The sequence below is a fragment of the Actinomadura vinacea genome, from assembly GCF_039532545.1.
In the GTDB taxonomy this organism is placed as follows: domain Bacteria; phylum Actinomycetota; class Actinomycetes; order Streptosporangiales; family Streptosporangiaceae; genus Spirillospora; species Spirillospora vinacea.
Map to the genome: position 1 here is coordinate 115344 of NZ_BAAARW010000050.1, position 57388 is coordinate 172731.

General features: G+C 73.9%; 48 protein-coding genes, 2 tRNA genes and 2 pseudogenes (2 of these 52 only partly in view). 32 read left to right on the plus strand and 20 right to left on the minus strand.

Features of this window, described 5'->3' with window-relative positions; translation table 11 throughout:
• A protein-coding gene (locus ABD340_RS47135) for an amidohydrolase family protein (RefSeq protein WP_344598656.1) crosses the window boundary here: on the plus strand, nucleotides 1-127 show its final stretch. 1058 nt of this gene lie to the left of the window's left edge; the window shows 127 of its 1185 coding nt (coding positions 1059-1185); its start codon lies off the left edge, out of view; it ends in the stop codon at nucleotides 125-127.
• Nucleotides 128-148: 21 nt separating this feature from the next.
• Here the strand turns inward: ABD340_RS47135 and ABD340_RS47140 are convergent, their stop codons facing one another.
• On the minus strand, nucleotides 149-565 hold the full coding sequence (locus ABD340_RS47140) for an acyl-CoA thioesterase (RefSeq protein WP_344598657.1): 417 nt from the start codon (nucleotides 563-565) through the stop codon (nucleotides 149-151).
• 47 nt (nucleotides 566-612) lie between these two features.
• On the opposite strand from ABD340_RS47140, the gene ABD340_RS47145 reads away from it, so the two are divergent.
• The 7 genes from ABD340_RS47145 (at nucleotide 613) to ABD340_RS47175 (ending at nucleotide 17598) form a co-directional block, all read left to right on the plus strand.
• On the plus strand, nucleotides 613-3927 hold the full coding sequence (locus tag ABD340_RS47145; RefSeq protein WP_344598659.1) for a DUF4132 domain-containing protein: 3315 nt from the start codon (nucleotides 613-615) through the stop codon (nucleotides 3925-3927).
• A 125-nt stretch (nucleotides 3928-4052) separates the two neighbouring features.
• A complete protein-coding gene (locus ABD340_RS47150; protein ID WP_344598660.1) occupies nucleotides 4053-7364 on the plus strand; it encodes a DUF4132 domain-containing protein in 3312 nt (1103 codons plus the stop codon).
• Nucleotides 7361-10777, plus strand: coding sequence for a DUF4132 domain-containing protein (locus ABD340_RS47155; protein WP_344598662.1), 3417 nt, complete (start codon nucleotides 7361-7363; stop codon nucleotides 10775-10777). Before ABD340_RS47150 ends, ABD340_RS47155 begins: the two co-directional genes overlap by 4 nt.
• Before the next feature lie 38 nt (nucleotides 10778-10815).
• Nucleotides 10816-12006: an ATP-binding protein gene (locus ABD340_RS47160; RefSeq protein WP_344598664.1), complete on the plus strand. Its 1191-nt coding sequence runs from the start codon at nucleotides 10816-10818 to the stop codon at nucleotides 12004-12006.
• Nucleotides 12006-14420, plus strand: a complete 2415-nt coding sequence (locus ABD340_RS47165; RefSeq protein WP_344598666.1) for a DUF5682 family protein — start codon at nucleotides 12006-12008, stop codon at nucleotides 14418-14420. The genes ABD340_RS47160 and ABD340_RS47165 overlap by 1 nt, the downstream gene beginning before the upstream one ends.
• Entirely contained in the window at nucleotides 14417-15577 is a 1161-nt protein-coding gene (locus ABD340_RS47170; RefSeq protein WP_344598667.1) for a VWA domain-containing protein, read from the plus strand. Before ABD340_RS47165 ends, ABD340_RS47170 begins: the two co-directional genes overlap by 4 nt.
• Nucleotides 15574-17598 carry a hypothetical protein gene (locus tag ABD340_RS47175; RefSeq protein WP_344598669.1) on the plus strand — a complete coding sequence of 675 codons (2025 nt, stop codon included), beginning with the start codon at nucleotides 15574-15576 and terminating at the stop codon, nucleotides 17596-17598. The genes ABD340_RS47170 and ABD340_RS47175 overlap by 4 nt, the downstream gene beginning before the upstream one ends.
• Nucleotides 17599-17601: 3 nt before the next feature.
• Here the strand turns inward: ABD340_RS47175 and ABD340_RS47180 are convergent, their stop codons facing one another.
• The 9 genes from ABD340_RS47180 to ABD340_RS47220 form a co-directional block, all read right to left on the minus strand.
• Complete coding sequence (locus tag ABD340_RS47180) at nucleotides 17602-18555, minus strand: MBL fold metallo-hydrolase (protein ID WP_344598671.1); 954 nt, start codon at nucleotides 18553-18555, stop codon at nucleotides 17602-17604.
• 12 nt (nucleotides 18556-18567) lie between these two features.
• On the minus strand, nucleotides 18568-19746 hold the full coding sequence (locus tag ABD340_RS47185; RefSeq protein WP_344598672.1) for a vWA domain-containing protein: 1179 nt from the start codon (nucleotides 19744-19746) through the stop codon (nucleotides 18568-18570).
• A gap of 1 nt (nucleotide 19747) precedes the next feature.
• A complete protein-coding gene (locus ABD340_RS47190) occupies nucleotides 19748-20938 on the minus strand; it encodes an AAA family ATPase (protein WP_344598674.1) in 1191 nt (396 codons plus the stop codon).
• A 133-nt stretch (nucleotides 20939-21071) separates the two neighbouring features.
• A complete protein-coding gene (locus ABD340_RS47195; protein ID WP_344598675.1) occupies nucleotides 21072-22736 on the minus strand; it encodes an ankyrin repeat domain-containing protein in 1665 nt (554 codons plus the stop codon).
• A gap of 4 nt (nucleotides 22737-22740) precedes the next feature.
• Entirely contained in the window at nucleotides 22741-24399 is a 1659-nt protein-coding gene (locus tag ABD340_RS47200; protein ID WP_344598677.1) for an ankyrin repeat domain-containing protein, read from the minus strand.
• Entirely contained in the window at nucleotides 24396-25541 is a 1146-nt protein-coding gene (locus ABD340_RS47205) for a leucine-rich repeat domain-containing protein (protein WP_344598678.1), read from the minus strand. The genes ABD340_RS47200 and ABD340_RS47205 overlap by 4 nt, the downstream gene beginning before the upstream one ends.
• Nucleotides 25541-27034, minus strand: a complete 1494-nt coding sequence (locus ABD340_RS47210; RefSeq protein ID WP_344598680.1) for an SDR family NAD(P)-dependent oxidoreductase — start codon at nucleotides 27032-27034, stop codon at nucleotides 25541-25543. Before ABD340_RS47210 ends, ABD340_RS47205 begins: the two co-directional genes overlap by 1 nt.
• Nucleotides 27035-27085: 51 nt before the next feature.
• Nucleotides 27086-27157 (minus strand) — tRNA-OTHER (locus tag ABD340_RS47215).
• A gap of 85 nt (nucleotides 27158-27242) precedes the next feature.
• A tRNA-Cys gene (locus ABD340_RS47220) sits at nucleotides 27243-27318 on the minus strand.
• Between the two features lie 171 nt (nucleotides 27319-27489).
• On the opposite strand from ABD340_RS47220, the gene ABD340_RS47225 reads away from it, so the two are divergent.
• Entirely contained in the window at nucleotides 27490-27669 is a 180-nt protein-coding gene (locus ABD340_RS47225; protein WP_344598682.1) for a hypothetical protein, read from the plus strand.
• A gap of 73 nt (nucleotides 27670-27742) precedes the next feature.
• Here the strand turns inward: ABD340_RS47225 and ABD340_RS47230 are convergent, their stop codons facing one another.
• Together ABD340_RS47230 and ABD340_RS47235 are read right to left on the minus strand one after the other, a co-directional pair.
• Nucleotides 27743-28591 (minus strand): amidohydrolase family protein, encoded by an 849-nt coding sequence (locus tag ABD340_RS47230; protein WP_344598683.1) that lies wholly within the window; start codon nucleotides 28589-28591, stop codon nucleotides 27743-27745.
• Nucleotides 28588-30219, minus strand: coding sequence for a benzoate-CoA ligase family protein (locus ABD340_RS47235; RefSeq protein ID WP_344598684.1), 1632 nt, complete (start codon nucleotides 30217-30219; stop codon nucleotides 28588-28590). The genes ABD340_RS47230 and ABD340_RS47235 overlap by 4 nt, the downstream gene beginning before the upstream one ends.
• 180 nt (nucleotides 30220-30399) lie before the next feature.
• Between ABD340_RS47235 and ABD340_RS47240 the strand changes: the two genes are divergently transcribed.
• The 20 genes and pseudogenes from ABD340_RS47240 (at nucleotide 30400) to ABD340_RS47325 (ending at nucleotide 46756) form a co-directional block, all read left to right on the plus strand.
• Complete coding sequence (locus ABD340_RS47240; RefSeq protein WP_344598685.1) at nucleotides 30400-30807, plus strand: type 2 periplasmic-binding domain-containing protein; 408 nt, start codon at nucleotides 30400-30402, stop codon at nucleotides 30805-30807.
• A gap of 21 nt (nucleotides 30808-30828) precedes the next feature.
• Nucleotides 30829-31891 (plus strand): annotated as a pseudogene (locus ABD340_RS47245) (RNA-guided endonuclease InsQ/TnpB family protein).
• Between the two features lie 69 nt (nucleotides 31892-31960).
• Nucleotides 31961-33022 carry a LacI family DNA-binding transcriptional regulator gene (locus ABD340_RS47250; RefSeq protein WP_344598687.1) on the plus strand — a complete coding sequence of 354 codons (1062 nt, stop codon included), beginning with the start codon at nucleotides 31961-31963 and terminating at the stop codon, nucleotides 33020-33022.
• 113 nt (nucleotides 33023-33135) lie between these two features.
• A complete protein-coding gene (locus tag ABD340_RS47255) occupies nucleotides 33136-34668 on the plus strand; it encodes an acyl CoA:acetate/3-ketoacid CoA transferase (RefSeq protein WP_344598689.1) in 1533 nt (510 codons plus the stop codon).
• Nucleotides 34665-35504, plus strand: coding sequence for an alcohol dehydrogenase catalytic domain-containing protein (locus tag ABD340_RS47260; RefSeq protein WP_344598691.1), 840 nt, complete (start codon nucleotides 34665-34667; stop codon nucleotides 35502-35504). Before ABD340_RS47255 ends, ABD340_RS47260 begins: the two co-directional genes overlap by 4 nt.
• On the plus strand, nucleotides 35501-35728 hold the full coding sequence (locus ABD340_RS47265; RefSeq protein WP_344598693.1) for a hypothetical protein: 228 nt from the start codon (nucleotides 35501-35503) through the stop codon (nucleotides 35726-35728). The genes ABD340_RS47260 and ABD340_RS47265 overlap by 4 nt, the downstream gene beginning before the upstream one ends.
• A complete protein-coding gene (locus ABD340_RS47270) occupies nucleotides 35725-36588 on the plus strand; it encodes a Gfo/Idh/MocA family protein (protein WP_344598695.1) in 864 nt (287 codons plus the stop codon). The genes ABD340_RS47265 and ABD340_RS47270 overlap by 4 nt, the downstream gene beginning before the upstream one ends.
• Nucleotides 36585-37319: an SDR family NAD(P)-dependent oxidoreductase gene (locus ABD340_RS47275; RefSeq protein WP_344598696.1), complete on the plus strand. Its 735-nt coding sequence runs from the start codon at nucleotides 36585-36587 to the stop codon at nucleotides 37317-37319. Before ABD340_RS47270 ends, ABD340_RS47275 begins: the two co-directional genes overlap by 4 nt.
• Nucleotides 37320-37341: 22 nt before the next feature.
• Nucleotides 37342-37623 (plus strand): MaoC/PaaZ C-terminal domain-containing protein, encoded by a 282-nt coding sequence (locus tag ABD340_RS48280; protein ID WP_425547556.1) that lies wholly within the window; start codon nucleotides 37342-37344, stop codon nucleotides 37621-37623.
• Nucleotides 37506-37757: a MaoC family dehydratase gene (locus ABD340_RS47280; RefSeq protein WP_344598779.1), complete on the plus strand. Its 252-nt coding sequence runs from the start codon at nucleotides 37506-37508 to the stop codon at nucleotides 37755-37757. Before ABD340_RS48280 ends, ABD340_RS47280 begins: the two co-directional genes overlap by 118 nt.
• A pseudogene (locus tag ABD340_RS47285) lies at nucleotides 37757-38620 on the plus strand (acyl-CoA dehydrogenase family protein); the annotation flags it as partial. The gene ABD340_RS47280 and the pseudogene ABD340_RS47285, both read left to right, overlap by 1 nt.
• A 32-nt stretch (nucleotides 38621-38652) precedes the next feature.
• The gene (locus tag ABD340_RS48285; RefSeq protein WP_425547557.1) at nucleotides 38653-38715 is read left to right on the plus strand and encodes a hypothetical protein; all 63 of its coding nucleotides are present in this window, start codon (nucleotides 38653-38655) and stop codon (nucleotides 38713-38715) included.
• Nucleotides 38716-38788: 73 nt separating this feature from the next.
• On the plus strand, nucleotides 38789-39790 hold the full coding sequence (locus ABD340_RS47290; protein ID WP_344598699.1) for a LacI family DNA-binding transcriptional regulator: 1002 nt from the start codon (nucleotides 38789-38791) through the stop codon (nucleotides 39788-39790).
• A 45-nt stretch (nucleotides 39791-39835) separates the two neighbouring features.
• Nucleotides 39836-41053, plus strand: a complete 1218-nt coding sequence (locus ABD340_RS47295) for an extracellular solute-binding protein (protein ID WP_344598701.1) — start codon at nucleotides 39836-39838, stop codon at nucleotides 41051-41053.
• On the plus strand, nucleotides 41050-42171 hold the full coding sequence (locus tag ABD340_RS47300) for an ABC transporter ATP-binding protein (protein ID WP_344598703.1): 1122 nt from the start codon (nucleotides 41050-41052) through the stop codon (nucleotides 42169-42171). The genes ABD340_RS47295 and ABD340_RS47300 overlap by 4 nt, the downstream gene beginning before the upstream one ends.
• Nucleotides 42171-43106 (plus strand): ABC transporter permease, encoded by a 936-nt coding sequence (locus ABD340_RS47305; RefSeq protein WP_344598704.1) that lies wholly within the window; start codon nucleotides 42171-42173, stop codon nucleotides 43104-43106. The genes ABD340_RS47300 and ABD340_RS47305 overlap by 1 nt, the downstream gene beginning before the upstream one ends.
• Nucleotides 43103-43963: an ABC transporter permease gene (locus tag ABD340_RS47310; protein WP_344598706.1), complete on the plus strand. Its 861-nt coding sequence runs from the start codon at nucleotides 43103-43105 to the stop codon at nucleotides 43961-43963. Before ABD340_RS47305 ends, ABD340_RS47310 begins: the two co-directional genes overlap by 4 nt.
• A 38-nt stretch (nucleotides 43964-44001) precedes the next feature.
• The gene (locus ABD340_RS47315) at nucleotides 44002-44754 is read left to right on the plus strand and encodes an SDR family NAD(P)-dependent oxidoreductase (protein ID WP_344598708.1); all 753 of its coding nucleotides are present in this window, start codon (nucleotides 44002-44004) and stop codon (nucleotides 44752-44754) included.
• Between the two features lie 5 nt (nucleotides 44755-44759).
• On the plus strand, nucleotides 44760-45668 hold the full coding sequence (locus ABD340_RS47320) for a 5-dehydro-4-deoxyglucarate dehydratase (protein WP_344598780.1): 909 nt from the start codon (nucleotides 44760-44762) through the stop codon (nucleotides 45666-45668).
• Entirely contained in the window at nucleotides 45665-46756 is a 1092-nt protein-coding gene (locus ABD340_RS47325) for a mandelate racemase/muconate lactonizing enzyme family protein (RefSeq protein WP_344598710.1), read from the plus strand. The genes ABD340_RS47320 and ABD340_RS47325 overlap by 4 nt, the downstream gene beginning before the upstream one ends.
• 52 nt (nucleotides 46757-46808) lie before the next feature.
• Here ABD340_RS47325 and ABD340_RS47330 read toward each other — a convergent pair whose 3' ends face one another.
• Entirely contained in the window at nucleotides 46809-47672 is an 864-nt protein-coding gene (locus ABD340_RS47330) for an alpha/beta hydrolase family protein (RefSeq protein WP_344598712.1), read from the minus strand.
• Nucleotides 47673-47932: 260 nt separating this feature from the next.
• Here ABD340_RS47330 and ABD340_RS47335 point away from each other — a divergent pair, with 260 nt between their 5' ends.
• From ABD340_RS47335 to ABD340_RS47345, 3 genes are all read left to right on the plus strand, one after another.
• Nucleotides 47933-49792 carry a methyltransferase domain-containing protein gene (locus ABD340_RS47335; RefSeq protein ID WP_344598713.1) on the plus strand — a complete coding sequence of 620 codons (1860 nt, stop codon included), beginning with the start codon at nucleotides 47933-47935 and terminating at the stop codon, nucleotides 49790-49792.
• A gap of 140 nt (nucleotides 49793-49932) precedes the next feature.
• Nucleotides 49933-51147, plus strand: coding sequence for a PucR family transcriptional regulator (locus ABD340_RS47340; protein ID WP_344598714.1), 1215 nt, complete (start codon nucleotides 49933-49935; stop codon nucleotides 51145-51147).
• Nucleotides 51148-51149: 2 nt separating this feature from the next.
• Entirely contained in the window at nucleotides 51150-52157 is a 1008-nt protein-coding gene (locus tag ABD340_RS47345) for an alpha/beta hydrolase (RefSeq protein ID WP_344598716.1), read from the plus strand.
• On the opposite strand, the gene ABD340_RS47350 is transcribed toward ABD340_RS47345, so the two are convergent.
• The 7 genes from ABD340_RS47350 to ABD340_RS47380 all read right to left on the minus strand — a co-directional run.
• Entirely contained in the window at nucleotides 52126-53190 is a 1065-nt protein-coding gene (locus ABD340_RS47350) for a glycosyltransferase family 9 protein (RefSeq protein ID WP_344598718.1), read from the minus strand. The two genes, ABD340_RS47345 and ABD340_RS47350, sit on opposite strands and share 32 nt — an antisense overlap.
• A 31-nt stretch (nucleotides 53191-53221) precedes the next feature.
• Nucleotides 53222-54565: a glycosyltransferase gene (locus ABD340_RS47355; RefSeq protein ID WP_344598720.1), complete on the minus strand. Its 1344-nt coding sequence runs from the start codon at nucleotides 54563-54565 to the stop codon at nucleotides 53222-53224.
• Nucleotides 54562-55566 (minus strand): glycosyltransferase, encoded by a 1005-nt coding sequence (locus tag ABD340_RS47360; RefSeq protein WP_344598721.1) that lies wholly within the window; start codon nucleotides 55564-55566, stop codon nucleotides 54562-54564. The genes ABD340_RS47355 and ABD340_RS47360 overlap by 4 nt, the downstream gene beginning before the upstream one ends.
• Nucleotides 55567-55573: 7 nt before the next feature.
• A complete protein-coding gene (locus ABD340_RS47365) occupies nucleotides 55574-56038 on the minus strand; it encodes a hypothetical protein (protein ID WP_344598723.1) in 465 nt (154 codons plus the stop codon).
• A 313-nt stretch (nucleotides 56039-56351) separates the two neighbouring features.
• The gene (locus ABD340_RS47370) at nucleotides 56352-56873 is read right to left on the minus strand and encodes an NUDIX hydrolase (RefSeq protein WP_344598725.1); all 522 of its coding nucleotides are present in this window, start codon (nucleotides 56871-56873) and stop codon (nucleotides 56352-56354) included.
• Entirely contained in the window at nucleotides 56870-57310 is a 441-nt protein-coding gene (locus ABD340_RS47375; protein ID WP_344598727.1) for an SRPBCC family protein, read from the minus strand. The genes ABD340_RS47370 and ABD340_RS47375 overlap by 4 nt, the downstream gene beginning before the upstream one ends.
• A 66-nt stretch (nucleotides 57311-57376) precedes the next feature.
• A protein-coding gene (locus tag ABD340_RS47380) for a M14 family zinc carboxypeptidase (RefSeq protein ID WP_344598729.1) crosses the window boundary here: on the minus strand, nucleotides 57377-57388 show its 3' portion. 2628 nt of this gene lie beyond the right edge of the window; only the last 12 of its 2640 coding nucleotides appear in the window; its start codon lies off the right edge, out of view — the gene reads right to left on this strand; it ends in the stop codon at nucleotides 57377-57379.

Below are 57388 nucleotides of genomic sequence, written 5' to 3' on the forward strand. Positions count from 1 at the left end.
GGGACGGTTCCTGGACGAGGGCGTCGCGGAGGGGGCGTGGACGCGTTCGGACGCCGCACGCGTCGCACACCTCATCGCCTCGGAGAACGCCCGGCGGGTCTACAAACTGGACGACGCAGACCAGTAAGGCCGTCGGCCGTCGGCGAGCTCAGCTCAGTGCGGCGCGAACCTTCTCGGGCACAGGCACGGGTGTCGGCGACTCATGCTCGCCTGGCCGGATGCTGATGAAGACGAACTCGGCTATGCCGATCCGCCGCCCGGCCACCGCCATGTGCACCTCCACCTCGAACGACGACCGCCCCCACCGGGTCACCTGGGGGCGCAGGTCGACCACGTCGTGGACCCTGGCCGGGGAGTCCCATTCGATGGACGCCTTCTTGACCATGTAGTCGAACTCGTTCGGCAGATAGCCGTCGCTCAGCACCGCTTGGAGCCACATGTCCATGGTGTCGTCGAGGTAGGCGAAGTAGTTGGGGTTGAACACCACGCCCTGCATGTCGCAGTCGCCGTAGCGGACCCTGATCTGGTGGGTGAAACCTGCGCGCTCTGGCTGTTCGTCGGTCACGGATCCGACTCTAATTCTGTCGCTGGCCTCCTCTACCGTGGGGCGGCATGAGCGAGGACATCCTGGATCTTCCCGCCGCCTGGTCGCGCAGGCTGCACCCGCGGCGCGGCGGGGCGGCCGTCCCCGCGGTCACGGTCGACACCGCCGCCGGCGCCGCGGCGGCCAAGCTGGTCGGTGGTGCCGAGGCGGGCAGCGCGATCAAGGCCTCGCTGCGGTCCCCCGACAGCGAGCCGGAGGCGGTCGACGCCGGCCGCCGCCACCTGGCGGGCGACACCACCCCCCTCGGCGCGGCCGTTCTCGCCGCCATCGTCGTCGGGCGCAGGAGCGAGGGCTACATCCGGGTGTTCGAGCAGTTCACCGACTCATGGATCACCGATCACGGGCTGCCCTTCGCGGCCTGCGCCCTCACCGAGATGACCCGGCTGTCGGCCGGCTTCTATTACCGGGGATACCACAACGTCGACCCCAAGGCCGTCACGTTCCTGCGGCCTGACGAGCACTCTTACCAGTTCTGGCAGGCGCGGCACGCCGTGCGCAAGGTGCGCGCCCTGCTGGTGGCGACCGGCGGCGACGAGTACGAGGAGACGGGCAAGCGCCTGGCCGATCACCGTGGCGCTCCGCCCCAGCAGGCCATGGCGTCCTATCTCGTTCCGACCCGCCTCGACTGGGTGGAGGAGTGCTGTGCCAACGCGCCCTCGAGCGGCTGGCATTTCGCCTTCTGGCCGCTGTGGTGCGCGCTGAGTTCTCCCGAGCACCTCGACCTGCTCGGCGCCCGGCTGCCGTTCGGGTTCGCCGAGGCGCAGACCGACATCCTCGCCACCGTCCTCGAAGGCGTGGGCCCGTCGATCGCGCCGCACCTGGTCAAGGCCCTGGACGATGACCACATCGACGCCGACGGGCGCAAGCTCCTCCTCCAGACGCTCGGGATGCTCCCTACGGACGAGGCGTTCCAGAGCCTAGTGGAGCGGATCGAGGCACCCCACGTCCAGGCCGCCGCGGCCGCGGCGTCCCAGCGCTTTCCGCGGCGGGCGCTGCGGCTGCTGCCCCCGGCGTCCGCGGCCAAGCCCGCCGGTCTGGCCGCCGAGTTGCTGCGCGGCCATGTGGCCGCCCATGACGACCTGGTCGAGGAGGTGCTGCCCGGCCTGCCCGACCCGGCCCGCCGGGCACTGGAGTCGATCGTGCAGGCCATGGCACGGTCGCCTGAGGCGCCGCCGGAGGCGCTGCCGCCGGTACTGGCCTCGCCGCCCTGGGCCGGTCGCCGCAAGGCGGCCAAGCCGACGATCATCGCCGGGCTGGAGCCGCCCGACCTGCGTTCGGTGTCCTGGGCCGCCGGAGAGCGCGAGCGCTGGGCGGCCGACGACGGCACACGCTGGCGGTTCCAGGAGCCGTGGCCCACCATGGTCCGGAAGTTCGCCAAGTTGGGCGGGTACAGCCAGGCAGGCCTGTTCCTCCATGGCCCCGAGGACCTGGTGCGGCCCCTGCTCGCGACTTGGAAACCCCAGCACATTTGGTACGCGGCGGACTGGATCCGCCCGATCGCGGCGCGTTTCGGGCTCGACGCGCTGCCCCTCGTGCTGCGCGTCGCGCAGGCCGGCCCCGCCGAATCCGGCAACGCTCTGCTGCCCTTCCTCGACCCCGAGGTCGCGGTGCTCCAGGCGAGATGGCTGATGCGCCTCAAGAAGGGCCGCGAGCACGCCCTTGCCTGGTTCGAACGGCACGGTCTCGAGGCCGCAATGATGCTCGTCCCGGACGCGCTGGGCAAGCCCGGGCCGGTGCGAGCCAACGCCGAGGGAGCGCTGCGCCTCCTCGCCGCCGCACAAGGCACGGCCGAGGTCGTCGAGGTCGCCCGCAGGTACGGCGACGAGGCCGGCGAGGCGGTCGCGCGGCTGCTGGCGTCCGACCCGCTGGAGGTCCTCCCGGCGCGGATCCCCAAACTTCCCGACTGGGCCGATCCGCTCGTCCTTCCGCAGGTGCTGCTGCGCGGTCGCGAGCGCGCTCTGCCGGGGGAGGCGATCGGCCATCTGCTGACGATGCTGGCGATGTCCAAACCCGACGACCCCTATCCCGGTGTCGGGATCGTCCGCGACGCCTGCGACCCGGACTCGCTGGCCGAGTTCTCCTGGACGGTGTTCCGCCGCTGGCAGATGCACGACTCGCCCTCCAAGGACGGCTGGGCGCTCGACCAGCTGGCCCGGTTCGGCGATGACGAGACGGTGCGGCGCCTCACCCCGGTCGTCCGCGCCTGGCCGGGCGAGGGGGGCCACTCCAAGGCCGTGAAGGGCCTGGACATCCTGGCCGCCATCGGCACCGACACCGCGCTCATGCACCTGCACGGCATCGCGCAGAAGGTGAAGTTCAAGGGCCTCAAGACGCGCGCTCAGGAGAAGATCCAGCAGGTCGCCGAGCGCCTGGAGCTGACCCCGGAACAGCTTGCCGACCGGTTGGTTCCCGACTTCGGGTTGGACGCCGACGGCAGTATGACGCTCGACTACGGCCCGCGTCGCTTCACCGTGGGTTTCGACGAGCAGCTCAAGCCGTACGTGACCGACGAGGACGGCAAGCGGCGCAAGGCGTTGCCCAAGCCCGGCGCCAAGGACGACGAAGAACTGGCACCCGCCGCCTACAAGCGGTTCGCGGGCTTGAAGAAGGACGTGCGCACGGTCGCCGCCGACCAGATCAGGCGCCTGGAGTCGGCCATGGTGACCGGCCGCCGCTGGACACCGGAGCAGTTCAGCGAACTCTTCATGAATCACCCGCTGGTGTGGCACATCGTCCGGCGGCTGGTGTGGGCCGCCGAGCATGACGGCGTCACCACCCTGTTCCGCATCGCCGAAGACCGCACCCTCGCCGACGTGGACGACGACGAGATCTCCCTGCCCGCGGGCGCCGAGGTCCGGATCCCGCACCCGCTGCGTCTGGCCGGACGGCTGGACGCGTGGGCCGAGGTCTTCGCCGACTACGAGATCGTGCAACCGCTCCCGCAGCTCGGCCGCGCCGTCCACACCCTGCCGGAGGACGGGCTGTCCCGCTTCGAGAAGATCAAAGTGCCGGTCGGTGCGCTGCTCGGGCTGCAGCGGTTCGGCTGGGAACGCGGAGAGCCGCAGGACGCCGGCGTCGAGGCCTGGATGACCCGTCCGCTCGGCTCCGGCCGCCATGCCACCCTCTGGCTGAATCCCGGAATCGTCGCAGGGCACCCCGACGCGTTCCCGGAGCAGACGATCGAGAGCGTCGAGGTCGGCGACTCGCCATACGGCCGCTGGTGGTACGGCGACACCGGGGAAGCCGTCACCGATCTCGACCCGGTCGACCTGTCCGAGCTCCTGGCCGTCCTCACCGCCCTGAGCGACTCCGCCCTCCCCTGATCCGCACGCCGACGCCCGCGTCGAGGATCTTCTCCACTTCCCGGCCCGGGACGCGGAGACCGGCCGGATGGATGGTTGGTGAAGTTCCGGCGGTTTGTCGGAGACCTGCTCTACGGTGGGGCGACATGGAAGATCAGCTCATTCCGGACGAGAACGCCCTGGTGATCCCGGACGCCTGGCTGCCGTCGCTGCACCCGCGGCGCGGCGGGGTGGCGGTGCCGGAACCCGCGATCTCGCAGTCGGCGGCCAAGCGGGTGGCGGACAAGGTCGCCAAGGGCGCGTCCGGGATCGAGCAGGCGCTGTCCTCGGCGGAGAGCGATCCGGAGCTGGCCGCGCGGGGCCGCGCGCACCTGGACGGCACGGCCGATCCGGCGGGCGCGGCCGTGGTCGCCGGGCTGAGCGGCGACCAAGGGACCTACTGGGACGATCCGCGCGGCGCCTACACATTCGTGGACGCCTGGGTCGCCGCGCACGGCGCCGCCTTCGCCGCCCGTGCCTTCGCCGAGATGTGCGACCTGGCGGTCGGCCTCGAGTACGGGTATGCGCATCGGCCGCTGTGGGTGCGGCCCTGGAATGTGGGCTTGAACCGGCCGTGGGCCCGTTTCGAGCGGCAGGCCGGCCGACGGGTGCGGGCGTTCCTGGCGGCCGCGGACGAGGCCGAGCACGTGCGGGCCGAGGCGGGTCTGGCGGACTTCCGGTCGACGCGGCGGCGCCGGTTGGTGGCCGCCTACCTGATGCCGTCCCGGCGCGACTGGGTGAAGGAGTGCCTCGCCGAACCGCTGGACGACATACTGGAGCAGGAGATGCTGCTCTGCTCGGTGACGGCGGAGCACCTCGACGCGCTCGATGGTCGGCTTTCCGGCACCTGGGCCGACGACGTCGTCTACACGCTGGTCGAGGGCGCCGGGACGAGGGCCGCGCCGCTGCTGGCGGCCGTCGCCGACCTCGGCTTCGAGCGCGGCCCGGCGCTGGAGGCCCTCGCCGTGCTCCCGTCCGACGAGGCCCAAGCGCTCCTGGTCGACAGGATCGAGCAGCACGACGTCCGGGACGCGCTGCTGGCCGCGGCCGAGCGGTTCCCGGTCCGGACGACCTGCGTGCTGGCGCGGGCGGCCGCGCCGCGGGCCGGTGAGCTGCTGACCGCGATCCTGCGGCTCGGCCCCGACCTGTCCGCGCTGCCCGCGGACGTCCGCGAGGTCGCCGACGCGCTGGCCGCCGCCGATGTGCGCGTCGAGGAGGCGCCCCCCGGGGCGCTGCCCGGGCTGCTGGTGGATCCGCCCTGGACGCGCCGGGACGAGCAGGCCGAGCCGGTGGTGATCAAGGGGCTGGCGCCACCGGACGGGCGGACGGTCCGGTGGGCGGACGGCGAGCGGGAGCGGTGGGCCCGGTCGGACCGGTTCCGTGACCGCGTCGACGAGGACATCGACTGGGCCGGCCGTCTGGACCTCTTCCGGGAGCGCCGCGGCTCCATCAGCGATCTGTTCGAGGCCGCGGTCCACGCCCCGGACGAGCTGGTACGCCCGTTGCTGCCCGAGTGGGGGCGCTACTACGTCTGGCAGCCGCACGATCGGATCAAGCCGGTCGCGGCCCGGTTCGAGGCCGACGCCCTCCCGCTGCTTGTGCACGTCGCCCGGGAGAACTCCACCGGCAACGCCGGGCTGCTGCTGCCGTTCCTGGACGCTCCCGTCGCCCGGCTGATGGCCGAGTGGAACAGGCGGCGCAAGACGACGCGGGCCGTGGCCCGCGAGTGGTTCGGACGTCATGGCGTGGCCGCGGTGCCGATGCTCGTCCCGGCCGCGGTGGGCAAGCCGGGGCCCGGGCGCCTGGACGCTGAGGCGGCGTTGCGGCTGGTGGCGTCCCTGCACGGCACCGAGGCGGTCGTCGAGGCCGCGCGCCCGCATGGTGACGAGGCCGCGGACGTCGTGGCGGAGCTGCTGTCCGTCGACCCGGCGGGGGTGCTGCCCGCGGAACGGCCGATGCCCCCGATCTGGGCGGGCGCGCATCTGCTTCCGCAGGTGCTGCTGCGCGAGCGTGAGCACGCGCTGCCGCTGAAGGCGGTCGATCACCTGGTGACGATGCTGGCGGCGTCCCAGCCGGGTGAGGTGCATCCGGGCGTGGAGACGGTCCAGGAGCTGTGCGATCCGGCGTCGCTGGCCGAATTCGCGTGGGCGGTCTTCGAGGAGTGGCGGTCGGCGGGCATGCCACCCGAGCACGCGTGGGCCCTGCACGGGCTCGGCTGGCTCGGGGACGACGAAACGGTGCGGCGGCTCACTCCGGTGATCCGCGCGTGGCCGGGGGAGGGCGGCCATCACCGGGCCGTCGCCGGGCTGGACGTGCTCGCCTCCATCGGCTCCGACACCGCGCTGCTGCACCTGCACGGGATCGCGCAGCGGGTGAAGTTCAAGGGGCTGAAGTCGCGTGCGCAGGAGAAGATCGCCGAGGTGGCGGCGGGGCTGGGTCTGGGGCCGGAGGAGCTGGCCGACCGGTTGGTGCCCGATTTCGGGTTGGACGCCGATGGCAGCCTGACGCTTGACTACGGTCCGCGCCGGTTCACCGTAGGTTTCGATGAGCAGCTCAAGCCGTTCGTCATGGACGAGGACGGCAAGGCCCGCAAGGCGTTGCCCAAGCCCGGTGCCAAGGACGACGACAAGCTTGCGCCCGAGGCCCACAAGCGGTTCGCGGGCCTGAAGAAGGACGTGCGCACGGTAGCCGCCGACCAGATCAAGCGGCTGGAGTCGGCGATGCTGACGGGCCGCCGCTGGCCGCCCGAGGAGTTCCGCCGCTTCTTCGTCGACCATCCGCTGATGTGGCACATCGCCCGCCGCCTGGTCTGGACCGCCGAGGATCCCGCGACCGGCACCGCCGTGGCGTTCCGGATCGCAGAGGACCGCACTCTCGCCGGTGTGGACGACGAAGTCCTGACCCTGCCGGAGCCGTCCCGGATCGGGGTCCCGCACCCCCTGAACCTGGCTGAGCGGGAGCGCGCGGCCTGGGCGGACATCCTGTCCGACTACGAGATCATGCAGCCGTTCCCGCAGCTGGGCCGGACCGTGCACGCGCTCACCGACGAGGAGCGGGCGTCCGGGCGGCTGGAGCGCTTCGAAGGGTTCACGGTGCCGGTGCACGCGGTGCTGGGCCTGGTGCGGCGCGGCTGGGACCGCGGCGTGCCGCTGGACGCGGGCGGCGAGCGGTGGATCTCCCGCAAGGTCGCCCCCGACCGGTACGTCATCATCGATCTCAAGTACGGGATCACCGTCGGCGACGTCGAGGGCAGCGGCCCGCAGACCCTCGAGTACGTCTGGATCGGCGACCGGCCCCAGGACTTCCACCGGGGGAGAGGGACCCCGCACACCTTCGGCGAGCTGGACCCGCTGATCGCGTCCGAGGTGCTCGACGACCTGACCCACCTGACCGCGACGACCGAGGAGACCGGCCCGTGACCGCTGGCACGCAGAATCCGGACACAGCCGTGCGCGACGAGGACGCGCTCGCCTTCCCGGAGGGCTGGCGGCGGCATCTGCATCCGCGGCGCGGCGGCGCGCCCGGTCCGCAGATCAAGGTCGCCAAGGGCGCGCCGGACAAGGCGCGGGCGTACGTCGAGCAGACCGGGGACGCGCTCGAAGCGCTGCTGGCGGGCCGGCACGGCGACCAGGACCTGACCGAGCGGGCGCGGCGGTATCTGGCGGGCGAGGCCGATCCGGCGGGCGCCGTCGTCGTGGCCCTGGTCACGGGAATGGAGCAGGCGAGCATCGGCGTCGGCGTCCCGGAGCTGTTCAGGACGTTCGCGGACGCCTGGTTCCTGGAGCACGGTCCGGCCTTCGCCGCGTGCGCCGTCGTCGAGTTCGCCTCGGTCCGCGTCGACCGGAAAGGGCCGGACGGTCCCTGGAAGGGCACGTGGATCGGCGCTCGCCGCGTCGACGGCACGGTGTTCAGGGACGATGTGTCCGAGTGCGCCCGGCGGGTGCGCGGCCTGCTGGCGGTCGCGGGCGACGCGGAGTACCAGGCGGCCGTGGACCGGCTGGCGGGCATGCGCGACACGGTCGGGCGCCGGCTGGCGGTGTCGTACCTGGTCCCGACCCGGCACGACTGGGTGGACGAGTGCTGCGCGGCGCCGCACCCCGCCTACCCGCACGGCGTCCTCGACACCACCCTGCTCAACACGATCGGCACCGCCGAGCACGTGCGGGTGCTGGGCAGCCGCACCATATTGAGCTGGGGCGAGTGCACGCTGGGCCTGCTGGCGACGCTGCTCGACGGTCTCGGCACGGACGTGCTGCCCGTCCTCCTCCTGTCGCTGGACCGGGGGACTCTGGACGCCTCCGACCGCAAGCGGCTGCTGGAGGTCATCACGCTGCTGCCCGGTGACGAGCCGTTCCAGGCGCTGATCGACCGGCTTGACCAGAAGCACGGGGAGAAGCACGTCCGGGCCGCGCTGCTGGAGGCGATGAACCGTTTCCCGGCCCGCGCGATCAGGCTGCTGGCCGCCGCCGCGGCCGAGTACCGGCCTCGGGGCGGTCCCCGGTCCGCGGCCGTCGCACGGGAACTGCTCGCCGGCCACCTGCCCGCCCATCCGGAGCAGGCCGAGGCCGTTCGCGACGGGCTGCCCGAGGAGAGCCGGGCGGTGCTCGCGTCGCTCGCCGAGTCGTTGGCGCGCGTGCCGGACGCCCCGGTGGACGCTTTGCCGTCCGTGCTGGTCGATCCTCCGTGGACGCGCTCCAGGAAGGCCGCCAAGCCGGTCGTCGTCCAAGGGCTGCCCGTTCCCGGGGAGCGGAGCCTGCGGTGGGCCGAGGGCGAGCGGCAGGCCTGGGACGTGCCCGCCCCGCTGCGCTGGGGCCCTCCCAGGCCGCCCGACGACGACTGGACGAAGGTGGCCGAGCGCTACCACAGCGGGAAGCGGAGCCACTACGACGCGGCCCGGCTGATCAGGGACGCGCCCGACGACCTGGCCCTGCCGGTGCTGGCCGAGTGGGAGGGTTTCACTTACTGGGACGCCGACGACATGCCCTGGATGAGGTCGGTCGCGGCCCGGCACGGGCTGAACGCGCTGCCGCTGGCGATGCGGGCCGCGCGGCAGAACCCCGGCACCTGCGCCAAGCTGCTGCTGCCCTACCTGTCGGCCGAGGTCGCGGCGCTGATGGCCGACTTCCTGGCACGGGTCAAGTCGGCCCGGCAGACGGCGATACCGTACTTCGAGCGGCATGGGCCGGCGGCGGCGCGGCTGCTGGTCCCGGCCGCGCTGGGCAAGGCGGGGCCGGCGCGACGGCAGGCGGAGGGCGCGCTGGTGCTGATCGCCGCCCGCGCCGGCGCCGATGAAGTCGTGGCGGCCGCGCGCGAGTACGGCGGCCAGGCCGCGGACGCGATCGCGGCGCTGCTGGCCGCCGATCCGCTGGACCGGCTTCCCGCCGCCAAGCCGAGGGCGGTCGACTGGGCCGACCCGAGCAGGCTGCCGCAGGTGCTGCTGCGCGGGCAGGAGCGCGCCCTTCCGGCGGGGGCGGTCGTTCATCTGGTCACGATGCTGGCGATGTCCAAGCCCGGCGAGGTGTACGCGGGCGTCGACGTCGTCCGCGAGGCGTGCGACACCGGGGCGCTGGCCGGGTTCGCGTGGGCGCTCTTCCAGGAGTGGGAGATGCGCGGAGCGCCGTCCAAGGACGGCTGGGCGCTGGAGCAGCTGGCCTGGCTCGGCGACGATGAGACGGTGCGCCTGCTCACCCCGGTGATCCGCGCGTGGCCGGGGGAGGGCGGCCACAGGAAGGCGGTGAACGGCCTGGACGTGCTCGCCTCCATCGGCTCCGACACCGCGCTGCTGCACCTGCACGGCATCGCGCAGAAGGTGAAGTTCAAGGGGCTGAAGTCGCGTGCGCAGGAGAAGATCGCCGAGGTGGCGGCGGGGCTGGGGCTGGGGCCGGAGGAGCTGGCCGACCGGCTGGTGCCCGATTTCGGGTTGGACGCCGATGGCAGCATGACGCTCGATTACGGTCCGCGCCGTTTCATCGTGGGTTTCGACGAGCAGCTCAAGCCGTTCGTGACCGACGAGGACGGCAAACGACGCAAGGCGTTGCCCAAGCCGGGCGCCAAGGACGACGACGAGCTGGCGCCCGAGGCCTACAAGCGGTTCGCGGGCCTGAAGAAGGACGTGCGCACGGTCGCCGCCGACCAGGTCACCCGGCTGGAGTCGGCGATGGTGTCCCAGCGCCGCTGGACGGCCGACCAGTTCCGGACCCTGTTCGTCGAGCACCCCCTGATCTGGCACGTCGCCCGGCGGCTGGTGTGGCTGGCCGAGCACGAGGGCCGCGCGTTCCCGTTCCGGATCGCCGAGGACCGCACCTTCGCCGATGCCGGCGACGACGCGCCGGACCTCCCGGACGGGGCGTCGATCGGCATCGCCCATCCCCTCGACCTGGGCGGGGAACTGGACCGCTGGTCGGAGGTCTTCGCCGACTACGAGATCATGCAGCCGTTCCCGCAGCTGGGCCGGGACGTGCACGCGCTCACCGAGGAGGAGCGGGCGGCGGACGCGCTGGTGCGGTTCGAGAGCCTCAAGGTGCCGGTGCACACGGTGCTGGGCCTGGTGCGGCGCGGCTGGTCGCGCGGGCAGCCGCTGGACGCGGGCGGCGAGCGGTGGATCTCCCGCCCGGTCCCCGGCGGGCTGCACGCGGTGATCGGCCTGAACCCGGGCATCATCGTCGGCAACGTCGACCAGAGCGGCGACCAGGTCCTCGACCACGTCTGGGTCAGCGACGTGCCGACCGACCACTACTTCCGGCAGCACCGGCACACCTTCGGTGAGCTGGATCCGGTGACCGCCTCGGAGGTCCTGGCCGACCTCTCCTGGCTGGCCGCCGCCGCGCTCTGACAACCGGCAGAACGAAACGAGAAGGAAAAGAAGAGACGATGACCGCAGAGACGGCGGACGCCGCGGCCAAGACGGCCAGGGCGACCAAGGCGAGCAAGGCGACGAAGGCCGGCAAGGCCGCGGGCGCGGCGGGCAGGAAGGGAGCGGCGGACCAGCTGCAGCGGCCGCCCGCCGAGGTCCGGTTCGCCGACGAGCTGGCGCGCCTGCGCGAGGACGACACCGCGCCCCGCCCGCCCGGCTGGGCGCTCAGCCTGGAGGCGGCCCGCCGCTTCATCGTGGGCGACCCGGAACGCGGCGTGCGGCGCAAGTTCGTCGGCGACCCGTCGCTGATCGACCGGGCGCTGGTCGCGCTCGCCACCAGCCGCGGGCTGATGATGGTGGGCGAGCCCGGCACCGCCAAGTCGCTGCTGTCGGAGCTGATCGCGGCGGCCGTCAGCGGCGACTCCACGCTCACCATCCAGGGCGGCGCGGCCACCACCGAGGACCAGATCAAGTACTCCTGGAACTACGCGCTGCTGGTCTCCGAGGGCCCCTCCAACCGGTCGCTGGTGCCCGCGCCGCTGCTGCGCGGGATGGCCGAGGGCAAGGTGGTCCGGTTCGAGGAGATCACCCGCTGCCCGCTGGAGGTGCAGGACTCGCTGCTGTCCCCGCTGTCCGACCGGGTGCTGGGCATTCCCGAGCTGACCGGCCCGGACGCGATGGTCTTCGCCCGCGAGGGCTTCAACATCATCGCCACCGCCAACACCCGGGACCGCGGCGTGAACGAGATGAGCGCCGCGCTCAAGCGCCGGTTCAACTTCGAGACCGTGTTCCCGATCGCCGACTTCGCCACCGAGCTGGACCTGGTGGAGGGCGAGGCCGCGCGGCTGCTGGAGCAGTCCGGCGTCGGGGTCGCGCCGCGGCGGGACGTCTTGGAGGTGCTGGTCACCACCTTCCGGGAGCTGCGCAGCGGGAAGACGGCCGGCGGGGAGTCGATGGACCGGCTGACGACCGTCATGAGCACCGCGGAGGCGGTGTCGGTGGCGCACGCGGTCGGGATCCGCGGCTGGTTCCTGCGCGGCGAGGAGGGCAATGCCGCCGACATCGTGGAGTGCCTGGCCGGCGCCGGCGCCAAGGACAGCCCGGACGACCTCGCCCGGCTCCGCCGCTACCTGGAGCAGCAGGCGCCGCGCCGCGGCGGCGAGCAGTGGCGCGCCCTGCACGCCGCCCGCCACAGGCTGCCGGGCTGATGGCCGTGCCGACCGCCCGCCGCACGGCGGAGATCACCTATATCGGGGTGCGGCACCACAGCCCCGCCTGCGCCCGGCTCGTGCGGGAGGTCGTCCGGCGGCTGCGGCCCGCGTACGTGCTGGTCGAGGGCCCCGCCGACTTCAGCGCCCGGCTGGGGGAGCTGCTGCTCGGCCACGACCTGCCGATCGCGATCTTCAGTCACTACCGGGACGAGGCGCGAGTGCACGCGTCCTGGTCGCCGTTCTGCGCGTACTCGCCGGAATGGGTCGCGATCAACGAGGGCCGGGCGTGCGGCGCCGAGGTGCGCTTCATCGACCTGCCGGCCTGGCATCCGGCGCTGGCCGGGCGGCGCAACCGGTACGCCGACGCCGACGAGCGCTACGCCGAGGTGAACGAGCGGCTCTGCCGGTCGTTCGCGGTGGACAACAGCGACACCCTCTGGGACCACATGTTCGAGGGCGCCGGCGAAGAGGCCGCCGGCGGCGCGGAGTCCGCGGCCATGGACTCCCTGGAGGAGCGGCTGGCGGCCTACTTCGATCTCGTGCGCGGCGAGTCCGAGGCCGGGCCGGACGACACCGAGCGCGAGGCGTACATGGCCCGCTGGGTCCGCGCGGCGGCGGCCGACGCGGACGGCCGGCCGGTCGTGGTGGTCACGGGCGGCTTCCACCGTGCCGCGGTGCGCCGCCTCGTGGAGGGCGGGGACGCCGACCCGGACGGGGGATGGCCGGAGGTGCCGCTGCCGCCCGAGGGCGCGATCGGCGGCAGCTACCTGGTGCCGTACTCCTTCGAGCGGCTGGACGCCTTCACCGGCTACCAGTCCGGGATGCCCTCCCCCGAGTACTACCAGCGGCTGTGGGAGGGCGGTCCGGCGGCGGCCGCCGCCGGGCTCACCGAGATCGTGGTGAACCGGCTGCGCAAGCGCCGCCAGCCCGTCTCGACCGCCGACCTGATCGCCGCCCGCACGCTCACCGACGGGCTGGCGCGGCTGCGCGGGCATCATGCCCCGGCCCGCACCGACCTGCTGGACGGGCTGGTCGCTGCGCTGGTCACCGACGACCTCGAACAGCGGCTGCCGTGGACGTCCCGCGGGCCGCTCGCCCCGGGCGCGCACCCGGCGGTGGCGGAGATGGTCGCGGCGCTGAGCGGCGACCGGGTCGGCAGGCTGCGTCCGGGCACCCCCGCGCCGCCCCTGGTGGCCGACGCGATCAACGAGCTGGAACTGCTCAAGCTCGACGGCGCGGGCGAGGTGACGGTGCGCCTGGCCGATGACAAGGGGCTGCGGCGCAGCCGTGTCCTGCACCGGCTCCGGGTGCTGGGCATTCCCGGGTTCACGCGGGTGTCGGGCCCCGACACCGGCGCCGAGCCCGTGCTGGAGGAGCGCTGGACGCTCGCGCCCGGCGACCACCGGCTGCCCGCGCTGATCGAGGCGGGCGCGTACGGCGCGAGCCTCCTGGACGCGGCCGCGGCCGTCCTGGAGGAAAAGGTCCTCCAGGCGGGGAGCGATGTCGGGCGGCTCGCCTCGGTGCTGTTCGACGCCGCGCTGTGCGGCTGCGCCGACCTGTCCGACCGGATCGCCGAGACGATCGCCGCGGCCATCGCGGGCGCCTCGGAACTGGGCGGGCTCGGCGAGGTCCTCGGGGTCACGCTGGGCCTGTGGCGGCACGACCGGCTGCTGGGCACGGCCGGCAGCCCGCTGTTCGGACGGGTCGTCGCCGGCTGCGTGACCCGCGTGCTGTGGCTGGTGGAGGGCATGCGCGGCGGGCCCGCCGCGGCCGATCCGCCGCGGCTGCACGCGCTCGCCGCGACCCGGGACGCGCTGCTGCACGCGGCCGCGCCGCTGGGCCTGGACCGCGATGCCGCGCTCGCCGTCGCCGCCCGCGTGAGCGCGTCCACCGACGCGCCCCCCGACCTGCGCGGCGCCGCCTTCGGGCTCGGCTGGTCGCTGGGCCAGGCCGGTGACCCGGTGCGGGCGCTGCTGGGCGCGGCCCAGCCGCAGACCATCGGCGACTGGCTCGCCGGGCTGTTCGCCCTGGCCCGCGACGAGGTCTTCGCCGAGGAAGAAGGCAGGGAGCCCAGCGCGGACGGCGAGGGCGGTGAGGACGCGAACGGGCGGGGCGTCTTGGCCGTGCTGGACGGGCTGATCGTCAGGATGTCCGAGGAGGACTTCCTGATCGCGCTTCCCGCGCTGCGCCAGGCGTTCGAGTTCTTCCCGCCGCGCGAGCGCGAGGCGATCGCCAAGCGGCTGCTGGAGCGGCGCGGGCAGCGCGGCTCGGGCCGCGCCCTGCTGCGCGCCGACCGGGACCCGATGCTGGTCGCCGCGGGCCGGGCGCTGGAGGAGAAGGTGGACCGGCTGCTGGCGGCGGAGGGCCTGGCCGCGGCGGGAGCCGTGCACGGATACAGGGAGACGTCATGATTAACCCCGATCCGGGGCTCGAACGCTGGCGGCTGGTCCTGGGCTCGCCCGCGGAGCCGTGCACCGGCGGGCTCGACGGCGACGCGGCCGGCCGCGACCGGGCGCTCGGCTGGCTGTACGGGCGCGACTCCGACCTGGAGGAGCGCGGGGTGCGCCGCGGCGGCCTCAAGCCGTCCGGCGACCGGTCCGACGACCGGGCCGGCGGCAGCGGCCCCTCGGAGCTCACGACCGTCGACTGGCTCGACGACGTGCACCGGCTCTTCCCGAAGGAGACCATCGAGCGGCTGGAACGCGACGCGGTCGAGCGGTACGAGATCCACGAGGTGGTCACCGACCCGTCCGTGCTGGAGCGGATCGAGCCCAACCCGACGCTGCTGCGCGCCGTGCTGCGCACCAAGCACCTGATGAACCCCGAGGTGCTGGCCCTGGCCCGGCGCATCGTCGAGAAGGTCGTCGAGGAACTGCTGCGCAAGATGGCCACCGAGGTGCGGCAGGCGTTCCACGGCACCCGGTCGCGGCGGCCGAGCCGGTGGAAGCAGGCCCGCAACTTCGACTTCCGCGCCACCATCCGCGCCAACCTCGGGCACTACCAGCCGGAGGAGAAGAAGGTCTACATCGAGGAGCCGCGGTTCCTGTCCCGGACCAAGCGGCAGCTCGACCAGTGGCAGATGATCCTCATCGTGGACCAGTCGGGCTCGATGGTCGGATCGGTGATCCACTCCGCGGTCACCGCCGCCTGCCTGTGGGGGCTGCCCGGCCTGAAGACCCATCTGATCGCGTTCGACACCAGCGTGGTGGACCTGACCTCCGATGTGACCGACCCGGTCGAGCTGCTGATGAAGGTGCAGCTCGGCGGCGGCACCGACATCGCGCGGGCGGTCGACTACGGTGCCGGGCTGATCGAGAACCCGCGCCGCGCCATCGTCGCCGTCGTCACCGACTTCTACGAGGGCGGCGACCCGTACCGGCTCGTCCGCACGGTGAAGCAGATGGTGGAGCAGGGCACCCACGTGCTCGGCCTGGCCGCGCTGGACGAGGACGCCAATCCGTCCTACGACCGCGACCTGGCGCAGCGGCTCGCCAACGTGGGCGCCCAGGTCGGCGCGATGACGCCCGGGGAGCTCGCGGAGTTCGTCGCGGAACGGATCGGCCGATGATCCGCACCGACCTGCTGGCACTGACCCCCGAGTCGCTCGCGGCCCTCGCCAACCGCGGGCTGGTCAAGCGCGCCACCAAGGACCTGGACGCCGGCAACGCGCCGGAGGTGAGCGTCGAGGACGACGGCTCCGTGCGCGGCGCGTTCCCCGACGGCGTGCAGACCACCCTGCCGGGCGGGGGCGGCCTCGAAGGCGCGTCCTGCACGTGCGCGGCCACGGGCGTGTGCCGCCACCAGGTCGGCCTCGTCCTGGCCTACCAGCGGCAGGCGCCCGCCGACGAGACGCCCGCCCAGGAGTCCGCCGACTCGCGGGAGGAGCCCGCGGACGGCACGCCCGCCGCGGACGAGCCCGCCTTCACCGACTGGTCGCCCGGCGGGTACGACGACGAGGCGCTCGTCCGCGTGCTGGGAGAACGCCCGGTCACGGCGGCGCGCCGGACGTTCAGGTCCGGGTACGCCGCGCGGGTGCACCGGCCGACCGCCGCCGACCCGGTCGCGTCCGTGGAACTGCCGACCTGCACCGTCCGGTTCCTGGTGCCGCACGAGTTCGGCTACGTGCACACCGACGCCGTCGCGACCATGCGCGGCGAGGTCGTCGCGCTCGCGGTCTGGGCGTTCCGCACCGCCGACGAGCAGGGCCTCGCCGGCTCCGACGTCCGTGTCGACGTGGGCGGCAAGGGGACGGGCGGAGCGGCCGGCGGGTCCGGCCTCGAATCCGCGCTGGGGCTCGTCGACCAGGTGCTCCTGGACGGCGCGATGCACGCCGGGCCGGTACTGGGCACCGCGCTGCACCGCACGTCCCGCGAGCTCACCGGCAAGAACCTGCACTGGCCCGCCGCCGCGGTCGACGACATCGCCGGGCAGCTGGCCGCCTACCGCGAGCGCGGCGCCGCGCACGAGCCCGAACGGCTCGCCGCGCTGCTCGCCGAGGTGCACGCCCGGCACCGGGCGGCGCTGCACGACGGCGGCACCCCGCGCTCGCAGGTGCTCGGCACCAACGAGACCGCCGAGACCCCGCTGCGCCGGGTCCGGCTCACCGCGCTCGGCTGCCGCGTCGGCGGCACGGACGAGGAGCGCACCGCCGACGTCTTCCTCGCGCACGCCGGCTCCGGCATCGTCCTGGTGCTCAAGCGGCGCTGGGCGGTCACCGAAGGCCAGCCGCTGACCGGCGGGGAGCTGGCCGGGCGCCGGGTCTCGGGCGCGCCGCTGCGCGCGCTGGCCACCGCCAACGTCGTCTCCGAGAACGCCACCCGCAGCCCCAGCCGGATCGTGCGGCTGGGCACCGGCCGGGTGTCCAAGACGTCGGTGACCCCGGTCGGCACGGCCTGGGGCGACCTCCCCGGCACCGTCCTCGCCCGCGACCTGCTGGAGCTGGAACGGGAGATGGACGCCCTGCCCACCCGGCTCGTCCGGCCCCGCGTGGCCGCCGAGTTCGTCCGGGTCGTCGAGATCGCCGAGGTCAAGGAGGTGGGCTACCTGCCGGGCGCGCAGCGGCTCGAGGCGATCTTCCGCGACTCCGCGGGCACCGTCGCCGCCGTGTCGGCGGCGTTCTCGCCGCACTGCCCGGGGGCGCTGGACGAGCTGGCCGGGGCGCTCGCCGGCGACCGGGGCGAGCCGCTCTACGTCAGCGGCTCGGTCCGGCGCTCCCGCGGCATGCTGATCGTCGACCCGGTCGCGGTCATGACGACCGAGGGCGTCGTGGTCCCCGACCTGGCGGCCGGCGACGGCAGCGGGGCGCTCGAGGCGTACACCGAGCAGGAGGGCGACCCGCTGAGCACGGCGCTGGCCGGGGCGCTGGACGTCTGCGCCGACGCCGCGCACCGCGGGCTGCGGCACGTCCCGCACGGCACCCGCGCCCGCGTCGACCGGGCCGCCGGCGAGCTGCGCGCCACCGGGCTGGGCACCACGGCCGACGCGCTGGCCGCCCTGGCCGCCGCCCTGGACGGCGACGACACCGAGCGGACCGTCGCGGCCTGGGTGGACACCCAGCTGCGGCTGATCACGGCGATGGATCTGCGGTGATTGTCAGACGCGGCAGGTGAGCGGCTTGCCGCCGTTGTAGGTGACCATGTCGGACAAGGCGGCGGGCACGTCGATGACGGCGCCCAGCGGCTCGCCGTCCAGTTCCGAGTAGGCGCGGTGCAGGTTGCCGACGATCCGCTCGCGGTCGGTCAGGTCCGCGTACGGGCCCAGGTCGGTCTCCCGCGCGGCCTCCAGCGGCGACAGGCCCGCCGCCCTGCCCGCCTCCGCCGTCGCCTGGACGAACCGCAGGTAGCCCAGCACCGTGCCGATCAGCTCGGGCCCGGCCACCGGCCCGTGCCCCGGCACGATCGTCTCGGCGTTCAGCGGCGCGACGACCTCCTCCAGCACTTTGATCGAGCCCGCGATCGACCCCTGGACCAGGAACGGGGTGCCGCCGTTGAACAGCAGATCGCCGCAGAACAGCAGGCCCTTCTCGGGGATCCAGAGGACCGAGTCGTTGGTAGTGTGCGCCGGGGTCCCGACGTGCCGCACCTCGCAGCGCAGATCGTCCACCCAGAGCGTGACCCCGTCGGTGTAGGTGAGGAACGGCGGCTCCAGCGCGAACTCGCCCCAGTCGACGTCGGTCCAGATCGGCGCGGCCACGGGCTCGCCCCAGGCCAGCGCCGCGGCGCGGGTCTCCTCGTGCGCGACGATGGTCGCGCCGCCGAACAGGTGGTTGCCGAAGGTGTGGTCGCCGTGGTGGTGGGTGTTGACCAGGGTCCGCACCGGCCGGTCGGTGACCGAGCGGATCGCCTCCAGGTAGGCGCGGGTGCGGCGTTCGGTAGAGCAGGAGTCCACGCTGACCACGCCCCGGGAGCCCACCAGGAAACCGGTGTTGTTGATCCACCAGGTGCCGTCGGGCTGGAGGTAGGCGAAGACGCCGTCGCCCACCTCCTCCAGCCGGGGCGGCCCGGGGACGGTGATCGGGGTGGCCGAGCCGTGCTCGCTGCTGCTCATCGGGGGAGAGTACTACCGGACCGGCTCGCCCAGCGGAACCGCTTCCGCCCAGGCCGGCGGGGACGGCGGCGAGTCGCCGACGAGCACGGCGATGAGGCGGCACGTCGTGGGCTCCTCTGGCCAGGGCGTGTAGCCGTCGGTGAGGACGATGACCACGTTCGGCCGGTCCCGCGAGGCCAGCGCGCGTTCGATGCCGACCCGCATGTCGGTGCCCCCGCCGCCGCCCAGCTCGACCTGGTCGGCCGAGGTCACCCGGGACACCGCGTGCACGTCGGCGTCGCAGGCCAGCACGCTGACCCGGTTGCCGCGCACGCCGACCTCGCGCAGCACCCCGGTCACCTCCGCCATCGCGGCCGCCAGATCGTCCTCGCCCATCGACCCGGAGGTGTCCACCACGATCGCGACGCGCGGCAGCGGGCGGCGCAGCGACGGCAGCACCACGCCGCGCATCGCCGCCGTCCGCCGGGACGGCCGCCGGTAGGTGTAGTCGACCGCGCCGCCGGCCCAGGCGACCGCCTCCCGGACCGCGCCCGCCAGCATCCGCCGCCAGTCGACGGTCGGCTCCAGCACCTCCTCCGCCCAGCGCCGCCAGCCCGCCGGGACGCTGCCGCGGGAGCGCTCGTGCGCGCGGATCGCCTCGGCCGTGGCGCGCCGCAGCGCGTCCGCCTCGACCGGGCTGACGCGCGGCAGACCGGGCCCGTCCTGGTCCCACGGCGCGGCCACGCCGTGCGCCCCGGACCCGCAGTCGGGGTGGTGGTCCTGGGGCGGGATGTCGGGCAGGTACGCCTCGAAGAGCCGCCCGTCCTCCAGCCCGAACAGGCCGGGCGTCATCCGGCCCTCCGGCAGCGGCAGCCCGTCGGCCAGCAGGTCGTCGTTGATCTCGCAGTCCTGGGCGATGTTGACCCGGCCCCGGTCGCGCTGGTCGGCGGCGGGCAGCCGCGACGCGCGGCCGTGGTGGTCGCGCAGCAGGTGCGCCACCTCGTGGATCCAGACCCCGGCCAGCTCCGTGACGGGTGTCGCGGCCACGAACGACGGCGAGACGTAGCACCGCCAGTGCCGGTCGACGCCCATCGTCGGCACCCTGCCGCTCGGCACCACCGACAGCGAGTACAGCGCCGACGCCAGGTAGGGGCGGTCGTTCGCGGCGCGGTAGCGGGCGGCCAGCAGCTTGGTGCGGTCGAGCCCGGACATGTCAGTGCCCGCCCGGCATGGCGCCGGACAGCTGCAGGATGTCGATGAACCCGTCGATCCCGCCGGGCACGGGCCAGTCGGTGTCGCGCAGCACGGCCAGGTCGGCGGCGGCCCGCGCGGCGACGTCCGGGACGCCCGCGTCGACCGCCTTGGCCAGCACCACCCAGCCGGCCTCCCACCGCCGCCGGCTCAGGTTCCCCTGGACGGCGGCGACCACGGCGGTCAGGAAGGCCAGCTGCCGGTCCCCGCGCTCGGGCAGCGCGAACGCCTCCGGGTTGGCCAGCACCCGGTCGGGGTCGGGCAGGTCCAGCTCGTCCAGGTAGGACAGCAGCTCGATGCCGGCGCCGTCGCCGATGGCCCCGACCACAGCGGCCGACAGGCCCTCCTGGCCCGCGTCCGTCGCGTACCCGACGGCCAGCAGCCGCAGCGCCATCTCCCAGGTGCGCGGCGACGGCCACGCCCCGCCCCGCCCCTCCGCGTCGGCGGGCAGGTGGTGCGCCAGTCCGGGCCGCGCGGTGAGGAAACCGGAGATCGCCCCGCGCGCCCGGGCGACCGCGCCGGACGCCTTCCCCGGATCCACCACCGGGATCGACACCGACGGCCAGGTCCCCGCCATGCCGCGCGCGACCGTGCGCGGCTCGTGCGTCCAGTGCAGGTGGACGAACCGGTTGGCCAGCGGCGGGCTCAGATGCCAGCCGTCGGCGGCGCTGGAGGGCGGGTTGGCGGCCGCGACCACCCGGACCGGCTCGGGCAGCGACAGGCTCCCCACCCGGCGCTCCAGCACGACCCGCAGCAGCGCCGCCTGCACGGCGGGCGGCGCCGACGACAGCTCGTCGAAGAAGACCAGCCCGCGGCCCGCGGCGGCGAGCCGCACCGCCCAGTCCGGCGGTGCCATCGGGACGCCGGTGGTGGCCGGATCATCCCCGATGATCGGCAGCCCGGCGAAGTCGGACGGCTCGTGCACGCTGGCGATGACCGTCTCCAGCGGCACGTCCAGCCGGGCGGCCAGCTGCTCCATGCCCGCCGACTTCCCAATGCCCGGCTCGCCCCACAGCAGCACCGGCAGGTTCGCCGCCACCGCGAGCGCGAGCGCCTCCAGCTGCGGGTTCTCCGACGGCTCGGTCCGCGACGCGCGGGTCCGCGCGTTCAGCTCGTCCGCTGCGGCCAGCGGATCGGAGGAAAGGGGGTCCAACGGTCGTCCTCCAGGTTAGGGCTTTCTCGTTTCTATGGCGCACCCGGCCTACCACAAGCCTCCGTCAGTACCGACTCGATGTCCGGCTGAAGGCCGCGGACCGCACAGCGGATCCGCTCCGCCAGGAAACCGGTCATTCGTCGTCGTCACTCCACCAGCGGCCGCCGAGGCCGGGGCATTCCCGGGCGAGCCGGTCGGTGAGCCAGCCGAGATCGGTACGCCCGGTCCGCCCGATGAGATCGACCAGCGCCCACTCCAGCTCGTCGACCACATCGATCCGGGCCCCGGCGTTCACCAGCGCCCGGACCAGCGCCTCCGAGCCGTGATCGCCGACGGCCATGTGCAGCGGCGTGCGGCCGTTCTGGTCCTTGGCCTCCAGGTCGAGCCCGGCCTGGAGGAGGCGGGGCAGCAGTTCCTCGTGGTCGAGCATGTGGAGCGTGTGCAGGAGCGTGCGCTTGCGGCCGTCGCGGACCCGGGGATCGGTTCCAGCGTCCAGGAGCCGCAGCACGCCAGGGGCGTCGCCGTGCTGGACGCGCTGGAACAGCTCTTGCCGTTGGGCGCGCAGCGCGCGGGGGAGCCGCCCGCCGTGGCCGGTCCAGGCGTGCCGTACGGCGAAGCAACCGGCCGTGGCCCCGCCGAGAGCCTGGAGCGCGGACTCGCGCTGGATCTCCTCGTCGGTGTGGGGGAGCCGAAGTCCGCCGTCGTGGGCGTGGATCCGGTGCCATTCGCCGCGGCAGCGGACGCGTACCGGTTCGGGCGGTCGCGGGCCGGGCGGGCCGACGGGGCCGTCCGGTGCCGGGCGCGCGGGGAAGAGCGCGGAGCGGACCAGCGGGTGCAGCTCCTCGGGCGTGATGTGCCCGCCGCGCAGCAGGTCCAGATCCGGGAGCCGGCGCCAGTGGGCCTCCGGGACGATCGGCGCGCCTTGCACCTTCATCCGCTCCACCACCTTGATCCGCAGGCCGTCGTCCGCCTCGACCAGGACCGTGGTGGGCCATCCGCTCGGGATCTGGTGGCTCCCGCCCGTGCCGGACGGGGAGAGCAGGCGGAGCTCGGCGGCCAGCCGGGTCAGCGCCAGCGGGAGCGTCGCCAGGATCGCGTGCGGGTCCCGTGCCCGGTAGTAGTGCGGAAGGTCCGGTGCCGACAGGTCGAGGCCGATGCCCGCGGCGTCGAACGCGGCCTCGACCTCGCCCCGGTCGAGAAGCGCGGTGACCCGCTCGGCGAGCCCGGCCGGATCGTCACCGGACGGCTCCCCGGCGGCGCGGGGAGTGCCGTCGGGGTCGAAGAACGGGGCGCGGTCGCCCCCACCGCAGCGTGCGAGCAGCTCACCGGAACGGCGGACGTCCCAGAAGTGCCGTGCGGCGGCCCAGCTCTGCTCCGACGCGCGGTAGAACTGGTCGGGCTCGGCGGTCATGCCGAAGCGCAGCGTCAGATGCTGGGGCCCGTCGGCCATCGTGGGCGTGGTGACGTGGAGCGACCGCCCGTCGCCGTGCTCGGACAGGACGATCGACACGTGGGTGGCGAGCGTGCTGCGGCCCTGGCAGGGCCGGGGCAGGTGCCAGCGCAGCAGGTCGGGCGCCAGGTGCAGCAGGTCGTCGCGTACCGCGGCGGCGACGTCGGCGCCGTGCTCGCGGGCGATGTCCGCCGGGTCGAGCTCGACCCTGATCCGCGCGGCGGCGCACGCCCCCGCCCAGTCGCCGGCCAGCCGCCGCTCGGTGGCCCGCTCGATCATCCAGCGGGGCACCGCGTAGCGGCGGATCCGCCGCCAGTCGGCCAGGTCCTGGGCACGGTGATCGATCATTCGGCTATCCCAACGAGGTCGTACCGGGATCGAGGCCTCGCTCCTCGATCAGCTTCTCGAGCGTCCGCCGGTTCCGCGGGCCCAGGGCCACGGGCCGCCCCAGGTCGTCGACCGCGTCGAGCCGGGCGCCCGCGCCCAGCAGCGCCACGACCAGGGACGTCGAGCCGTAATCGCGGACGGCCAGGTGCAGTGGCGTGCGGCCCTCCTGGTCCCTGGCCTCCAGGTCGAGCCCGGCCTGGAGGAGGCGGGGCAGCAGTTCCTCATGGTCGAGCGTGTAGAGCGCGTGGAGCAGCGTGCGCTTGCGGCCGTCGCGGACCCGGGGGTCGGCGCCGGCGTCCAGCAGCCGCAGGACGCCAGGGGCGTCGCCGTGCTGTACGCGCTCGAACAGCTCCTGCCGCAGGGCGCGCAGCGCGCGGGGGAGCCGCCCGCCCCGGCCCGTCCAGGCGTTGTGCACGGCGAAGCATCCGGCCGTCGCCCCGCCCAGTACCCGCATCGCCGACTCGCGGCGGATCTCTTCGTCGGTATGCGGGAGGCGCAGTTCGCCATCGGGCGAGTGGATCTGGTGCCATTCGCCGCGGCAGCGGACGCGTACCGGTTCGGGCGGTCGCGGGTCGGGCGGGCCGACGGGGCCGTCCGGGGCGGGGCGTCCGGGGAAGAGCGCGGAGCGGACCAGCGGGTGCAGCTCCTCGGGCGTGATGCGGCCGGCGCGCAGCAGGTCCAGATCCGGAAGCCGGCGCCAGACTTCCTGGGGCAGCGGCGCCGCGCCCGGCTCCTCGCGGCGCACCGGCCGGAAGAGCGGGCGGGCCCTGGCCTCGATCAGGATTGGAAGCCCCCAACCCGGCCTGATCTTGTACAGGTCGCCGCCCAGCCGTCGCAGCTCCGGCGCCATTCGGGACAGCGCGAGCGGCAGCCGGGAGAGGATCCCGCGCGGTGACATCGGATGCTCCCGCGGGCGGTCGGGCTCGCCCGGGTCCATGACCAGGCCCGCGGCGTCGACCGCGGCCTCGATCTCGCCCCGGTCCTGCAGGAGCGTGACGCGTTCGAACAGCGCGGCCGGATCATCGCCGGCCCCGGGCTCCTGGACCGGCGTGCCGTCGGGATGGAAGAACGGGGCCCGGCGCCGGTCGCCGCCGCAGCGTTCCAGCAGCTCACCGGAACGGCGCGCGTCCCACAGATGCCGCAGCCCGGCCCAGAAGTGGGGGGTCAGGCCGAAGCGCTCGTCGTCATCGCCCCCGAGCTTGGGGCCGAACCGCAGCCGCAGCCGCTGCGGCCCGTCGTACCGGGGCGGGGTGGACACGTACAGCTTGGGCCCGTCGTACTCGCCCAGCACGATCGCCTGCCGCCTCGCGATCGTGCTCATCCCGTACTCGAGCCGGGGCAGGTGCCAGCGCAGCAGGTCGGGCGCGAAGTGCAGCAGGTCGTCGCGCACCGCGCTGCCGACCTGGGTACCGTGCCGGCGGGCGATGTCCGCCAGGTCGAGCTCGACGTCGACCCGTGCCGCCGCGCACGCCCCGGCCCAGTTCCCGGCCAGCCGGCGCTCGGTCGCCTGCTCGATCATCCATTGCGGCACCGCGTACCGCCGGGCCTTCCGCCACCCGGCCAGCTCCTGCGCGAGATGCGGAGGGGGCCGCCCCGGCAGCGGAGGCGCGGCGGGGAGCGTCAACGGTAGACGCTTCCGATCGCCCGCATGTCGGCGTGCGGACGCCCGGCGGGACGCAGCCGCGGCGCCATGGCCCGCTTCACCCGCCGCGGCACGCCCGGGCCCAGCCCCACGTACTCCAGCCGGGTGTCGTCGGGCACGCATGCCAGCAGCGTCTTGGCGCCCCGCCCGGTGATCCCGGTGCGGCGCAGGTCCAGACGGCGCAGCGGGGTGCCGGGCAGCGCGGCGGCGAGCACGGACGCGCCCTCGTCGCCGGTCGCGTTGGGCGGCGCGCCCAGGGCCCGCTCGGACGGCGGGCGGGCCAGGTCGAGCGACTCGATCGCCGCCAGCGACTCCGCCAGCGCCCGCGCGCCCTCCGGCCCGATGCCGTTGCCGCCCAGGCCGAGGTGCACCGGACGCGACGCACCGCCCGCCTCCGCCGCCGCGCGCGCCAGGACGGCCGCGCCTTCGTCGCCCAGATGGTTGGCCGACAGGTACAGCTCGCGGACGCCCGCGTCCCGCATCAGCGCCGCGAGCAGGTCGGCCTCGTCGATGCCGAGGCCGTTGCCGCCGAGGAACAGCCGCTCCAGCGGCTGCGGACGCTCGACGAGGGCCTCCAGCAGCGCCCGCAGCCCGTCGGCGCGCACACCGGTGTTGACCAGGTCGAGGGTGCGGACGGACGAGTTGCGCCGCAGCATCCCCGCCAGCGCCCGCGCGCCCTCGTCGCCGACCGGGTTGCGCTTGAGCCACACGGCCCGGACGGTGTCGTCGCCGGCCAGCCGCTCGGCCAGCGCCGTCGCGCCCTCCGGCCGGATCCTGTTGCAACCCAGGTAGAGGGTCTCCAGACCGTGCCCGGGACGCAGCGCTTCGGCGACCGCGCGGGCGCCCTCGTCGCCCATCGCGTTGGTGCCCAGCAGCACGTGCACCGCGTGCGGCGAAGCGACCGCGGCGGGGAGCAGCCGCGCCACGCCCGGCGCGCCCAGCCCCTGCTTGCACAGGTCGACCCGGCCGTCGGCGCGCAGCGTGCCGAGCGGGAAGGCCTCGTCGTCCTCCACCCCGTCCGCCGCGGCCAGCCGGTCGAGCAACGGGTCGAGTTCCGCCAGGTCGGCGGTCGGCACGTCGGGGTGCTCGATCGCCGGGCAGCGTACGGGCGTCGGTTCAGCCATCACCACTCCACCGGTCGGTAGTCCTTCAGGAACAGCCCGGACAGCCGCTCGCCGCCGACCCCGCGCACCACCGGGTCGTACACCCGCGCCGCCCCGTCGACGACGTCCAGCGGCGGGCGGAACCCGATCGCGCGCTGCGCCTGCTTGGACGGGTGCGGGCGCTCGTCGGTGATCCACCCGGTGTCCACGCTGGTCATGTGGATGCCGGAGGCGGCGTAGTCGGCGCCGGCCGTGCGGGTCATCATGTTGAGCGACGCCTTGGCCATGTTGGTGTGCGGGTGCCGGACGGTCTTGCCCTTCCGGGAGAAGCTGCCCTCCATCGCCGACACCTGGACGACGTAGCGGTCCGGCCAGGGGGACGCCTCCAGCAGCCCGCGCAGCCGCGAGGTCAGCAGGAACGGCGCGAACGCGTTCACCATCTGGACCTCCAGCCACTCGCCGGGGTCGACCTCGTGCAGCCGCAGGCTCCAGCTGTTGCGGTCGCGCAGGTCGAGCGGCTGGCCCGTCTCGTCGGTACGGCCCGCGGGGAACAGCGTCTCCAGACCGGCGGGCTCCGGGCCCGCCGGCATGGCCTCCGCGGGGAGCGGGGCCAGGGCCGGGAGCGCGGCGTCCGGGCCGTCGCCGCGGGCGGGTTCGCGCGGCCCCCGGCCGGTGATCTCCAGCCGGGCGGCGGGGCCGGTGAGCGGCTCGGCCTCGGCCGCGTGGACCTCGCGATGGTAGGCGGCGGGCCGCCGGATCGTCTGCGCCGCGTTGTTGATCAGGATGTCGAGATGGTCGAACCGCTCGTGCGCGGTGCGCAGCAGCCCGGCCACCCCGGGCAGGTCGAGCAGGTCGACGCCGTGGACGTGGAGCCGGTCGGTCCAGTCGGCGGCGTCCGGCACCGCGGCGAACCGGCGTGCGGCGTCGCGCGGGAAACGGGTGGTGACCAGCACCTCGGCTCCGTCCCGCAGCAGCTTCAGCGCCACGTGGAAACCGATCTTGATCCGGCCGCCGGTGACGATCGCCCGCCGCCCGCTCAGGTCGCAGCGGGCGAACCGGCGGGCCATGTTCTCCTCGGCGCACTCCGGGCAGAGCATGTGGTACTCGGCGTGCAGTTCCCGGAACAGCGCCTTGCACACGTAGCACTGCCGCGCGCCGCCCAGCGAATGCCGGGCCTGCGGGGGCGCCGGGGGCGCCGGGGGCGGCGCGGCCGGGGCGGACAGCGTGTCGGGGTCCTGGTCGCGGAAGCGGGCGGTGGCGGCGGTGGCCGTGCGGTCGCCGTCGCGGCGGTCGGCCCGGCGCGCGTTCTTGCGGGCCTTCTTGACCTCCCGGTGCGCCCGCTCGACGGCCTGCCACACCTCGCGCCAGCGCGGGTCCTGGTCCGATCCCGAGCCGCCTTCGGCGTCGTGCGGGCTGTCGTAGGCGGGCAGCTGCGCGAGCACGCGCAGGCAGGCATCGATGTCCGCGGCGTCGGGCTCGGCGCGGCCGGTCACGTCATGGTCGACCGACGTCATCGAAACTCCGGACCTTCCGCGTGAGGCTTGTGAGGGTTGAGGTTTTGGGGGTGAGGCCGGCCGGAATCGAACCGGCGTCCTCCGGGATGTCGCCCTGGCGCGCCGCCACTGCGCTACGGCCCCACCAACCGGCACGATATCGGCCGGGTCGGACGATTCGCCATCGGTTTTCGATCAGACTTCCGCAGGCCGGGACGGGAAAGGGGGGTGGCAGGACCGGCCGGATTCGAACCGGCGTCCTCCAGCTTGCCGCTAAGGCGCGTCGACCTCTGCGCTACGGCCCTGCCGCGCAGGAGCATAGCGGTGATCAGCGGCGCTCCGCCCCGGGACGCCGCACCGTGATCGCGTTCACCCGAATGATCGCCGCGCCGGGCGGGTATCAAGGCACCTCGCCCGGCCCGCGGGCCGGGCGGCCCCCGACCGGGACGAGCAAGATCACGAAGAGAGGAGGAGCCATGCAGCAGGACACGCGGATCATGGCGGCGCCGGGTTCGGTGCATCCGCCGCCCGCGCCCATGCCCGCCCCCCATCCGGCTCCGAACCCGGCTCCCGAGCCCGAACCGCCGGAGCCGGGGCCGCTGGTGCCGCCCACCCCCATGCCTCCTCAGCCGGAACCCGAACCCGAGCCGGTCTGACCGGGCGGAGGAGCCGCCGGGCCGTCTTCTCTCGCCCGCGCCTGCGGGCGAGAGAAGACGGCCCGGCGTCATGTCAAAGCGAGAAGATCCTGACGGCGTTGCCGGAGAGGACGGCGCTGAGGGTGTCCGGCGGCAGGCCCAGATCGCGCAGCGCGGCGACGTTGCGGGCCGCTCCCGGGGCGCCGGGCCAGTCGGTGCCGAAGATCCACCGGCTCGCCAGGCGGGACGGCCCGAAGCGGGCGTAGTACTCGGGCAGCCGCTTGGGCGGGAGCCCCGCCAGGTCCAGCCAGACGTTCGGCCGGGAGAGGGCAAGGAAGGCGGCGGTGTCGTACCACCAGCCCCGGCCGCCGTGGGCGAACACGAAGTGCACGTCCGGGAAGTCCTCGATCACGTCCAGCATCAGCTGCGGGTCGCCGAACCGGGTCCGGGCGCCCGGGAAGCTGGAGGTCCCCGAGTGCAGGATGACGGGGACGCCGCGTTCGGCGCACAGCGCGTACGTCCGGTACAGCTCGCGGTCGGCGGGGGAGAAGCCGCCGTGGACGGGGTGCAGCTTGAGCGCCACCGCGCCCAGCTCGAACTGCCGCTCGGCCTCCGCCTGGACGGGGTGGTGCAGGTGCGGGTTGACGTTGGCGACCAGGCGGAACCGGACCGGGTTGTGCTCGACGATCGGCAGCAGGTCCTCGATGGCCTGGACGCCGGTGGCGCGCGGGCTGTACTCGCTGAACAGCAGCGCCCGGTCGACGCCCTCGGCCTCCAGCAGCGCGTCCAGCCGCTCGGGCACCGGATCGCCGTGCTCGTCGTAGGCGTCCCGCCACGGGTGCGGCCCCGAGAAGCGGTCCGCCCATTCCAGCCAGGCGGGCTTGAGCGTGGACAGGCGCGGGACGTGCATGTGCGCGTCCACCACCAGGTCGTCGCCGATCAACCGGTCTCCTCGTCCTTTCCCGTCCCGAACCCGGCCTGGAACTCCGACCGGGCCAGATCGCGCAGCACGTTGCGGCGGATCTTGCCGGTCGCGGTCTTGGGAAGCTCGGTCAGCCCGATCACGCCCCGGGGGCGCTTGAACGAGGCCAGCCCCTCCCGGCACCAGGCGATGAGCTCCTCCGGGTCGATCCTGCTACCTGGCCCGGGCACCACGCACGCCACCGGTTTGTCCAGGTCGTCGGCGTCCGGGACGGCGACGACGGCGACCTCGGCGACGTCGGGATGGGCCAGGAGGCGTTCCTCCACCTCGGTCGGCGAGACCCAGATGCCGCCCGCCTTGAGGAGGTCGTTCGTACGCCCGAGGCAGGTGTAGGTGCCATCGTCGTTGCGGACGTAGGTGTCCCCGGTGCGCACCCAGTCGCCCAGGAAGACATGCCGTGAGGTCGCGGCGCGGCACCAGTAGCCGACGGCCGCGGAGTCGCCCCGCACGTACAGCTCGCCGGGCTCGCCGATGCCTTCGATCAGGCCGCCTTCGGTGTCCCGCAGTTCGATGTCGTAGCCGGGCACGGGAGTTCCCGAGGAACCCGGGTGGACTTTACCTGCCCGGTTGGAAATGAAGATGTGCAGCATTTCGGTGGATCCGATGCCGTCCAGCACTTCCACGCCGAAGCGCTCGGCCATTCTGTGGAACATTCTCGGCGGCAGTGCCTCGCCCGCGGACACGCCCTGCCGAACGGTCGCGAACGCGTCGTCCGGGACGTCCGAGGCCAGCAGCGGGCCCCAGAAGCTCGGGGTGCCGAACAGGAGAGTCGCCTGGTCGGCGCTGGCGCGGCGGGCGAACAGGCCGGGGGTGGGCCTGGCCGGTTCCAGTAGCGCGGTCGCGCCCGCCGAAAGCGGGAAGAACATCGAATTGCCGATGCCGTAGGCGAAGAACAGCTTGGCCACCGAAAGGCAGCGGTCGCCCGGGCCCATGCCGAGCACCTGCCGGCCGTAGAGTTCGGCCACCAGCTTGATGTCGATGTGCCGGTGCATCGCGGCCTTCGGCTTTCCGGTGGTGCCCGATGTGTAGAGCCAGAGGGCGGGCGAGTCGGGCCAGGAAGGATGAACGCCGGCCGCGCCGTCCCCCGTTTCCTTGCCGTCCTCCGTTTCCTTGTCCGCGCCGGCTTTCAGGAACTCCTGCCAGGTGCGGCCCTGGACGTGGCCGGGCAGGAGCGAGACGTCGTCGCCGGTCAGGACGGTGTGCCGCACTTCGGGGGCGTCCTGGAGCGCGCCCCGCACGGCCTGGCCGAACTCGCCGGAGCCCAGCACCACCCGGCATCGCGAGTCGGTCACCAGCTTGCCCAGCTCGGGGCCGGTGAGCATGGTCGAGCAGGGGACGGCCACGGCGCCGACGCGCATGGCTGCGAGCAGGGCGGCGAACAGTTCGACGTCGTCCGCCATGCACATGAGCACGCGCTCCTCAGGGCGGACGCCCAGTGCGCGGAGCCCGGCCGCCACCCGGCGCACCTCGTCCGACAGCTGCCGGTAGGTGAGCGTCCGGCCGGGCGTGATCAGGGCCGGGCGGTCGCCGTTCCCCGCGCGCAGATGCCGGTCGACCAGGTGGTCCGCGGCGTTGAACACCTCGGTCATGACGGCCGCCTCTCGGATCCGGAAGCACGTGAGCCAATCCTCTACATCTCTCATCCGCATCGTCAACCTTCTGTAGAACATCGATGCGGGGGGTTGACGCCGGCTTCGGGTGGGGCGTAGGAAGAGCAGCCAAGTAACCGGTTACATACTTCTCTACGACCCCGGCAGGGAAGAGGTCCGATGGCCACCCCACCCCAGCCCCCGCCCCCGTCCCGGCTCCGGGTCCCCGACCGGCGCGGCTTCCTCGCCGCCGGCCTGGTCGGGCTCGGTGCCGCGGCCGCGCCCGCGATCGCCTCGCTCCGCTCCGGCGGCGGCCGGATCCGGGTCGGCGACACCGTCGACGAGCACAACCCCGAGGTCGTCGCCGAGCGGTTCTTCCTGCGCCGCCTGTCGGAGCTCACCGGCGGCCGGCTCGGCGGCCACGTCTACCCCAACGCAGTGCTCGGCAGCCACGAGCGCATGAACGAGCAGCTCCGCAACGGCACCCTGGAGATCGCCAAGACCAGCAACGCCGACCTGGAGGCCTACGACCGCAGGCTCGGGATCTTCGCCCTGCCGTTTCTGATGCCTCTTCATATTCGGACATGAACCAAGGGTAGGTTTCATGGTGTGCAGCTCCGGTACAACTTCCGCCTCTACCCCACGCCAGGTCAGTGTCTGGCGCTGGCCAAAGCGTTCGGGTGCGCCCGGGTGGTGTTCAACGACGCGCTGAGCCTGAGGCGGGAGGCGCACGCGGCCGGACTGGCGTACATCCCGGACGGGGACCTGTCCAAAATAGTGATCACGGAGGCAAAGAAGACCCCCGGGCGGGCCTGGTTGGGTGAGGTGTCGGCCGTGGTGTTGCAGCAGGCCCTCGGGCGACTGCGCCTGCCCAGGATCGGGGACGTGCCGGTCCGCTGGTCGCGCCACCTGCCGTCCGACCCGTCGTCGGTGACGGTGGTCAAGGACGCCGCCGGCCGGTACTTCGCCTCGTTCGTGGTCAAGACCGATGCGGAACCGCTTCCCGAGGCCGCGTCCGCGATCGGCATCGATCTGGGGTTGACACACTTTGCGGTGCTGTCGGACGGCCGGAGGATCGATAACCCCCGGTTCCTGCGCCGCGCCGAGCGAGAGCTGAGGAAAGCGCAGCAGGTGCTCAGCCGCAAGGCGAAGGGCTCCAGTAACCGCGGCAAGGCCGCCGTCCGTGTGGCCAGGGCGCATGCCAAGGTCGCGGACGCGCGGCGGGACCATCACCACAAGCTGTCCACGGCGTTGATCCGCGACAACCAAGCGGTTTTCGTCGAAGACCTGGCGGTGAACGGTCTGGCCCGCACGCGGCTGGCCAAGTCGGTGCACGACGCCGGATGGGCGCAGTTTCATGAACATGCTGGAGTACAAGGCCGCCCGCTACGGGCGCACCTTCGCGAAGGTGGACCGGTGGTTCCCCTCATCGAGGGGGTGCAGTTCTTGTGGCGCGATCGCCGAGTCGATGCCGTTGAACATCCGCGGGTGGGCCTGCCCGTGCGGCGCTGTCCATGACCGGGACGTCAACGCCGCGATCAACATCCTCGCCGCCGGACGGGCGGAGAGGCTAAACGCCTGTGGAGGGACCGTGAGACCCGCCGCCCAGCGGAGGGCAGGACCCGGCGAAACAGGAAGCCACAGAGGTGCCGCACAGCGCGGCACGGACTGAATCTCCGGCCTTCAAGCCGGGGAGCGCGTCAACGTCGAGTCGATCGGTGCGAGTGCGAAGGGACGGCCGGTGAGCGGTCAGCGGGGCAGGAACGCCGGCGGCGGCGCGACCGGCGGCGACGGGGCGCGGCCGGGCCGCCCGACGATCCGGCAGGTCGCCGAGGCCGCCGGGGTGTCGGTGGCGACGGTGTCGCGGGTGTTCGCCGGGTCGGCGGCGGTCTCGGCCGAGCTGACCCGGCGGGTGCACGAGGCCGCCGGCCGGCTCGGATACGCCCCGCACGTGGTCGCGCAGAGCCTGGCCAGCGGCCGCAGCAACATCATCGGCATCCTCGTCCCCAACCTGGCCAACCCGCACTTCTACTCGCTGATCAAGTACGTGCTGCACGACGCGGCGCGGGACGGCTACCAGGTCCTGGTCGCCGACTCCGACGAGTCCCCGGCGGCGGAGCGGGAGCTGGGGCTGAGCCTGCTGCGGCGCGCCGACGGGCTGATCCTGTCGGCGCCCCGCTCGGGCCCGGCCACCTTCCGCGAGTTCGTGGCGGAGGGCAGGCCGGTGCTTATGGTCGACCGCAAGATCGACGATCCGGTGATGTCCAGCGTGGTGGTGGACGCCTTCGGTGCGATGCGCGACCTGCTGCAGCACCTGGCCGGGCTGGGGCACGAGCACCTCGCCTACCTGCACGGCCCGGCGCGGTCGTGGCAGGAGCAGGAGCGCTGGCGTGCGGTGCGCGGGTTCCGCAGGCAGGGGCTGCGGGTGGACGAGCTGACCGCGACCGAGTCGCTCGACGACGGCCGGCGGGTGGCCGACGAGGTGCTGGCGACGGGCTGCACGGCGGTGGCCGCCTACAACGACCTGGCCGCGATCTCCCTGGTGGGGGCGCTGGCCGAGCGCGGGATACGGGTTCCGGAGGATGTCTCCGTAACCGGTTACGACGACATTCCGTTCGGCCGTTTCATGGCGCCGCCGCTGACGACCGTCCGGGCGCCGCAGCGGGACGTCGCGGCGGCGGCCTGGCTGGCGATGCGGGGACTGCTGGAGGGGCAGCGGCCGGGGGCGCGCACGGTGCTGTCGGCCGAGCCGGTGATCCGCCGCTCCACCGGGGCGCCGCGCCCCGCCGCCGGGGCCCGCTGACCGCACCCCGCCCGTTTACTCTGCCCGTTTCCATACCGCTTTCGCCCCTTGTGGGGTGTTGACGCGAAGCGCCTGTCCATAGTTGTGTAACCGGTTACATGGAAGGGGAGACGATGGGACATGGACCCCTGTTCAGCTCCGCGGCGGACGCCGTGGCCGGCGTCGCCGACGGCGCGACGGTCGCGATCACCGGTTCGGGCGGCGGCGTGCTCGAACCCGATTCCCTCCTCGCCGCGCTGGAGAGCCGCTTCCTCGGCACCGGCGCGCCGCGCGGCCTGACCCTGGTGCACGCGCTCGGCCTCGGCGACCGGGACCGGCGGGGCACCAACGCCTTCGCCCACGAGGGCATGGTCCGGCGGGTGATCGGCGGCCACTGGACCTGGTCCCCGCGGATGATGGAGCTGGCCGCCACCGACCGGATCGAGGCCTACGCGCTGCCGGCCGGCGCGATCAGCCTCCTGCTGCGCGAGATCGGCGCGCGCCGTCCCGGCCTGGTCACCCGGACCGGGCTGCACACCTTCGCCGACCCGCGCAACGGCGGCGGCCGGGCCAACCGCGCCGCTCGCGAGGACCTGGTGGAGCTGCTGGAACTCGACGGCGCCGAACACCTGCGGTACCGGCCGTTCCCCGTGGACGTGGCGCTGGTGCGCGGCAGCGAGGCCGACCCGTCCGGGAACATCGGCTGCGCGGACGAGGCCGCCGTCCTGGACTCCCTCGCGGTGGCGCAGGCCGCCAAGGCGTCCGGCGGACGGGTTCTGGCCCAGGTCAAGCGGGTCACCGACGGCCCGCTGGACCCCCGCGCCGTGACGATCCCGGCGGCGCTGGTGGACGCGGTCGTCGTCTGCCCCGAGCAGTGGCAGACCTACGCCGGCGAGGACGACCCCGCCCTCTCCGGCGCGTCCGCGGACGGGACCGTCCACGTCGACCTGGACGACCCGGTGCGCGCGGCGGTGGCCCGGCGGGCCGCGATGGAGGTCCCCCAGGGCGCCGTGCTGAACGTCGGGTTCGGGATGTCCGCGCACGTCATCGACGTGCTGGCGGCCGAGGGCCGGCTGGCGGGCAGCACGATCGCGATCGAGCAGGGGCTCTTCGACGGCGTGCCGGTCTCCGGCGACCTGTTCGGGATCTCCCGCGGCGCGTCCGCCCGGGTGCCCTCGACGACCCAGTTCGACCTGTTCGGCATGGGCATGCTCGACGTCTGCTGCCTCGGGCTCGCGCAGGCCGACGCGTCCGGTTCGGTGAACGTGTCGCAGTTCGGCGGCCGGACGATCGGCCCGGGCGGCTTCGTCGACATCTCCCAGAACGCCCGCAAGGCCGTCTTCTGCGGGACGTTCACCGCCAAGGGCCTGGAAGTGGACGTGCGCGACGGCGGGGTGCGGATCGTCAGCGAGGGGCGGGTGCACAAGTTCGTCGACGCGGTCGAGCAGATCACCTACTCCGGCCCGTTCGCCGCCCAGGAGGGCCGGGAGGCGCTGTTCGTGACCGAGCGCGCGGTCTTCGAGCTCACCCCCGGCGGCGTCGCGCTGACCGAGGTCGCCCCCGGCGTCGACGTCGAGCGCGACATCCTCCCGCACATGGGCTTCCGGCCGCTGATCAAGGACGTGCGGCCGATGCCGGCAGAGGTCTTCCGGAAGGGACGGGCATGAAACAGGTCAGGATCACCGGTCCGGGGCGGATGGAGGTGGCCGAGGCCGCCGAGCCCGTCCCGGCCGAGGGCGAGGTGCTGCTGGAGCTGCACTCGGCGGGCATCTGCGGCGGCGATCTGTCGCTGCTGCGCGGCACCAACGCCATCGCCCGCTACCCGGCCGTGCCGGGACACGAGTGCGTGGCCCGCGTGGTCGCCGCCCCGTACGGAACCGGTCTGGCGGAGGGCGATCACGTCGTGGTCTATCCGACGCTGTCGTGCGGGGGCTGCCGGGCCTGCACCGCGGGCCGGACCAACCAGTGCGCCGGGATGACCGTCCTCGGGCTGTCCGCGCCGAACGGCTGCTTCGCCGACCGCTTCACCGTCGCCGCCGACCAGTGCCTTCCGCTGCCCGACGACGTCGGCCCGCGCTTCGGGGCGCTCGTCGAGCCGCTGGCGGTGGGCGGCCACGTCGTCGATCGCGGCACCGTCCGGCCTGGGGACACCGCGCTGGTGATCGGGTCGGGCACCATCGGGATGAGCACCGCGCGGGTCGCCCGCGCCCGCGGCGTCGAGCGCGTGCTGTTCGCCGACCGGCTGCCCGGCCGCGCCGAGACGCTGCGCCGGCTCGGCTTCGAGGAGTTCACCACGGCGTCCGGCGCGGAGCTGGCCGAGTGGACCGCCGAGCGGGCCGGCCGCGTCGACCTGGTGTACGACACCGTCACCCTCACCGACACCGCCGCCGTCGCCGCCGAGGTGCTCGCGGGCGGCGGCCGGTACGTCGCGATCGCCGCCGCCAAGCCGGGCCACGAACTCACCCTGCCGTACGAGCGCTTCTACGCCCGCAGCTGTCGATGATCGGCTGCCGCAACTACGACCGCGGCGACTTCCGCGCCGCGATCGGGCTGCTGGCCGGCGGAAAGGTGGATCCGGGCCCGCTGCGGACCGGCGTCATCGGCCTGCCGGACGCCGCCGAGGCCTTCGCCGCGCTCACCGACCGTCCCGCCGACCATCTGAAGGTCCTGCTGACCCGTGCCGAGCTGGTCGGGTCCAGCGAGCTGCTGACCGGGGCGGGCCGGTGAGCCGCCGGGTGGCCGTGCTGGGCGCGGGGCTGGCCGCCGAGCCGCATCTGGCGGCGCTGCGGCGGCGCGGTCACGAGGTGGTCGCGGTGGCCACCCGCGACGAGGGCCGCGCCGCCCGGGTCCGCGACCGCTTCCCCGGTGCCCGCCGCGTGTGGCCGCCGGAGGACGCGTTCAAGGACGGCGCCGACCTCGCCCTCGTCCTCTCGCCGACCGGCACCCATCTGGACGCGGTCCGCGCGGCCGCCGCGCACGGGGCCGACGTCATCGTGGAGAAGCCCCTCGAGGCCGACCTCGCCCGCGCGCGGCTGCTGGTCGAGACCGCCGAGGCGGCCGGGATCGGGCTCGCGGTCTGCTACCAGCACCGCGCGAAGGCCGCCGGGCGGGCGCTGCACGACCTGGTCGCTGGCGGCGGGCTCGGCGACGTCCTCGGCGGCACCGTGCACGTCCCGTGGTGGCGGCCGCAGAGCTACTACGAGGAGCCGGGCCGCGGCACGTACGCCCGCGACGGCGGCGGAGTGCTGATCACCCAGGCCGTCCACCCGCTGGACCTGTTCCTCTGGACGGTCGGCCCGCCGCGCCGCGTCATGGCCCTGGCCGGGACGCGGTCGCGCACAGCAAGCGCTTCGCCAACCGGGCCCTCGTCCGCGACGGCCTGCCCGCCGTCCGCGACGCGCTGGAGACGCTGGTCGAGCGCACCATGTTCACGGCCGAGTACGAGCGCGGGATCGCCGCGTTCACCGGCCGGAACGGGGCGGGGGCGGCATGACCGAGCGGAGCGAGGGCATGCTGCCTGTTCTTGCCGGGGGTGTGGGGGGTCGTCCCCCCACCGCGAATCGTCCCCCCACAGGGAGGCGGCATGAGCGGCGCGCGGTTCGACTTCGCCGGACGCGACGCCCTGGTCACCGGCGGCGCGAACGGGATCGGCGCCGCCATCGCGGGCGGGCTCGCCGCCGCCGGGGCCCGGGTGCGGCTGCTGGACAGGGACCCGGCCGTGGCGCGCACCGCCACGGAGATCGGGGCGACCGCCGTCCAGGGCGATCTGCTCGATCCCGGGCTTCCGGGCCGGGTGCTGGACGAGATGGGCGGCGCCGACCTGCTCGTCCTCGCCGCGGGGGTGCAGGTGCGCTCCGCGGCGGCCGACATCGCGGAGGAGGACTGGCGGCGGCTCGGCGACATCAACCTCGGCGGCGCGTACCGGACCGTCCGGGCCGCCGTCCCGCACCTGCGGCGGCGCGGCGGCGGGAGCGTCCTGGCGGTCTCGTCGATGTCGGCCGACCGCGCGGTGGCCGGGATCGTCCCGTACGGGGCGGTCAAGGCGGCGCTGTCGCACCTGATCCGGGGGCTGGCGGTCGAGCTGGGCGAGGACGGGATCCGCCTGAACGGCATCGCGCCCGGCTACGTCCGCAGCGCGATGACCGAACCGCTGCTGGCCGACCCGGCGCGGGCCGCGCGGATCGAGGAGCGCGTCCCGCTCGGCCGGATCGCCGAACCCGCCGAGATGGTCGGACCGGCACTGTTCCTGCTGTCCGACGCCGCCGCGTACGTGACCGGCCAGATCCTGGCGGTCGACGGCGGCTACGCCCTGTCCTGACGCCGTCCAGAGGGAGAACGCGATGGGATTCCAAGTCGGGGACGAGGTCACCTTCAGCAAGACCGTGGCCGAGAGCGATGTCTACCTGTTCGCCGGGGTCACCGGTGATCTGGCGCCCAATCACGTGGACGCCGAGTACATGGCCGGGACACCGTACGGCCGCAGGGTCGCGCACGGCGTACTCGTCTGGGCTACACCTCCACCGTCTCGACGCGGGCGCTGGAACGGGCCGGCGAGCACGCGGTCTCCTACGGCTACGACCGGGTGCGGTTCACCGCGCCGGTCTTCTTCGGCGACACCTTGACCGTCCGGTACACCACCGAACGGGTCGATCCCGGCGAGGGCAAGGTCTATTCGGCCGTGCGTGTGACCAACCAGGACGGGGCGGTCTGCCTGGCCGCCACCCACGTGCTCAAGATGATCGAGGGGCCCCGGTAATGGCGGACGAGGCGCTGGTGGAGATGGTCCGCTCGTTCGTGGCGGCCGAGGTGCGGCCGGTGGCGGAGGAGCTGGACGAGACCGAACGGTTCCCCGCCGAGATCTACGAGCGGATGGGCGGGCTGGGCCTGCTGGGCGTGACCGTCCCCGAGGCCGACGGCGGATCGGGCGGCACCACCCTGGACTACGTCGAAGTGATGGAGGAGCTCTCGTACGGCTACTCCAGCGTGGCCGACCAGTGCGGCCTGGTCGAACTCGTCGGCTCGCTGCTGTCGGCGTTCGGCACACCCGAGCAGAAGGAGGCCCACCTGCACGGGCTGCTGGCCGGGACGCGGCGGTGCGCGTACGCGCTGACCGAGCCGGGCGCCGGGTCCGACCTCGGCGGCCTGGCCACGACCGCCTGGCGGGACGGCGCCGACTGGGTGCTGCGCGGCGAGAAGGTCTACATCCACAACGCCCCGGTCGCCGACTTCGCCCTGGTGCTGGCCGTGACCGACCCGGAGCGGCGCAAGCGGGGCGGCATGTCGATGTTCCTGGTGGACGCCGACGCGCCCGGCGTGCGGCGGGCGTACAAGGAGAAGAAGATGGGGCAGCGGGCCTCGCCGGTCGGCGGGTTCGTTTTCGACGACGTGCGGCTGCCGGGCTCGGCGCTGCTCGGCGCGGAGGGGGAGGGCTTCGGCGCCGTGCTGCGCGTCCTGGAGAAGGGGCGGCTCGGGATCGGCGCGCTTGCCAACGGGATCTCCCGGGCGGCGCTGGACACCGCGCGCGAGCACGCCCGCACGCGGCACCAGTTCGGGCGCCCGCTCGCGGACAACCAGGCGGTCGCGTTCAGCCTGGCGGACATGGCCACCGACCATGAGGGGGCGCGGCTCTACCGGGACGCCCGATCACCACGATCTACGAGGGCACCAGCGAGGTCCAGCGCATGATCATCAGCCGGTCGCTGCTGCGCGGCTGATCGCGCCGCCCCGGTACGCGTCCGGGAACATTGGGCATTGACGTGTACCACAAACGTTTTCATAATCCCGGGTATGAGTTCGATCCGGGCGGTCGCTTCGGCCGCCGGCGTCTCGGCCTCGACCGTCTCGCGGGCGCTCAACAACCCCGAGCTGGTCAACGCCGAAACCCGGCGGCGGGTGCTGGAGTGCGCGGACCGGCTGGGCTACCGGCCCAACCGGGCCGCCCGGTCGCTGGTCCTGGGCCGCACCACCAACGTCGGGCTGATCGTGCCCGACATCGCCAACCCGGTCTTCGCGCTGTTCATCAAGGGCGTGGAGGCCTACTTCCGGGACACCGAGTACGCGGTCTTCCTCGCCGACACCGACGAGGACGCCGCCACCGAGGTACGGCTCGCCGAGGCCATGGTCGAGCGCGCCGACGGCCTCATCCTCTGCGCGCCCCGCATGTCCGGCATGCGGGTGCGCTCCATCGCCGCCAAGACCACGCTCGTCCTGGCCAACCGGCTCAGCCGCACCGTCCCCTCCATCGCGATGGACTTCGGTCCCGGCATCGACCAGGCGATCGGGCACGTGCACGCGCTCGGGCACCGGCGCTGCGCGTTCCTGGCCGGGCCGCGCGACTCCTGGTCCAACCGGCAGCGCCGCCGGTTCCTCGCCGCCGGGTGCGCCGAACGCGGCATCGAGCTGGTCGAACTGGGCCCCTACGAGCCGCGGTTCGGCGGCGGCTACCGGGCCGCCGACGAGGCGCTCGCCGCGGACGTCACCGCCGTCTTCGCCTACAACGACCTGGTCGCGCTCGGCGTGCTGGCCCGCCTGCGCGACCGGGACGTGCCGGTGCCCGGGCGGATGAGCATCGTCGGCTTCGACGACGTGCCGACCGCGTCGATGGTCGCGCCGCCCCTGACCACCGTGGCCGTGCCGATCCCGGCAGTCGCGCGCGCCGCGTCCGCCATGCTCCTCGCGAAACTGCGGGAGGCCCGACCCCAAGGGGCGGCGGAACCCCCGCCGCCCCGGCCGCCGGCGCCGGAGCTGGCGACCCGTCTCCTCATCCGGAGCACTACCGGGCCGACGTAGGAGAGCCCGGCCCACCAGGAGGACCACCCCCCAATGAGAACTCCCTTGAGAACTCCGCGCACCTCCGCCATCGTCCTGGCCGCCTCCCTGATCACCTGGGTCGCCGCGTGCGGCGCCCCGGAATCGGGATCCGGCTCCGCCGCCGAACCCGCCCTCGCCGACGTCAAGAACCCGTCCAAGCCGGTCACCCTGAACATCGTGGACGTGGCCGGCAACCTCCAGCTCACCCAGCAGATCTTCGAGAACTACAAGGCCCGCAACCCCAAGCTGGTCGAGCGGGTCACCTACAACAAGGTGACCGCGCCCGAGCTGGCGGGGAAGGTCAAGGCGCAGCAGGACGCGGGACGGCTCGACATCGATCTCGTCCTCACCGGCAACGACGGCCTCGCGGCCGGGCTGGAGCAGAACCTCTGGGTCGACCTGGCCGGCAAGTACGCGAGCAAGCTGCCCGACCTCAAGACCGTCTATCAGGAACCGGCCGCCAAGATGCAGGAGCTGGCCAAGGGCAAGGGCGTCACGGTGACGTACTACCCGTCCGGGCCCCTGCTGGAGTACAACAAGACGGTCTCCAAGCCGCCCAAGACCGCCGAGGAACTCCTCGCCTGGGCCAAGGCCAACCCCAAGAAGCTGATGTACGCGCGGCCGTCGAACTCCGGGCCCGGACGCACCTGGCTCATGGGCCTGCCCTACATCCTCAAGGACTCCAACCCAATGGACCCCGTCAACGGCTGGTCCAAGACCTGGGCCTACCTCAAGGAACTCGACAAGTACGTCGAGTACTACCCGACGGGCACCTCCCAGACCATGAAGGAGCTGGGCGAGGGCACCCGCGACATCATCCTCACCACGACGGGCTGGGACATCAACCCGCGCGTCCTCGGCCAGGTGCCCAAGGACGTCAAGACCGGCGCCCTGGACGGCTTCACGTGGGTGACCGACGCGCACTACATGGTCGTCCCCAAGGGCATCTCCGGTGAGAAGCTCGCCGTCCTGACCGACCTGATGAAGTTCGCCCTGACCCCGCAGCAGCAGGCGATCACCTACGACAAGGGCTACTTCTACCCCGGCCCGGCCGTGAAGGGCGTGACCCTCTCCATGGCCCCGGCCGACAGCCAGAAGGTCGTCCAGGAGTACGGCCGGCCCGAGTACGACAAGCTCATCGCCGACAACCCCAAGGCGCCGCCGCTCGACGCCAAGGCCATGGTCGCCGCCTTCGACAAGTGGGACCGGGAGATCGGCGGCCAGAAGGTGCGCAAGTCATGACGGCCGTCGCGGCCGAGGACGCCCGCGTCGGATTCGGGGAGTTGCGGATGGAGGGCGTCACGCGCCGCTTCGGCACGTCCCTGGCACTCGACCGGATCGACCTGGAGATCAAGGGCGGGGAGTTCCTGGCGCTGCTCGGGCCGTCCGGTTGCGGCAAGTCGACGGCGCTCAACTGCCTGGCCGGGCTGCTGCCGCTCTCCGAAGGCGCCATCCGGCTGGACGGCGAGCGCATCGACGGCCTCCCTCCCGAGCGGCGCGGGTTCGGGATGGTGTTCCAGAACTACGCCCTCTTCCCCCACCTGTCGGTGCGCAAGAACGTCGCGTTCGGCCTGTCGGTGCGGCGGACCGGCAAGGCCGAGATCGCCAAGCGCGTGGACGAGGCGCTGCGGCTGGTCGAGTTGACCGAGCACGCCCACAAGCTGCCCGGCCAGCTGTCGGGCGGGCAGCAGCAGCGGGTCGCGATCGCCCGCGCGGTGGTGCTCCGCCCCCGGCTGGTGCTGATGGACGAGCCGCTGTCCAACCTGGACGCCAAGCTCCGCGTCCAGATGCGCACCGAGATCCGGCGCATGCACCAGGACCTCGGCCTGACCACCGTGTACGTGACGCACGACCAGGAGGAGGCGCTCGCGCTGGCCGACCGGGTGGTGGTGCTGCGGGCCGGGCGGATCGAGCAGGAGGGCACGCCCGAGGAGGTCTACACCTACCCGGCCAGCACCTACATCGCCGGATTCATGGGCTACCGGAACCTGCTGCCGATGCCGGTCGCCGCCCGCGAAGGCGGGCGGATCACCCTGGCCGACCGCGGCCTCCGCCTCACCGGGGTGCCGCAGCAGGAGGACATTCCGGACGGTGCGGCGGTCGCCGCGGTGCGGCCGGAGGACTTCCGGGTCGCCGGGGAGACCGCCGACCCGGTGAACGCGCTGCGCGTGCGGGTCGACGTCTCGGAGTTCCACGGCCGCGAGGTGGCGGCCGAGGGCGTCACCGACGGCGGCCACGTCATCCACTTCCGCCTGCCCGAACGGGTCGCGCCCGGTTCCAGGGTCGAACTCACGGTGCCGGTGGAGCGCGTCCTGGTGTTCTCCGGGACGGCCGAGGCGACCGGCCCGAAGGAGCGGTGATGGCCGTCGACGCACCGCCGGCCCGTACCGGCGAGGCGCCCGCGCCGCGCCCGCGCGGCGGCCTGCGGCACCGGCTCGCCGAACGCGGCGTCGACCGGGTGCTGCTCCTGCTCGCACCCGCCGTGCTGGTCGTGGCCGTGCTGTTCCTGTACCCGATGATGTACGGCGTCGGGCTGTCGATGCAGCCCAAGAACGGCGGCGGGATCTTCGGCAACTACTCGGCGTTCTTCAGCGACGCCTACCAGCGCGGCACCATCGGCAAGACGCTGCGGCTCGCGCTGCCCGCCGCCCTCATCAACGTGGGCGCCTCGGTGCCGATCGCCTACCGGCTGCGCGGCCGGTTCCGCGGCCGCCGGCTGCTCACCGCGGTGCTGGTGCTGCCGGTGACGCTGGGCACGGTGCTGGTCGCCGACGGGCTGCTGCGCTACCTCGGCCCCAAAGGCTGGCTGAACACGCTCCTGATGGACGCCGGGCTGATCGACCAGCCGGTCCGGCTGATCTACAACTACTGGGGCGTCCTGCTGTCCCTGATCATCACCGGGTTCCCGTTCGCGTTCCTGCTGGTTTTGGCCTACCTGTCGGGCATCGACCCGACGCTGGAGCGGGCCGCGGCCACGCTGGGCGCCGGGCCCTGGCAGCGGATGCGGCGGGTGACGCTGCCGCTGCTGGCGCCCGGCCTGGCGACCACGTTCGTGCTGGCCTTCGTGCTGGCGTTCTCGGTGTTCCCGTCGGCCAACCTGGTCGGCGAACCGGCCGGGGAGACCCGGGTGATGGCGATCGCGGCCTACCAGGCGGCGTTCGAGAAGTACGACTACTCGATGGCCTCCACGATCGCCGTCCTGATGGGCCTGTTCGAGCTGCTGGTCATCTCGTTCACGCTGTTCCTTCGGGGCCGCCTTTACAGCGGCCCCGCGATGGGAGGGAAGGGGTCATGACGGCCGTCTCGTTCGGGCGCCTCAAGGGCACGCGGCGCCGCGGCATCGCGGGCTGGGTCGTGTGGGCCTGCGTCGCGTTCTTCCTGCTGAACCTGGCCGCGCTGATCCTGTCGGTGATCGTCAACTCCTTCGGCGAGACCTGGTTCTCCGGCTGGCTGCCCAAGGGCTTCACCACCGCCTGGTACTCCGACGCCTGGTCGGAGTTCGCGCTCGGCGAGGTGCTCCAGGCGACCCTGGGCGTGACGCTGGCGGTGGTGGCACTGTCGCTGCTGCTGGGGGTGCCCGCCGCGTACGCGCTGGCCCGGCGCGACTTCCCGGGCAAGCGCCTGGTCCTGCTGCTGCTCCTGCTGCCCGTCATGCTCCCGCCGATCACCTACGGGATCCCGCTGGCGACGGTGCTCTACAAGTTCCATCTGGCGGGCACGATGACCGGTGTGATCGCGGCGAACCTGGTGCCCGCGCTGCCGTTCGTGGTGCTGGTCATGACCCCGTTCGTGGAGCAGATCGACGCGAACGTGGAGTCGGCCGCCCGGATGTGCGGCGCCCGGACCCGGCAGGTGTTCTCCCGCGTCCTGGTGCCGCTGCTGCTGCCGGGCATCCTGGCCGCCGGGATCCTGGTGCTGGTCCGGACCGTGGCGATGTTCGAGCTGACCTTCCTGGTCGCCGACGCCGACAGCCAGACCCTGATCGTGGCGCTCTACAGCGCCGCGTTCACCCCGGGCATCCGGGCCGCCCAGGCCATCGACGCGATGGCCGTCATCTACATGGCGCTGTCGGCGGTGCTGCTGATCATCGCGCTGATGTTCGTCAACCCCACGCAGATCGTCGCGCAGGTCAAGGAGGCGACCGCCGAATGAGCGGCAGCGTGCAATCCGGCAGTGTGGAATCCGGCAGTGTGACATTCGACTACGAGGGTGCGCGGGTGCTGGTCACCGGCGCGGCGGGGCTGATCGGCCGGGCGCTGGTGACCCGGTTCGCCGGGAGCGGTGCGGAGGTGATCGCGGTGGACCGCGACGCCGACGGGCTGAAGACGCTGGCCGACCTCGTCCCGGCGGGGGGCCGGCTCGCCACCCTGGCCGCCGACCTGGCCGGGGAGGAGGCCGCCGACCGGGTGTTCGACCTGGTCGACCGGGCGGGCGGGCTGGACGTGCTGGTCAACAACGCGGCCCTCACCGAGTACCGGACGCCGTTCATCGACATCGACTCGGCGACCTGGGACACGATCATCGCCGCGAACCTGCGCTCGGCCTACCTGCTGTCGGTACGGGCGGTGCGCCGCTGGCGGGACGCCGGGCGGGGCGGCGCGATCGTCAACATGTCCTCGCCGGGCGGGGCGCGGGCGCACGAGGACCAGAGCGCCTACGACGTGGCCAAGGCGGGCCTGGAGGCGATGGCGCGGGCGATCGCGGTGGAGCTCGGCGGCCTCGGCATCCGCGCCAACTGCATCGCCCCGGCCAGCGTGGTCGGGGACGTGCGTTCCACCACCGACATCCCGTCCGGGCGGACGACGTCGCCCGAGGAGGTCGCCGACGCCGCGCTGTTCCTGGGCTCGTCGGCGGCCGCGCACGTCAACGGCCACGTGCTGCGCGTGGACGGCGGCCTGCACGCCCGGCTGCGCACCGATCCGTCGCAGGAGCAGCAGCGATGAGCCCGCTGCGGCTGGGCGGGGTGCTGTTCTTCCCGGTGACGCCGTTCGGTCCGGACGGCGGGGTCGCGGTGGACGTGCTGGCCGAGCATGTCCGCGCCGGCATGGCGCACGGCCCCGGCGGGGTGTTCGTGGCGTGCGGGACGGGCGAGTTCCCTTCGCTGTCCACCGAGGAGCACCGGCTGGCGGTGCGGACGGCGGTGGCCGAGGTGAACGGCCGGGTGCCGGTCGTCGCGGGCGCGGGCGGGCCGCTGGGCGCGGCGCTGCGGCAGGCCAAGCAGGCGGCCGCGGCCGGTGCGGACGGCGTCCTGCTGCTGCCTCCCTACCTGTCGCAGGGCCCCGTGCCGGGGTTGCGCGACTACGTGCGGGCGGTGGCGGAGGCGGCGGGGATCCCGGTGATCCTCTACCAGCGGGGCGGGCTGGCGCTCGACCCGGCGGCCGCCGTCGAGCTGGCGCGCGTCCCCGGCGTCGTGGGGCTGAAGGACGGCATCGGCGACATCGACCGGATGGCCCGGATCGTGTGCGCGGTGCGCCGCGAGATCGGCCCGGGCTTCGCGTTCTTCAACGGGCTGCCGACCGCCGAGCTCACCGCGCCCGCGTACCGGGGGATCGGCGTGGACCTCTACTCCTCGGCCGCGTTCTGCTTCGTCCCGGAGGTGGCCGCGGCGTTCCGCGGCGCGCTCGACTCCGGTGACGACGATCTGGTCCGGCGGCTGACCGACGAGTTCTACGCCCCGCTGGTGGAGCTGCGCAGCGCGGTGCCCGGTTACGCGGTGTCCCTGGTCAAGGCGGGGGTGCGGCTCGGCGGGCTGGACGCGGGCCCGGTCCGGCCGCCGCTGGCCGAGCCCGCGCCCGAGCACCTCCAGGAGCTGTCCCGGCTCATCAAGGCCGGGCGGGCGCTGGTGGGGGCGCGATGACGGCCGGCGGGACGATCACCGGCCTGAGCAGCACCCTGCACCGCGTCCCGATGCACCGGCCCTGGAGCCCGGGCATGACGCACATCCACGTCGTCGTCACCGGGTTGACCACCGATGACGGCCGTACCGGAACGGGCTTCTCGTGGGCGCCGTGGGTCGGCGGAAGGGCGGTGCACGCGCTGCTGGAGTCCGACGTCCGGGACGCGGCGCTCGGCCTGCCCGCGCACCCCGAGATCGTGTTCGACCGGCTGTGGTGGCACCTGCACGAGGCGGGCCGCGGCGGCCTGGTGACGACCGCGCTCGCCGCCGTCGACCTGGCCCTGTGGGATCTGCGGGCGGCCGAGCACGGCCTGACCGGCACGCTCGGGCGGCGCCGCGACGCGGTCCCGGTGTACGGCAGCGGCGTCAACCGCCACTACTCGATCGAGGAACTGGTCGCCCAGGCCGAGCGGTGGGCGGCGCAGGGCCGCACCGCCGCGAAGATCAAGGTGGGGCTGGACGACCTGGGCGCCGACGTGGAACGGGTGGCCGCCGTCCGCGCGGTGCTCGGCCCGGACGCCCGCCTGATGGTGGACGCCAACCAGCTGTGGGACCTGCCCCGGGCGCTGCGGGCGATCGAGGCGCTGGCGCCCTACGACCTCTATTGGGTCGAGGAGCCGCTTCCGGCCGCCGACGTCGGCGCCTACGCCCGGCTGCGCGCGAGCGTGGACGTGCCGATCGCGCTCGGCGAGAACACCTACACCACGTACCAGTTCCGCGACCTGCTCGCGGTGGGGGCGTGCGACATCGTGCAGCCGAACGTGGTGCGCGTCGGCGGGGTCACGCCGTTCCTGCGGATCGTCGAGCTGGCCCGCACGTTCGACGTCCCCGCGTATCCGCACCTGCTGCCCGACATCTCCGGGCAGCTGGCCTGCTGCCTGCCGATGCCGGCGATGGTGGAGGACGTGGAGGACGCCTCGTTCGCCGACCTGGGCCTGCTGGCCGAGCCGTACCCGGTGCGGATCGAGGGCGGGCTGCTGCGTCCCGGCGACCATTCGGGGCACGGCATCCGCTTCGACCCGGCCAAGCTGGCCCAGACCCGGGTCTGAACCGGGCCGCGGCGGGCGGGGAGGCCCCGGCCGCCGCGGCGATCGTCCTGGATCAGTACGGGCAGGTGGCGCGGTATTCCTGGATGGTGGCACTGTTGCCGGGCGGGGGCGGGCACAGGAACCGGTTGTAGCGGGTGTCGTTGTCGATCCAGCGCTTCATCCACGAGAGCGCGTACTTGGCGATGGTGTTGTTGTCGCTGGTGAAGGTGAAATGGCCGGCGTTCTCCAGCTCCATGTAGGCCTTCTCGACCCGCAATTGCTCGTAGAACGGCTCGGCGTGGTCGCCGGTGCCGGCGATGAAGTCGTTGTCGGCGCCCATGACGAACGTCGGCACCTGGACATTGCCGAAGTTCACGCCCGTGTCCCAGGGGGCGAGGGGGATGGCGGCCTTGAGCGAGGGGTTCTGCTGGGCGGCGCGCAGCGTGCCGCCGCCGCCCATCGACCAGCCCATGACCGCCATGCGGGCGGGATCGATCCGGGTGCGGACGGTGGTGTCCTGCTTGAGGTAGTCCAGCGCCGACAGCAGTTGCGCGGCGCGGGCCTCGGGCAGATCGAACCCGGTCGTGGTCTCCAGGGTGATGACGACGAACCCCTGTGAGGCCAGCCGCGGGCCGTACCAGGAGACCAGGGCCTCGGGCGAGATGAACCCGGGCGACACCGAGATCGCGCCGAAGGTGCCCTGGCTCGTGTCGGTCGGGTAGTAGATCGTGCCCTCCCGGATGCCCGGGTGGCTGAACGCGGAGACCTTCTTCGACGCGATCGCGAACGGCCCGCGCTGGGCCGTGACGCTGGCCTCCGTGGGATCGGGGCCCCGCTGGTAGGGGTTGGCCGCCGACTGGGCCGCGGTCGCCGGCGCGGCCAGGGCGCCGGCGAGCAGCCCGGCGATCACTGGGAGCCGCTTGAACGAGGGGTGCACGGGGGGCCGTCCTTTCCGTAGACCTCGAATGGGGGGGCACAAGTGTCAGGACGGTCCTGCCGCGGGCACATCGCGGTGTTCGCACAGTTTCGCCGGGCCTTTTGTCAGCGGGCGGAGTCGCCGCCGGAAAGGACGCGCCGACTAGTCACCCGGATGAGTCAATGCTGCCGTCCCGTTTGGCGAACGTCGCGTTTCGACGCCGGGAGCGCTCGACGACCATCGCATTTCCACCCTTTCGTCCCACTCGCGAAGGGAATGACATGCGCTTCCGATCGACGCTGCCGCTGGTGGCGGCCGGGCTCCTGGGCGACGCGCTCTGGCGGAGGAGCCGCGCGGCCCGGCTCGCCGCACTGTCACCTTCCGGCGAGCCCGTCCCCGACGACCACCGCTTCGTGACCGCCGCCGGGGTCACCTTGGACGAGGCCACCCGCCGGGCCGCGTCCGCGCACGCCCGCGAACGGGACTTGAGCGTCCTGGAGCTGGTCCCCGCGGGCCTTGACGCCGCCCGCGCGCTGGAGCTGGTCCGCCGCGTGCACCCCGGGACCCACCGGACCGCCCGCCTCGCCCAGGGCGGTGGCGGCGGGCACGCGACGCTGGTGACGGCCGACGTCGCCGAGCGGGCCGGGATCACCCGGTTCGCCGGGCTGGGCGCGGCGGAGATGGAGGAGCTGGCGGTACGGCTCAAGCGGTACGCGCCTGTGGAGACGGACCTGGCCGTGACGTCCGGGATCACCCCGGTCGGCTGCCCGCCCGCCGACCGCCGCGCGATCCTGCGCGGGCGCTGGCCCAGCGACCTGCCCGTCTACCTGTCCGGGAACGTCATCGGGCTGTCCGCGCTGGCGTTGGCAATGGGCAGGGATCTGCTGGGGGCGCGGCGGGTGCGCGAGGCGCTGCCCGCGGTGGCGGTCCTCGCCGCCGCGGCCGCGCAGCCCTACCTCGCCACCGCGGGGACGCCGCTCCGCCCGCACGACCGCCGCCGGTTCGCGCTGACGCGCCCGGTGGCGGCGCCCTACCGCTGGCTGCGCGTCGCCGCCGAACGCGAGGCACCCCGACCCGGCCTCGACCATGCCCGCCGCGAGTACGCGGCCGAGCTCGCCGCCGGGGTGGACCGCTTCTACGCGCCGCGCCGCGACGACTGCCCGTGGTGCGGCAGCAAGGCCCTTCGGCACCGGCTCACCAGCGGCGACCACCAGCACCACCGTCCCGGTATCTTCACCCTTGACGCCTGCGACGCGTGCGGGCACGTCTTCCAGAACCCCCGGCTCAACACCGCCGGCCTGGACTTCCACTACCGCGACTTCTACGACGGGCCGGGCGGGCCCGAGGTGGAGCGCGGCTTCCGGCTCGCCGGCCCGCACTACCGCGACCGCGCCCGGATGCTGCGCGGCCACGCGGTGCCCAAGGCCTGGCTGGACGTCGGCGGCGGCCACGGCCACTTCTGCAACGCCGCCCGCGACGTCTGGCCGGAGACCCGCTTCGACGCGCTCGACATGAGCGTCAGCGTCAAGGAGGCCGAGGACCGCGGCTGGATCGACGGCGGCCACATGGGCCTCTTCCCCGAGTACGCCGACGAGCTGGCCGGCGCCTACGACGTGGTGAGCATGCACCACTACCTGGAGCACACCATGGACCCGCGGGCCGAGCTGGACGCCGCCGCCCGCGTCCTGCCGCCGGGCGGGCACCTGCTGGTCGAGGTGCCCGATCCCGAGTGGATCGTCGGCCGGCTCGCCGGCCGCTGGTGGCACGCCTGGTTCCAGCCCCAGCACCTGCACTTCGTCCCGCTCCGCAACCTGGTCGCGGCGCTGGCGGAGCGCGGGTTCGAGGTGGTCGCGGTGGAACGCGGGCCGGCGAACCAGCCGGTCGACCTCCTCATGATCGTGATGATGCTGGCGCACCGCGTCGTCCCCGACCCGGACAAGCCGTGGCGCTCGGCGCGGTACCGCCGGCTGCGCGGCGCCGCCCGCACCTCGGTGTACCTGGCCGCCGGGCCGGCGATGTTCGGGGCGGCGGCGCTGGACCAGTTCCTGCACCCGCTGATCAAGCGGACCGGCCGGTCCAACACCTACCGGGTGCTGGCCCGCCGCGGGCCCGGTGCCGGGGCCACCTCATCAACCGGCTGACAACGAACGCGCTCCGGCTCCTGCGCCGGCTGACTGTTCCCGGCCCGGCCGAGGGGTGATATTGGATCGCCGCCGCGATCACCGCGCCGTCGCCGGCCCGCTTCCCACCGGAGGTGCAGGTGGCCGACCAAGGATTCCCCGTGCCGACCGCCCCGCCGCTCACCGACGCGGTGCGGCGCGACACCGGCGCGCTGCGCCCGCACATCGAGGCCGCGGCGGCGGAGATGGTGCTGGAGATCCAGCGCCAGGTCCCCGAGTACGCCTGCCCTCCGGGCAGCAGGTTCTCCCGGCGGATGCACTGGGCGGTGAACCAGACCGTGGCGCACTTCGTCGAGGCGCTGGCCGGCGGACGGCCGGACTGGCGGGCGCTGACCGACATCTACGTCGAGGTCGGCGCGTACGAGGCGCGCAAGGGCCGCAGCCTGGACGGCCTGCAGTCCGCGGTCCGGGTGGCCGGGCAGGTGGCCTGCCGCCGGTTCATCAGCGAGACCCGGCGGCTGGAGTGGTCGCTGGAGACGCTGGGGCAGATCACCGAGTCGCTGTTCGCGTTCCTGGAGCGGGTCGCCGGCGCCGCCTCGCGGGGCTACGCCGAGGCGACCGAGCGGCTGGCCACCGAGCGGGAGCGGCTGCGCTGGCGGCTTCGCGACCTGCTGATCGCCGACCCGCCGGCCAGCGACGAGGCCATCGGCGAGCTGGCCCGCCCGGCCGGCTGGGGGAAGCCCCGCACGATCGCGGTCGTCGCGGTGCGCAGGCCCGCCGGGCGGCCGGTGCCGGTGCTGCCGCCGCATGTCCTGGCCGACTGGCACTGCGCGGAGCCGTACCTGATCGTGCCCGACCCGGAGGGGCCCGGCCAGGACGGCTTCCTGGAGTCCCTGCCGGCCGGGTACCGGGCCGCGATCGGGCCGACCGTGCCGCCGGCCGCGGGCGCGCTGTCGCTGCGCTGGGCCCGCCGGACGCTGGCGCTGGCGGAGGACGGGACGGTGCCCGGCGAGGGGGTGGCCCGGTGCATGGACCACCTGCCCGCCGTCATCATCTCGATGTCCCGGGAACTGCTCGCCTTCGCGGTGCGGGAGCGGCTGCGCCCGCTGGACGAGCTGCCCCCGCACCGGCGGGCGCTGTTCGCGCGCACGCTGCTGGAGTACATGAAGTGCCACGACAACGCGGTCGACGCGGCGGAGCGGCTGATGGTGCACGACCAGACCGTGCGCTACCGCGTCCGGCGGCTGAAGCAGCTGCTGGGGGACGACGTCAACGACCCCCGGCACCGCACGGAGCTGCTGCTCCTGCTGAACGCGGCCGTGGAGTTCGACCTGATCGACGACCCGATGGAACGCCCCGAAACGGAACGAGGTTGACGATGACACGTCGCAAGGAGCGGACTCGGGCGGGGGCGCTGCTGGTCGTGGCCGCGCTGGCGGGGACGGGGATCGCCGTGCCCGGGGCGGCGGCCCGGGCGGAACCGTTCCGGCCCGCCGACACCGGCGCGCGGATCACCGCCGAGACCCGGCTGGGGGCGGGCGAGGTCGACATCACGATCGACTCCCCGTCGCTGCGCAGGTCGGTGAAGACCCGGATCCTGCTGCCGAAGGACTGGCAGGCCGGCGCCACCAGGACCTGGCCGGTCCTGTACGCCTACCACGGCGGCCAGGACGACTACACCTCCTGGCCCCGCAACACCGACATCGAGAGCTGGGCGGCCGGCTACAACGCGATCGTGGTCATGCCGGAGGCGGCGGACGGGGCGTACACCGACTGGTTCAACTACGGCTTCGGAGGCCCGCCCAAGTGGGAGACGTTCCACACGCAGGAGGTCGTCCAGCTGATCGAGCGCAACTACCACGCGAGCGGCGTGCGCGCGGCGATCGGAGACTCGGCCGGCGGGCAGGGCGCGATCAGCTACGCCGCCCGCCATCCGGGCATGTTCCGGCACGTCGCGTCGCTGAGCGGGGTGCTGTGGCTGCGCGCCCCGGGGATGCCCGCACTGATCATGGCGACCAACGCGCTGAACGGCCAGGATCCGATCGCCATCTACGGTTTCGCGGTCCTCAACACCGCCAACTGGGCGGCGCACGACCCGTACGAGCTGGCGCCGAAGCTGGCCGGAACGAAGATCTTCTTCTCCTCGGGCACCACCGGGAAGCCCGGCCCCGGCGACCCCGAGGCGCCGCCGTGGGACATCGGGCTGATCGGCGAGCAGGCGGTCGGCGCCAACAACGTCGCCTTCCGGGACCGGCTCGACCGGCTCGGCATCCCCTACACCGCCGACCTGTACGGCGACGGCCGGCACAACTGGCCGTCCTGGATCCGCGTCGCCTCCAGGATCTGGCCCGACCTCATGGCCTCGATCGGCGCCCGCCGGATGTGACCCGGCTTCCCCGTCCCAGGTCGTGCCCCCGGTCGGCGCCGTACGCGGACGTCCCGTCGGGGGCCACCGCGCCGCCGAGACCCGGGTCCCGGCACAGGGCCGGCGCCGCGGCTTCCACGACGCCGTCCACTGAGATCTCCAGCAGGCCCGGATCCGGCCCGGCCCGGTGCGGGTCGCCGCGGCGGCCGCTCCACAGCACCCGGTGCTGGGTGCGGTCGGGCGGTGGCCCGCACAGCGCGGGCGGGGTCGGGCCGAACAGCAGGACCGACGGCGTGCGGTATGCCGTGGCCAGATGGCCGACGCCGGTGTCGCCGCAGATCACCAGCCGGGCGCGGGCGACCAGCATGGCCAGCTCCAGCGGCCCGGTGCGGCCGGACAGGTCGGCGCCCGGGCCGAGCCCGCCCAGGACCGCGACCCGCCGCGCCGTCGCGGCCTCGTCCGGCCCGCCGGTGACCACGACCCGCTCACCGCGGGCCCGCAACGCGGCCGCGACCGCGCCGAAACGCTCGGCGGGCCAGCGCCGGGACGCGTGGGCCGCGCCCGGGTGGATCACCACGGCGCCGGGCGCCGGGGACGCCACCCGCGGCCGGGCCAGGTCCAGGTCGGCGGGATCGGCGTCGAAGCCGTGCGCGTCGACCAGCCGGCACCAGCGCGCGACCTCGTGCTCGCCGGGCTTCCACGCCGGGCCGTCGACGCCGTCCACGTCGGCGTGCGCGAACGCGATCATCTGCTGCGGGCGCAGCGACTGCAGCAGCCGGTGGCTCTGCGGGCCGCTCCCGTGCAGGTTGACGGCGAGCTCGATCGGACCGTCGGGCGGCGGCAGCGGTGCCAGGCCGCAGGCGGGGAACACGTCGTCCACGGCCCCGCTGAGCAGCGCGAGCGGCGCGATCCGGCGCGGCGCCGCCAGGGTCACCCGCCAGTCCGGCAGCCCGCGGCGGAGCGCGCGCAGCGCGGGCAGGGCGGTCAGCAGGTCGCCCAGGCCGAGCGCGCGCAGCACCAGCGCCCGCGGCCGCCGCGCCTCGCTCACGGCCATGACGGCTCCCGCGCCGGGCGGTTGAGGATTCTCATGACCTGCTCCCCTCCATGGTGGTCATGGGGTCACCCCGTTGCGCGGCGGCCCGGGCGTAGACCGCGAGGGTCTCCTGCGCGATCCGCGCCCACGAGTAGCGGGACCGCGCCCGGTCGGAGCCGGCGAACCCCATCGCCGCGCGGCGGGTCGGGTCGGCAAGCAGCTCGCGGACGCGGCGCGCCGTCTCACCCGGGCGGCGCGGCGGCACCTGGACGCCTGTGACGCCGTCGACGATGCTGTCGAGGTGGCCGCCGACGCCCGTGGCCACCACGGGCACGCCGCAGGCCATCGCCTCCAGCGGCACCATCCCGAACGGCTCGTACCAGGGCAGCGTCACCACCAGGTCGGCCGAGCGCAGCAGCACGGGGACCTCGTCCCGACGGACGCGGCCGAGGAAGGCGACCCGGTCGTGCACGCCGGCGGCCCGCGCCACCTCGCGCAGGCGGCGCACCTCCGGATCGGCGTCCAGGACGGCGGGCGGCGTCCCGCCCGCGACGACCAGCCCGGCGCCGGGGATCTGGGCGAGCGCCTCGATGGCGGTGTCCACGCCCTTGCGCTCGACCAGCCGGGACAGCACCACCAGCCGGGCGGCGAAACCCTGCGCGCCGAACCCGGGCGGGCCGAACCCCTGGGCGCCGTCTTTGCGCGCGGCGCCCGGCGGACCCGAGTCGTCCACCGCGTCGGCCGGGCCCGCGGGCCCCTCGGGACGGAACCGGTCGAGGTCCACCCCGCACGGCACCACGCAGATCCGCTCGCGTGGGACGCCCATCCGCAGCAGTTCCCTGGTCTCGTCGGTGCAACTGGCGATGACCGCGTCGGCGGTACGGCCGATCGCCGCCTCCAGCCGCGGCCGCTCGGCCGGACTGGTGTCGCGCTCGCCCTGGTGGCGCCGCTTCACGGTGCCCAGCGCGTGGAAGGTCTGCACGACCGGGACGCCCCTCCCGCCCTCCGCCCGGAGGCGCTCGGCCGCCTGGAGCGAGGCCAGCCCGCTCAGCCAGAAGTGGGCGTGCACGACGTCCGGCGGCGCCTGCGCCCAGCGCCGCTCAAGATGGCGCCCGAACCCGGGCATCAGCGGCAGGAGCTCGTCCTTGGGGACCGGGCCCGGCGGCCCCGCGGGGACGTGCTCCACCGTCACGCCCTGCGCCAGCCGCACCCGCCGCGGGAGATCGGGCGCGTCCCGCCGGGTGTAGACGGTGACGTGGTGGCCCTGGCGGCCCATCTCGGTCGCGAGGTCGGCCACGCACACGTTCTGGCCGCCGCCGTCGGCCCCGCCGAGCCCGGCCCGGGTGGCGAGCGGGCTCGCGTGCTCGGAGACCATGGCTATGGTCATCGGGTTCATCCGGTCACCTCCGTGAGCATGTGCCGCCAGTCCCGCAGGAAGCGCGGCAGGCCGTAGCGGTCCACTGCGAAGGCCCGCGCCTCCTTGCCCATCTGCCGGGCGCGCGGGGCGTCGGCGGCCAGCGACCGGGCCGCCTCGGCGAGGGTCTCGACGCGGGTGGAGAGCACCCCGGCCTCGGGCGGAACGGCCTCGACCGCCTCGGTGGCGCCCAGCGCCACCACCGGCAGGCCGAGCATCATCGCCTCGATCAGCGCGAGGCCGAGGGAGGTCCAGCGGTAGGGGTGGAGGTAGACGCGGCGGCGGGCGAGCTCGCCGTGCATCCGCGCCTGCGGCAGGTCCTCGTAGGTCCACAGCGATTCCGGGGGGATGCCCAGCCGGCGCGGGACGTCCAGCACGTTGGTGCCGAACAGGTCGAGCGGGACGGCGCCGGCCAGTTGCGGGAGCAGGTCGGTGCCGGCCACCCGGCCGCGGCGCAGCGGGTCGTTGATGACGACCGCGGCGCGCGGCCAGTCGCCCCGGAACCGGTGGCCCGGATCGGCGGCACCGTGCTCGATCACCATGGTGGGCGCCCGGCCGCAGTCCCAGAAGAGCCGGTTGAAGTGGGTGACGTGGACGATCGGGATGTCGGAGCGGTCGTGCAGGAAGTGCCTGCTGTTCGGGACGACCTCCTCGGGCGTCCCGGCGTCGGAGGGGGCGCGGCGCGGGGCGTCGTGCTCGACGTACACGGCGGGCAGGTCGCGGCCGGGGCTGCGCCCGAGCCAGCGCTCGCACAGCTCGATCTCGTGCGGCCGCTGCAGCACGACCACGTCGACGTGCTCCTCGCGGAGCCGGTCGTGGGGGACCTCGACGGCCCGGTCGGGCCAAGCAGAAGCGCCGGGACGGCCTTTCCCGTCCGGTCCCCGGCCGGGGGTGACGGGGACCAGCGTGGTCTGCGGGCCGTGCACGAACGACGTCGCCCAGGACCTGTGGACGTGCCAGAGCAGCACCCGCATCGGCCTCATGAGGCGATCACCGCCCGCCCTCCTCGCCGAGGACCAGATCGACGGCGCTGCCCAGGTCGGGCACCACCTCGCAGGCCCGGACGATCTCCTCCACCCGGGTCCGCTCGCCGGGGACGAGGATGCCGCGCGCCCCCGCCGCCACGGCCGTCCATACGGCCCTGGCCGCGAGCGCGGCGAGGGCCAGCAGCCCGGAGCCCGTGGTCAGCGCGTGGCGGCGGAACCGGCCGTGTTCCGCGCCGGCGCGCACGCGCCAGTCGCGCCCGTGCGCGCGGCGCATCAGGACGTCGTCGGCGTTGTCCGCCTGCGCCCGCATCGAGGCCCGGAAGCCCGCCGGGCGCACGGGGCGCGGCCGGTCGTCCACGACCAGGACGGCCTCCGGCGGGTGCCGCGGCGTCGCGGCGACCAGCGCGTCGAGGAGCGTGCGGAGGCCGGGCCGTCCGACGGTCGGCACCACGACCGTGTACGCCGTCACGCGGTCACCCGCGGCGCGGTGGAAGCTCCGTGGGAGAGGGCGCCCGTCCCGAGAATGCGCATTGCTGCCTCCGATCCGGCAGGAAGACGACCGGCTGGAAGGAATCCGGCTGGAAGGCGCGGCAGCGGCGTGTCGGACGCAATGGCTTTTGCGGAACGCCGAATCACCTAGAGGTCATTCACCCAGGCCATTCAATTCTGCACTTCTGGATCTCACCCGGGAGCGGCGTCACAAACGGCGGAGCAGCCGGAAGTACAGGTGATCTGAATCACGTTTCCGCAGGTCAAGGCCTACTGTGGGGCGAGTGCCGGGATCAGTGGTGCCAGGGCAGGACGACCGGTTCGGCCGGGACGTCGCCCGCGAGCAGGGCCTTGAGGAGCGGCACCAGCTCCAGCGGGTAGACCACTTCGCCGGTGGCCTCCAGCTCCTCCGGCGTCCACCAGCGATGGGCGGAGATGTGCGCGCGCTCCACCGCCTGGAAGCCGGCCGTGTCGATCTCGATCTCGGGGGCGGCGGCGCGGTGCACGAAGAAGTCGTCCCGGAACACGCCGCTCGCCCAGCTGAACTCGGCGTAGCCGGAGCTGACCGCGACCGGGGCGCCCAGCTCGCCGGGCGAGACGACCAGGCCGGTCTCCTCGCGCAGCTCGCGGGAGCCGGCCTCGGCCAGCGTCTCGCCCTTGTCGACGCCGCCGCCCGGGGTGATCCAGCAGTACCCGAGGTCGGGCTGCTCCATGTCCAGCGGGAACCGGAACAGCAGGAGCCGGCCCGTGCCGTCCAGCAGCAGGACGCGGGCCGAGCGCCGCCGGTAGCCGTCGCCGGACCGGCGGATCCTCACTTGGCGAGCTCGGCTTCCAGCTTGGCCAGCTGCTCGTCGTAGATCCGCTGGAGCCCGCGCGGCGCGAAGGTGCGCTCGAAGAACCCGCCGACGCCGCCCGCGCCCTTCCAGGTCGTCTCGACCTTGACCCGGGAGCCCGCTCCGGCGGGGGAGACCGTCCAGGTGGTGACCATGGACGAGTTGGCGTCCCGCTCCACCAGCGTGTTCTCCTGGGGGACGGTGACCGAGAGCAGGCAGTCGCGCACCCGCTTGCTGGTCGCCGCCAGCCTCCAGTGCACCGTCGTGCCCTCGCCCTGCCCGCCCTCGCGGACCTCGTACTCGCTGTAGTGCTCCGTCAGCAGCTTCGAACGGGTGCCGCTGTAGTCGCCGAGCGCCGCGAACACCTGCTCCACTCCGGCGTCGACGGTCTTCTCGGTGGTAGCCGTGACCTGACCCATGCCCCCATCCTGGCAGAGCGGCCCGCCTTCCGCCGCCGGGGCCGCCCCGCCGGGACGAAGATCACCTCAGCCCCGCGG

Excerpts from the sequence above, each read along its gene's own strand:
- ABD340_RS47305 (WP_344598704.1), top strand. The coding sequence starts at position 42,171 with ATGGCCGTCGACGCACCGCCGGCCCGTACCGGCGAGGCGCCCGCGCCG.
- ABD340_RS47185 (WP_344598672.1), bottom strand. The coding sequence starts at position 19,746 with ATGTCCGGGCTCGACCGCACCAAGCTGCTGGCCGCCCGCTACCGCGCC.
- ABD340_RS47150 (WP_344598660.1), top strand. The coding sequence starts at position 4,053 with ATGGAAGATCAGCTCATTCCGGACGAGAACGCCCTGGTGATCCCGGAC.
- ABD340_RS47350 (WP_344598718.1), bottom strand. The coding sequence starts at position 53,190 with ATGGCCGTGAGCGAGGCGCGGCGGCCGCGGGCGCTGGTGCTGCGCGCG.
- ABD340_RS48280 (WP_425547556.1), top strand. The coding sequence starts at position 37,342 with ATGGGATTCCAAGTCGGGGACGAGGTCACCTTCAGCAAGACCGTGGCC.
- ABD340_RS47165 (WP_344598666.1), top strand. The coding sequence starts at position 12,006 with ATGGCCGTGCCGACCGCCCGCCGCACGGCGGAGATCACCTATATCGGG.
- ABD340_RS47170 (WP_344598667.1), top strand. The coding sequence starts at position 14,417 with ATGATTAACCCCGATCCGGGGCTCGAACGCTGGCGGCTGGTCCTGGGC.
- ABD340_RS47225 (WP_344598682.1), top strand. The coding sequence starts at position 27,490 with ATGCAGCAGGACACGCGGATCATGGCGGCGCCGGGTTCGGTGCATCCG.
- ABD340_RS47195 (WP_344598675.1), bottom strand. The coding sequence starts at position 22,736 with ATGATCGATCACCGTGCCCAGGACCTGGCCGACTGGCGGCGGATCCGC.
- ABD340_RS47235 (WP_344598684.1), bottom strand. The coding sequence starts at position 30,219 with ATGACCGAGGTGTTCAACGCCGCGGACCACCTGGTCGACCGGCATCTG.
- ABD340_RS47290 (WP_344598699.1), top strand. The coding sequence starts at position 38,789 with ATGAGTTCGATCCGGGCGGTCGCTTCGGCCGCCGGCGTCTCGGCCTCG.
- ABD340_RS47175 (WP_344598669.1), top strand. The coding sequence starts at position 15,574 with ATGATCCGCACCGACCTGCTGGCACTGACCCCCGAGTCGCTCGCGGCC.
- ABD340_RS47310 (WP_344598706.1), top strand. The coding sequence starts at position 43,103 with ATGACGGCCGTCTCGTTCGGGCGCCTCAAGGGCACGCGGCGCCGCGGC.
- ABD340_RS47260 (WP_344598691.1), top strand. The coding sequence starts at position 34,665 with ATGAAACAGGTCAGGATCACCGGTCCGGGGCGGATGGAGGTGGCCGAG.
- ABD340_RS47255 (WP_344598689.1), top strand. The coding sequence starts at position 33,136 with ATGGGACATGGACCCCTGTTCAGCTCCGCGGCGGACGCCGTGGCCGGC.
- ABD340_RS47345 (WP_344598716.1), top strand. The coding sequence starts at position 51,150 with ATGACACGTCGCAAGGAGCGGACTCGGGCGGGGGCGCTGCTGGTCGTG.
- ABD340_RS47360 (WP_344598721.1), bottom strand. The coding sequence starts at position 55,566 with ATGAGGCCGATGCGGGTGCTGCTCTGGCACGTCCACAGGTCCTGGGCG.
- ABD340_RS47355 (WP_344598720.1), bottom strand. The coding sequence starts at position 54,565 with ATGAACCCGATGACCATAGCCATGGTCTCCGAGCACGCGAGCCCGCTC.
- ABD340_RS47145 (WP_344598659.1), top strand. The coding sequence starts at position 613 with ATGAGCGAGGACATCCTGGATCTTCCCGCCGCCTGGTCGCGCAGGCTG.
- ABD340_RS47240 (WP_344598685.1), top strand. The coding sequence starts at position 30,400 with ATGGCCACCCCACCCCAGCCCCCGCCCCCGTCCCGGCTCCGGGTCCCC.
- ABD340_RS47325 (WP_344598710.1), top strand. The coding sequence starts at position 45,665 with ATGACGGCCGGCGGGACGATCACCGGCCTGAGCAGCACCCTGCACCGC.
- ABD340_RS47205 (WP_344598678.1), bottom strand. The coding sequence starts at position 25,541 with ATGGCTGAACCGACGCCCGTACGCTGCCCGGCGATCGAGCACCCCGAC.
- ABD340_RS47300 (WP_344598703.1), top strand. The coding sequence starts at position 41,050 with ATGACGGCCGTCGCGGCCGAGGACGCCCGCGTCGGATTCGGGGAGTTG.
- ABD340_RS47275 (WP_344598696.1), top strand. The coding sequence starts at position 36,585 with ATGAGCGGCGCGCGGTTCGACTTCGCCGGACGCGACGCCCTGGTCACC.
- ABD340_RS47180 (WP_344598671.1), bottom strand. The coding sequence starts at position 18,555 with ATGAGCAGCAGCGAGCACGGCTCGGCCACCCCGATCACCGTCCCCGGG.
- ABD340_RS47375 (WP_344598727.1), bottom strand. The coding sequence starts at position 57,310 with ATGGGTCAGGTCACGGCTACCACCGAGAAGACCGTCGACGCCGGAGTG.
- ABD340_RS47160 (WP_344598664.1), top strand. The coding sequence starts at position 10,816 with ATGACCGCAGAGACGGCGGACGCCGCGGCCAAGACGGCCAGGGCGACC.
- ABD340_RS47210 (WP_344598680.1), bottom strand. The coding sequence starts at position 27,034 with ATGACGTCGGTCGACCATGACGTGACCGGCCGCGCCGAGCCCGACGCC.
- ABD340_RS47335 (WP_344598713.1), top strand. The coding sequence starts at position 47,933 with ATGCGCTTCCGATCGACGCTGCCGCTGGTGGCGGCCGGGCTCCTGGGC.
- ABD340_RS47265 (WP_344598693.1), top strand. The coding sequence starts at position 35,501 with ATGATCGGCTGCCGCAACTACGACCGCGGCGACTTCCGCGCCGCGATC.